Below are 57,042 nucleotides of genomic sequence, written 5' to 3'. Positions count from 1 at the left end.
CGAAGGCCGATCTTTCCACTGCCGAGCAGATCCCCTTGGTGCTGAGCGCCACCGCCGAGAATACCGCCACTGAGAGCATTTGCGGCACGCTCGGCTATAGTTTCTGGGCGATCAACAAGGTGCCGTGGCCGGGCGACACGCCGGATCCGACGGCGCCGCTGGCGGAATTGAAGCTCGGCCGGAGCTATGTCTTCAATCTGGAAAATGTCACGCCGCATGCGCATCCGATCCATCTGCACGGGATGAGCTTCACGGTGATCTTCTCTTCGACGCGGGAGGTGATGCCGCTCGTCTCCGATACCTATCTCATCCAGCCGGACGAGAAGGTGCAGCTCGCCTTCGTCGCCGACAATCCCGGCGACTGGCTGCTGCATTGCCATATCATCGAGCACCAGAAGACCGGAATGACCAGCTACCTCAGAGTGAGTTGAGGCAGTCTGTGCCGCAGTTTGGACGTTATTCTTAGCCAGCAATGCGCGAAGCTTATGCTGTTGTATTGACATATCGAAGCGAAAGGAGAAGGAAGGTTCAACCGACCTTTTCCTTGCGAATGAAATGATATGATCGAAACCACCGCCGATTTGGCGGCCGCCTGCAAAGAGCTGGCCAAGTCCGACTTCATCACCATTGACACCGAATTCCTGCGCGAGACGACCTTCTGGCCGGAGCTTTGCCTGATCCAGATGGCAAGCCCGACGACCGAAGTGCTCGTCGATCCGCTGGCCAAGGGCATCGATCTTGCCCCCTTCTTCGAGCTGATGGCCGATACGAAGGTGCTGAAGGTCTTTCACGCGGCCCGCCAGGACATCGAAATCATCTTCAATCGCGGCAATCTCATTCCGCATCCGATCTTCGACACGCAGGTCGCCGCGATGGTCTGCGGTTTCGGCGACAGCGTCTCCTATGATCAGCTGGTCAGCCGCATCAAGAACATCCATATCGACAAGTCGTCGCGCTTCACCGACTGGAGCCGCCGGCCGCTCTCCGACAAGCAGCTGGAATATGCGCTGGCCGACGTCACCCACCTGCGCGACGTCTATCTGTCGCTGAAGGCCGAACTCGATCGCGAAGGCCGCACCTCCTGGCTCTCCGAGGAAATGGACATTCTCGAGGCGCGCGAAACCTACGATCTGCATCCTGACGATGCCTGGCAGCGGCTGAAGATGCGCCTGCGCAAGCCGCAGGAGCTGGCGATCCTGAAATTTGTCGCCGCCTGGCGCGAACGCGAGGCGCGTTCGCGCAACGTGCCGCGTTCGCGGGTGCTGAAGGATGATGCGATCTACGAGATCGCCCAGCAGCAGCCCAAGGATACCGAAGCGCTCGGCCGGTTGCGCACCATTCCCAAAGGCTGGGAGCGCTCGACTTCCGGCGCCGCCGTCATCGAGGCCGTCAACGCAGCACTCGCTCTTCCGAAAGCCGATATGCCACATGTGCCGCGCCAGGCGCAGGCGCCCGAAGGGGCCGCTGCTGCCGTCGAATTGCTAAAGGTACTCTTGAAGCTGATTTCGGAAAAGCACGGCGTGGCGCCGAAGGTGATCGCCAACAGCGAAGATCTCGACAGGATCGCCGCCGAGGGCGAGAAGGCCGAAGTCGCGGCCCTCAACGGCTGGCGGCGCGATCTTTTCGGCGAGCCGGCGCTGCAGCTGATCCAGGGTCAGATCGCTCTGCGCTTCGTCGGCCGCAAGGTCGAAACGGTCAGCCTCTAGGTTCAAGTGCCTCGGCGCCTTTGCGCGTCCGCGCGGCGTTGTAAGACGATATTCGAATTCGCTTGACGCTTTTTTCCCAGCTGAAACAATGGCTGACGGCAAATCACGGCGAAGAGGCGGCATGCGGGAAATATCTCCGACGCAGAACTGGATCCTGATCACGATGGTTCTGGCTGCCAGCGGCGTGGTCTATGATCTGATGTTCTACTCCAACCAGACGCCCGTTGTCGGCGCGATCTTCGCGCTGTTCATCGGCATGCCGATCATCGCCTTCGAGCGCAAGGCGCTGTTCCGCACGCTGTACAGACGTATTCAGAAGCTGCCGACCTTCGCTTTCATCATCAGCGAGCTGGTGATCTACGAAATCCTGATGAGCATCGGCTTTGCCTGTGCCGCTCTGCTGCTCTCATCGCTCGGCATGGTGAAGCCAACGTCGTTCCTCGATCTCGTCATCATGCCCTACGAGGTCTTCCTCTATGCGCTTGCCGTCTGCTCGGCGCTGATCTTCATCCTGCGCGTGCGGGAACTGCTCGGCCGCGAGGTATTCGTCAGCATGCTCGTCAGCCGCTACCGCAATCCGGTCAGGGAAGAGCGTGTCTTCCTGTTCATCGATCTGGTCGACTCGACGGCTTTTGCCGAAAAGCACGGCGACCTCCGCGCCCAGCAATTGCTGAGCTCGCTGTTTGCCACCTTCGCCGAGCCAGTCAGGCGCCATAAGGGCATGATCAACGACTATGTCGGCGATGCGGCAATCATCACCTGGCCGCTTGCCCGCGGCATCAAGGGCGCGCGCTGCGTGCGCTGCATCTTCGACATTCTCGCCGATATCGAAGCCAACGCCGCCGGCTGGCGGAGAAGCTACGGACAGGTGCCGAAGCTGCGCGCCGCCCTTCACGGCGGCGAGATCATCACCGCCGAAATTGGCGTCGATCATCACAAGATCAGCTATTTCGGCGACACGGTGAACACCACCGCCCGCCTGGAAACGCTCTGCCGCAGCCTGAACCGGCCAGTGCTGATTTCGGCCGAACTTGCGCGGCGCATGAAATTTCCCGACGATATTTCCTGCGAGGATCTCGGCACCCATGCCGTCAAGGGGCGCGGCCAGGCGCTCGGCGTCATGGCGCTTTCCTCGCGCGCCGTCACCGTGCTGAACACACCTGCCGTCATTCTGCACGGCTGAGCAAACGCTTTTAACCCGCGTCACCAAAGCTTCACCCAACCGTCAATTCGCTGACACGGAAGCCCTGCAAAGCGGATGCCATTCGCATCCGTTCCATGGGGATATTATGAAGAACGTCCTTTTTGCTTCCGTATCGCTTTTCATCCTGATGACCGGCTCCGCTTCGGCCGACCAGCAGCAGTTTCCGGCCAAGCTCGCCGGCCAGGCGATCCTGCCTGCCAACACCATGGTTCCGGCTCCGGCCGATGCCCCTGAATTCCTGAAACATTCCGGCAAGTTCACGACGGCGGACCGCAAGCGCACCGAAGCGCTCGGAACGGTGCCCGGCAAGGACGGTGCCCGCGTCACCGACCTGAGGCTCCCCTTCGACGGTCAGGCGATCCAGGGCTTCTCCGGCATCAAGACGATGGCCGACGGCACCTTCTGGACGCTGACGGACAACGGCTTCGGCTCGAAGGCCAATTCCTCCGACTCCATGCTCTTCCTGCACCAGATGAAGTTCGACTGGGCAGCCAACAAGGCCGAAGTCGTCAAGAACCTCTTCCTCTCCGATCCGAACAAGATCGCCCCCTTCCCAGTCGTGCTGGAAGGCACCGATACGCGTTACCTCACCGGCGCCGATTTCGACATCGAATCGATCCAGCCGGTTGCCGACGGTTTCTGGCTCGGCGACGAATTCGGTCCCTACATCCTGAAGGTCGATAACGAAGGCCGCCTGACGGACGTCTTCCCGACGACGCTCGATGGCAAGCCGGTGCTTTCGCCCGACAATCCGCTGATTCAGCTTCCGGGCAATCCGACCGCGAAGATGCCGGTCTTCAATCTGAAGCGCTCCGGCGGCTTCGAAGGCCTCGCCATGTCGAAGGACGGCACCAAGCTCTACGGCCTGCTCGAAGGCGCCATCTACAAGGATGACGGCCAGATGGAATCGGCCGACGGCCACACCGCCGTCCGCATCATCGAGTTCGACGTCGCCGCCAAGAAGTGGACCGGCCGCAGCTGGCTCTATCTGTTCGAGGACAAGGGTGTCTCGATCGGCGACTTCAACATGCTTGACGACACCACCGCTCTCGTCATCGAGCGCGACAGCGGCGCCGGCACCAAGGACAAGGCCTGCGCCGATCCGAAGCAGCCGAAGCCGGATTGCTTCGAGGCCCCGGCCGAACTGAAGCGCGTCTACAAGATCGAGTTCAACGACGCCAATGCCGGCAAGGCCGTCCGCAAGATCGGTTATATCGACCTGTTGAATATCCAGGATCCCGACAACAAGAAGAAGGCCGGAGCCAAGGACGGCGTTTACGACATGCCGTTCGTGACGATCGAAAACGTCGACCGTGTCGACGCCACCCACATCATCATCGGCAACGACAATAACCTGCCCTTCTCGGCCGGCCGCACCGTCGACAAGGCTGACAATAACGAGTTCAGCCTGCTTGAGGTTGGCGAGTTTTTGAACGCGAAATAAGTTTGGGTTGATGTGAGATGGAAGGGGCGGTGCGTGAGCGCCGCCTTTTTCGTTTGGTTTGGTGGGTACATCGTACGGCATCCATGCCAGGCCCCTCTGCCCTGCCGGCCATCTCCCCCACAGGTGGGGAGATCACAAGTGGCTCACGCCACCTGCCCATCTACCGTTTCGTCGCGCTGCCACGCCAATTTTTTTGGGAAACCGGTGCGCCCGGCGATCTCCCCACCTGTGGGGGAGATGGCCGGCAGGCCAGAGGGGACTGGCACGGCACGACGACCATTGCACCACCCTACTCGAACCGGAACGCCAGCCTCTTGTTCGTCAACCTCGATAGCTGCTGCAATCGCCCGTCCAGGCGTTCGCCGGCGAAATCGCGGTATTCGGGGGGCACGACGAATTCGAGGTCAAGGTCCGGGTTCGACGATTTGCGGAAGCTCAGGCTTTTGACGATGCCGGGCATCGAGGCCGAGAACAGATAGACGACGCGCAGCATACCGCCGAGCAGCTTGGCGCGTTCGATGAACTGGGGGGTGGCGATCTGCGCCAGAGGGCCGGTGGCGCCGTCATCGTGCAGGCCTTCGAAACGGTAGTAATTTGTCAGCGCGATGAAGGCGCGGCCGGGATGGCTGATGCCGACGAAGGAGGAGTGGGCGATGACGTTCAGCGCCTGCAGGCCGCGATAGTCGGGATGGGCGCGCCAGCTGATATCGGCAAGCAGACAGGCGGCCTGACGATAGCGGCTTTCCTCTTCGGTTTCCTGGACGCCGAACAAGGGCATCATGCGGCCCGTCCATTCCGCCAGCTCACGGGCATGCTCGGGCGAACGGGCACGCAGGATCGCTAGCTCGCCGGCAGCGGCCAGCAGCGGATCCAGGCGGCGCTCGGCCTCCGACAGCAGCGAATAGAGATATCCCTCGCGCACGCCCTGCGCCGAGAAGGAAATGACCGATGGTTTCATCGCGCTCAGCACTTCCGTCATGGCGACGGCGCCGAAGGGCAGCAGCGAACGGCGGTGCTTGGAAACGGCCTGAAACGCAGGCTCCCTCGAATCACGCGCACTTACCACCTGTTCGAGGAACAGCATTATCGCTTCAAGCGATACCTCGTAGCCCTGCATCATGTGCAGCGGATAGTTTGTGATTTCCATGTGCAGCTTGGCGATGTTTCGCCAGGTGCCGCCGACGGCGTAGAAGGTGCGCCCCTCGCCTTTCGACAAGAGCTTTGCCGTCTTCACCTGCTTGCGGGCAAAGGTGCGTGCCTTGGAGAGCGAGCCGCCGGCATATTCCGACAGGCGCAGGCCGCCGAGCGGCAGCGTGATGCCCTTGCCAAACTCCTTGCCCTTGATATCGATCAGCTCAAGCGAGCCGCCGCCGAGGTCGCCGGCGATGCCATCAGGATTGAAGAAGCCGCTGATGATGCCGAGCGAGGCGAATTTCGCCTCCTCCTCACCGGAGAGCACACGGACCTTACGGCCGAGGATGGTTTCCGCCTGGTGGATGAAATCGGGCCCATTGCTCGCCTCGCGGGCGGCGGCCGTCGCCAGCACATACATGGTGGCGGCGCGCGCCTGATCGGACAGGGCCTTGAAACGGTGCAGCGCCGCCAGGGCCCTGATGACGCTGTCTTCATCCATCTTGCCGGTGACGGCTATGCCTTTGCCGAGGCCGCAGAGGACCTTTTCGTTGAAAAGAATGGTCGGCGAGCGGGACATGCCTTCGTAGACGACGAGACGAATGGAATTCGATCCAATGTCGACAACGGAGACCGGGGCGATCCCCGGAAGGCGCCCCTGGGCTTCAGATTCAACCATTTAGGTCCAGTTTTACTTGTTGTTGCGGCCTTCGAGCAGGCCGGCGATCAGTTTCGGCGCGCTGGACTTCAGAGCTTCACCACGGCCTGACAGGCTCGGATTGGTCATGAAGTACTGCTGCGCATTGAACGGTTCCTCGCCTCTGCGCACTTCCATGCGCCGCGACGTACCGTCGGGCAATATCTCGTAGCTTTGTTGATTGTCAATCACGTTGCCGAGCATAATCTGGGACAAAACCTGCTCGTGAACGGTCGGATTCGTCAGCGGAACCATGGTTTCGACGCGTCGGTCGAGATTTCTCGGCATCATGTCGGCCGAACCGATATAAACCAGCGCCTTGTCGGACGGCAGGCCGTGGCCGTTGCCGAAGCAAAATATGCGGCTGTGTTCGAGGAAGCGGCCGATGATCGACTTGACGCGGATATTCTCCGAAAGACCGGGCACCTGCGGACGCAGGCAGCAGATGCCGCGCACGACAAGATCGATCTCGACGCCGGCATGGCTGGCGCGATAGAGCGCGTCGATGATGTCGGGATCGACAAGCGAATTCATCTTCATCCAGATCGCGGCCGGGGCGCCATTCCTGGCATGCTGGATCTCTTCCTCGATGTGGCGCAGGATGCGCGGGCGCATCGTATAGGGCGAGATGGCAAGCTGCATGCCCTGTTCCGGCTCACCGTAGCCGGTGATGAAATTGAAGATGTTCGCCATGTCGTGGGCGATGACCGGATTGCAGGTGAAATAGGACAGGTCGGTATAGATCTTCGCGGTGATCGGGTGGTAGTTGCCGGTTCCCAAGTGGCAATAGGTCCGGAGCTTGCCTTCCTCGCGGCGGACGACCATCGACATCTTGGCGTGGGTCTTGAGCTCGATGAAGCCGAAGACGACCTGCACGCCGGCGCGCTCGAGATCGCGCGCCCAGCGGATGTTCGCCTCCTCGTCGAAGCGGGCCTTGAGCTCGACCAGCGCCGTCACCGACTTGCCGGCTTCGGCGGCATCGACCAGCGCACGCACGATCGGGCTGTCGTTGGAGGTGCGGTAAAGCGTCTGCTTTATCGCCAGGACGTCAGGATCGCGCGCAGCCTGGAGAAGGAACTGGACCACCACGTCGAAAGATTCATAGGGGTGATGGACGACCATGTCCTTTTCGCGGATGGCTGCGAAGCAGTCGCCGGCATGTTCGCGGACGCGCTCGGGAAATCGCGCATTGTAGGACGGAAACCTGAGATCCTCGCGGGGCGCTTTGGTGATCTCGGACAGAGTGTTCAGCGCCAGAAGGCCCGGCAGAACGGCGACGCGATTATCTGGGATGTTCAGCGCCTGGACGACGAACTGGCGCAGCGAAGCCGGCATTTCCGAGTCGGTCTCGATGCGGATGACCTTGCCGCGGCGGCGGCGCTTCAGCGCCGTTTCGAAAAAGCGGACAAGATCCTCCGCCTCTTCCTCGACTTCGATATCGCTGTCGCGGATGACGCGGAACGTACCGGAGCCCTGCACTTCGTAACCCGGGTAGAGCCGATGGATGAAGATGTTGGCGACATCCTCAAGCGTGATGTAGCGGATGGTGTTTCCATCATCCGGCAGACGGACGAAGCGGTCGAGCGCCGGCGGCAGGCGTAGCAAGGCCGTCATCGGCTCGCGGCCGTTCTTGCTGACGAGCTGCAGGCCGATCGAGAAGCCGAGATTCGGAATGAAAGGGAACGGATGGGCTGGATCGATCGACAGCGGCGTCAGAACCGGAAAGATCGCCTGTTCGAATTCGGTGGCAAGCCACTGGCGGTCGGCATCGCTCAAGGCGCCGGGGCGGACGATCAGTATGTCTTCCTTGGCGAGATATTGCTGCAGCACGGCGAGCGAGGCCTGCTGCTCCATCTGCAGATGGTCGATCTCCTGCAGGATCGAATCGAGCTGCTCGGCCGGCGTCTTGCCGTCCGGACTGCGGATGACGATGTTCTGGCGTACCTGGCCCTCGAGGCCGGCGACACGCACCATGAAGAATTCATCGAGGTTGGCAGCCGAGATCGACAGGAAGCGGACCCGCTCGAGCAGCGGATGCTCGGTATTCAAGGTTTCTTCCAGGACACGGCGGTTGAACTGCAGCCAGGAGAATTCTCGGTTGATGAAGCGCTCGGGGCTCTTGAGCAGCTCTTCCAGCGGGGGCGTGTTGTCGTTGGTTTCCGGAGTGAGTTCCTGATGCTCTGCGACTGCGCTATCCATGGTCTACCCCGTTCTCAATCGCCGAAGGCAATTATATCAGTTTCACGACGGAACTGTGACAGTCAATCGGCCGAGTCCGAATTTCCCAATTCATTCAATACTTCAGCAGCAAGAGACCGGGTGATCTTCGTGCCCCGTGACAGGGCGAGCCTGTCAAGCCGTTCGACGATCATCTGGGCCGCGTTCAGCGACCGCTCCATCCGGTTGACGATATAGAGCACGAGTTTGTCATCTATATAAAGCTGGCGGTCGGCGAACAGCTTGACGATCACCTGCGACAACAGCGCCTCGTCGGGTTCGCCTATCTCGACGACGGTCGCAGCCTTCAGGCGCGAGCGCAGATCGGGCAGCAAAACCGGCCAGGAGATCGGCCAGAGACGGCTGGTCATCAACAGGCTGGTGCCGTTTTCGCGCACGCTGTTGATGACATGGAAGAGCGCATTGTCGTCGAAGCCGAGCCGGTCGGCATCCTCGAACAATACCGGCCCGGCGGCGGCGGCAATCGCCGCCTCCGAGCCCAGCTCGGGATGGATGTCGACGGCGCCGCTCAATTCCCGCCAGATGCCGGCGAGATGCGATTTTCCCGAACCGACCGGGCCGGCGAGCACGACGACCGGCGACGGCCATGCCGGCCAGGCATCGACGATCGACACCGCGGCGGCGAGGCGCTCCGAGATCAGGAGATCGTCGCGGCCGCTGGCGGCATCGTGCGAAAAGACCAGCGGCAACTGCTCTCCGGCCTTGCGCTTCAGATCAGCGTTCTTCACGTCATTCATTGGGAACTGATTTCGTCTTCCGGGCGCGGCCACCGAGCGACCCGCCAAAATAAAGATCACTCTGAAGGTAGCGTGAAAGCGCAAAACGAACAAGGACGCCGACCGCCGCGGCGGCCGGCACGGCGACCAGAAGCCCTACGAAACCGAAGAGCGCGCCGAAGGCAAACAGCGCAAACATCAGCCAGACCGGATGCAGGCCGACGCTGGAGCCGACGAGCTTCGGCTGCAGGATATTGCCCTCCAGGAACTGGCCGCTGAAGAAGACGGCCAGCACCAGGCCGATCCAGGGATAATCCGGCCAGAATTGCACAAGCGCCACGCCGATGGCGAGCACGAGGCCAACCAGCGAGCCGACATAAGGAATGAAACTGATCATGCCGGCGAAGAGCCCGATCAGCAGGCCGAAATTCAGACCGACGAGAGATAGGCCGACGGCATAATAAATGCCGAGGATGAGGCAGAGCGAGCCCTGGCCGCGGATGAAGCCGGCGATCGCCTGGTCGATCTCCTTGGCGATCTGGCGGACATCATTGATATAATCGCGTGGGATCCACTGATCGACCTTGGCGACCATGCGGTCCCAATCGAGCAGGATGTAGAAGGCGACGACGGGAGTGACGACGAGCAGCGATATGACGTCGACGATCGCCTTGCCGGAATTCCAGATCTGCGCGAAGAGCCCGGTCAAGAAGCCCATGCCTTCGGAGAGGATGCCGGAGAGATTGTCCTTGATCGTGCCTGCCTGGCTCTTGACCCAGTCCGGCAGCAGCGAATTCTGCGTCTGGGTGACAAACTGCTGCAACTGGTTGATATAACCCGGCAGCCGCTCGGCGAAATCGTTGAACTGACTGACGAGCACCGGAATGAGGATCATCAGCGCCAGGGCGAAGGTGATGACGAAGGCGATCAGGATGACGACCGTCGCCATCATGCGGCTCAGACCCAGCCGCTCCAGCCGGTCGGCCACCGGATCGAGGAAATAGGCGATCGCCATGCCGGCGATGAAGGGCAGCAGGATCGAGCTGAAAACATAGAGAAAGACGATGAAGAAGGCGAGCACGCCCAGCCAGAAGAAAATCTGACGCTTGAGACTGTTGCCGCTGACTTGCTGTGGCATCGCTTCCCCGCTGATCGCTTTCCGCCGCCAAACGCCGCATTCGAACCGACGCGGCCATTCAGCACATAGGATGCAGGCGCAAAGATGGTCAACCCTGTCGCGGCAAATCCCGGAAAGGCCGGTTGAAGACGCGGGAAATTGGGGGCTTTTGCCATGCGGCGCTTGCATAAAAGCCCCTGTCATGCAATTGCGACCGGCAGATGACGCGGCATGTTAGCCGCCTGAAAATAGCCATCGGAGACCAGCATGAGCCAGTCTGGGAAAAACGGCCTGACCTACAGCGATGCGGGCGTCGACATCGATGCCGGCAACCTCCTCGTCGAGAAGATCAAACCGGCGGTGCGCTCGACCCGACGCCCCGGCGCCGATGGCGAGATCGGCGGCTTCGGCGGGCTCTTCGATCTCAAGGCCGCGGGCTTTACCGATCCGGTTCTCGTTGCCGCCAATGACGGCGTCGGCACCAAGCTGAAGATCGCGATCGATGCCGATTATCACGACAGCGTCGGCATCGACCTCGTCGCCATGTGCGTCAACGATCTCGTCGTTCAGGGCGCCGAGCCGCTGTTCTTCCTCGATTATTTCGCCACCGGCAAGCTCGACCCCGACCAGGGTGCCGCGATCGTCGGCGGCATTGCCGCCGGCTGCCGGCAGGCGGGTTGCGCGCTGATCGGCGGCGAGACGGCCGAAATGCCCGGCATGTATTCCTCCGGCGACTATGATCTCGCCGGTTTTGCTGTCGGCGCTGCCGAACGCGGCAAGCTGCTGCCCTCGGGCGATATCGCCGAGGGCGATGTGATCCTCGGCCTCGCCTCCTCCGGCGTGCACTCCAACGGTTTCTCGCTGGTGCGCAAGATCGTCGAACTCTCCGGCCTCGGCTGGGACGCACCGGCGCCATTTTCCGAAGGCAGGAAGCTCGGCGAAGCCCTGCTGGAGCCGACCCGCATCTATGTGAAGCCGTTGCTGAAGGCGATCCGCGAGACCGGCGCCATCAAGGCGCTCGCCCATATCACCGGCGGCGGCTTCCCGGAAAATATTCCGCGGGTGCTGCCGAAGCATCTGGCGGCCGAGATCGATCTTGCCGCCGTCAAGGTTCCGCCGGTCTTCTCGTGGCTCGCCAGGACGGGCGGCGTCGAAACCAAGGAGATGCTGCGCACCTTCAACTGCGGCGTCGGCATGATTGTCGTCGTCGCCGGCGAGAATGTCGCGACCGTTTCCGCCGCCCTCGAAGCCGAGGGCGAGACCGTCGTCACGCTCGGCCGCATGATCGCTCGCGACGAAGGTGCCACCGGCACAGTCTATAAGGGCACACTTGCTGTATGAGCACGCCGCGCAAACGCGTCGTCGTCCTCATATCCGGCGGCGGCTCCAACATGATGGCCCTGGTTGCGGCGGCGAAAGCCGCCGACTACCCGGCCGAAATCGTGGGCGTGATCTCCGACAAGGCGGAGGCCGGCGGGCTTGCCAAGGCGGCCGCCGAAGGCATCGCCACCTACGCCTTTCCCCGCAAGGAGTATGCCAGCAAGGATGCGCATGAGGCGGCGATCTTTTCGGCACTCGACGAACTTTCGCCCGATATCCTCTGCCTGGCCGGCTATATGCGACTGCTCACGCCGACCTTCATTCAGCGTTACGAAGGCCGGATGCTCAACATCCACCCTTCCCTGCTGCCGCTGTTTCCCGGCCTGCATACCCATCAGCGCGCGATCGACGCCGGCATGCGCATCGCCGGCTGCACCGTGCATTTCGTCACCGAAGGCATGGATGAAGGGCCGGTCATCGGCCAAGCCGCCGTCCCGATCCTTTCCGGCGACACGGCCGAAAGCCTTGCCGCCCGCGTGCTGACCGTCGAACACCAGATTTATCCGCAGGCACTGCGGCTCTTCGCCGAAGGCCGCGTGACGATGGAAGGCGGCAAGGCCATCGGCGAAGAGGCTTCGGCCGTTGCGCCCAAGGCCCAGCTCATCTCGCTGATCGGCGACCGCTGTTAGGTTGCTGATATACCTGCCAGGCAGGTAGCTTTCCCAAGTCAAATACCATGCGCACAACCGCTGCAGCGCATATACCCGTTGGCAGGAACGAGCCCCTGATCGAACAGGCGCGGCAAGCCTTCCAACTCCTTTTCGATCAGCGTAATCTCCCGGCGTCTGCCGGTTTTCCTGCAGTCATTTCTCAGTGCAGCTGTGGCTGTTGCGATACAAAAGGAATGAAACAAGAAACAAGTTGTACGTCATGAGGCAAACAATCTGTGATTCCAGCGCTCGCGACATGAAGGATAAGGCGATAATCACCCCACTCTCATCGTCTCAGCCATTTTTGGTTCTTCCTCTAAGCCAGCGCTTGGCTAAGAGAACAATGTTTCCAATGATCACGTAGGACGACAAAAACAACACCGGAAGATGGATCGCAACAGATCCGTAACCTCCTCTTTCGCACATGGTCTCCATCGAGGATTCACTTAAAACAATCTTGGATCCAGCCAATATGGTGGTGAACGGATAGCTGAAAAGAACAAAACATATTATTATAAATATAAACATACCTCTGTCATAAACATAACAAAAAATAACGGAACTCAATGAAATAACTATAAGAGCCAATCCTGGGTATTTATACACCAACGCTATGGCATTTAATAAGGAAGCAACCGACTTCTGGCACTGTATGTATCTACCGCCTATGTAGATCTTCGGGATTTCATATTGGTTATCATAGTAAATTGATATAATAATTACAGATACTGTTGCAATTCCACTTAAAACCAGAGGCAGCAGCCCCCACTCCTTGTGCAGCAACCTTGGCTCAGATGACATCTTGATTCCGCATCGTTGGCAGTCTTGTTCAGTCCGGGTACCGCCGACGAGAAAGCCCGTTTCGCCGTGATCTCGTCATTCTGTCTCGACGCTCAGACGTGCCGCTAAGCCGCCAACGCCCGCAACGGATGCAGCGTACCGTCGCTGTAGACGAAGCGACCGGCGCGGAAGGTGGCTCGGACGCGGTTGATGTCGCCCCGCTCGACCACGACCAAATCGGCGCGCTGGCCGATGGCGATTTCGCCGCGGTCCGATAGGCCGGCGGAGCGGGCGGCGTTGCCGGTCGCCATGGCGACGGCTGAAGGCAGGCCGCCTTCCACCATCTCGGCGAGCTTGAAGATGCCGGGCACAAAGGCGGCCGGATGATAATCGGCGGCGATGACGCTGAGCAGGCCGGCCCTTGCGGCATCGAGCGCGCTGAGATTGCCCGACATCGACTGGCCGCGCAGCGCATTCGGCGCGCCCATCAGCGTCCAGAGACCGCGGCGGCGCGCCTCTTCTGCGGCGGGCGCAGTGACCGGGAACTCGCTGATGGTGACGCCGAGATCGTGCATTTCGGCGACCTTCTCGACGCTGTCGTCGTCATGCGAGGCAAGCGAGAGCTTGTGCTTCAGCGACAGCGCGACGATCTCCTTCAGCTTGGCTTCGATTTCGGGGTTATTGCGCATGGCGATGCGCTTGGCGACGATCTCGGCGGCCATCTCCTCGGAGATGGCGCGGCGCTCGGAAATGCTGAGGATGTAGCTTTGCAGGTTGTTGTACTGGCCCTGGCCGGGCGTGTGGTCGGTGAGCGACACCATGTCGATCTGATCGGCATTCAGCAGGCGCTCGAGCGCGGCAGCGGCGCCGATATTGGTGATTTCATAGCGGGCGTGGACGCGGTGGTCGATCAGCAGATCATCGCGCAGGCGGTTGATGCCTTCGATCACCGCCGAGGTCGTCTCCAGCGAGCGGACGTGGCCATAGACGCTTTCGGTGGCGAAGGAGACGGCGGCAAAGGCCGTGGTAACACCGGCGGCGGCCAGCTTCTTGTCGAGTTCGTGGATGCCGAAATCGATCGGCATCGTCGCGTTCGGCCGCGGCGCGATCTCTCGCTCGATCATGTCGCCATGGAGATCGACGAATCCCGGCATCAGAAGCCGCCCGCCGCCATCGATGGCAGCCCCGGCGACCGGCTCGGGTCTGATTTCGGCGATGGCGCCGTCTTCGACCCGCACGGAACCTTCACTCACCACCTCGTTTGGCAGAACGAGGGTGAAATTGCTGAGCCACATGGGCTTTCTCCTGATCGCATCGATGATTGACAGACCGCAGCGGATAGAACCGCTTCGTGACAAACGTATGAAATTTCGAACGCCACAACCGCGATCGCGAAACCGTCTTGAGGCCAACCTGCGGGCTTGCCCGAGACCGCGCATCCGCTATCGAAGTTTATGCCTGTTCAACAGAGCCCATTGCAGCAGCATGATCGTCTTGGCGTCGAAGATCTCGCCGTTTTCGATCATTTGGGCGGCCTCATCGAGCGGGACTTCGAGAACCTCGATATCCTCGTGCTCCTCGTCCAGGCCGCCGCCTTCGGCCACGCGGTCGGCGCTGTCGATCAGCGAGACGAAGAAGTGGACGACTTCGGTGATGGCGCCGGGCGAAGTGTAGCATTTGAACAGGAAACGCGCGTCGCGCAGGTGGTAACCGGTTTCTTCCATCGCCTCGCGGCGGATCGCCTGTTCGGGATGATCGTCATCGAGAAGGCCGGCCGGCACCTCGATCATCCAGGCGGGATCACCGTTGATATGAACGGCAAGGCGGAACTGGCGGACGAGAACGACGAGGTCGCGCTTGGGATCATAAAGCAGGATGCAGGCTGCCGGCGTGCGATGGTAGACCTCCCGCTTCAAGCGTTGGGTCGCGCCCTTGCGGTCGATGTAATCGAGCAGATAGCTGCTGAGCTTCGTCCACCCATTCGACAGCGTTTCCGTGCTGACGATCTTCACGCGTGATTTCGGCTGCATCATGCTGTGTCCTTGCGAAGCCAGACCTTGTTATCGTGCACGGCCGCCCCGCCATAGGGCGCGACCGGGTCGGCGCCGGTGAGCACGTTGATGCCCTCGCCATCGATATGCGCCTTGTTCGGCCAGAGGCCTTCAGCGATCAGCACGCCAGGCTTCACCTCGGTGGTGACGCGGGCATGGATGCGCAGGTCGCCGCGACTATTGCCGATGCGGACCAGATCGCCGTGGGCGATGCCATTGGCTTCAGCGTCGGCCGGATTGATCATCACCTCGGGACGGCCCTCTTTCTGACGCGACGTCTTGGTCTCGGCGAAGCTCGAATTCAGGAAGTTGCGCGCCGGCGAGGTGGCCAGACGAAAGGGATGGTCGGTATCAGCGACTTCGATGACATCGACCTGATCGGGGAATACAGGCAGCTCCCCATGCGGCCCGAGCAGGCCGACCGCCGCCGGCGGCTTGTTCGGCGCCGGCTGATCGATCCAGTCCGGGCGGAAATGGAATTTGCCGTCGGGATGAGCAAAGCCGTTCAGGAAATGCGCCTCCTCGAAGGCCGGCTGGCGATCGAACCATTTGTGTTCGAGGAAATGCTCGTAATCCGGCAGGCCGCTCGATTCCAGCAAGCGATCGACCATTTCGCGGGCTGAAAAGCCGAAGCCGGGGCGATCGGCGACGCCGAGGCGTTTGGCCAGTTCCTCGATGACGAAGAGATTGGTGCGCACGCTCGGCGGCGGCTCGACCAGCTTCGGCCCGAGCAGGATATGGTTCTGGCCGCCGGCCCGGTAGATATCGTCATGCTCGACGAACATCGTCGCCGGAATGACGATATCGGCGATCTCCGCCGTCTCGGTCATGAACTGCTCGTGCACGGCGACGAACAGGTCGTCGCGGGCAAAACCGCGTCTGACGAGGCGCTGCTCGGGGGCGATGTTGGCCGGATTGGTGTTCTGGATCAGCATCGCCGTCACCGGGCCGCGATGGCGCAGCGCCACCGGATCGCCGGTCAGCACCCGGCCGATCTGCGACTGATCGAGCATGCGGATATCGCCGTCCTTCATCGAGCGGCCGGTCAGTTCCGCATTGTTCATGCGGAAGATATCGTTGTTGGAATGGAAGGCGCCGCCACCCTCATACTGCCAGGAGCCGAGCACGGTGGCGACCGAGGCGGCCGCATGCATGGCGACCGCGCCATTGCGCTGGCGGGTGAAGCCGTAGCCGAGGCGGAAGAAGGTCTTTTTCGTCGTGCCGACGAGGCGGGCAAAGGCTTCGATCTCCTCGACCGAAAGGCCGGTGATATTGGCGGCCCATTGCGGCGTCTTCGTTTTCAGATGCTCTTCGAGGCCGGCGGGATCATCGGCATAGCGCGCCATGTAGTCGCGGTCGGCATGGCCGTCGCGGAAGGCGATGTGCATGACGGCGCAGGCCAGTGCCGCATCGGTGCCGGGCCTGACGATCAAGGCCATGTCGGCCTGCTTCATCGTCGGATTGTCGTAAATGTCGATGACGACGATCTTGGCGCCGCGCTCCTTGCGCGACTTGATGGCGTGGGTCATCACATTGACCTGCGTCGACACCGCATTGGTGCCCCAGATGACGACGCAATCGGTGCGGCCCATCTCACGCGGGTCGGGGCCGCGCAGCGTGCCGGTCGCCACGGTGAAGCCGGTCCAGGCCGGGTTGGTGCAGATCGAGGAGAAAAAGCCGGAAAAGCGCTTGGCGTGACGCAGGCGATCGATCGAGTCGCGCTGTACCCAGCCCATGGTGCCGGCATAGAAATAAGGCCAGATCGCCTCGCTGCCGTCCCGCGCCTCGGCCTTCACGAAGGCTTCGGCGATCTCATCCAGCGCATCGTCCCAGGAAATCTGCTGCCACTGCCCGGCCCCCTTGGCGCCGGCGCGGCGCAAGGGATGCATCAGGCGGTCGGGATGGTAGAGCCGCTCGGCATAGCGGGCGACCTTGGCGCAGATGACGCCCGAGGTGTAGGAATGATCATTGGCGCCGCGCACGCGCCCGATGCGGCCGTCCTCGGATAGTTCGACCTCCAGCGCGCAGGTGGAGGGACAGTCGTGCGGACAGGCGGTGTGGCCGACCCTGGTGTCCGGCTTCGGGGATTTGGCGTGGATGGGGGTCGCAATGTTCATGGCATTTGTATATTCCAAGCCTTGCACGGCCAAAAGCCACAAACTTTCCCATGACGCGAATTCATACGGACATCAGCGAAAATGAACTACCGCCACATCTATCATGCGGGCAATTTTGCCGATGTGCTGAAACATGCCGTGCTGGCGCGGCTGATCCGCTACATGCAGAAAAAGGATGGTGCCTTCCGCGTCCTCGACACGCATGCCGGCATCGGGCTCTACGACCTCTCCTCCGAAGAAGCGCAGAAAACCGGCGAATGGCTCGACGGCATCGGCAAGCTGATGGAGGCCGATCTCGGACCGCAGGTTTCCGAACTGCTGGAGCCCTACCTTGCAGCCATCCGCGAACTCAACCCTGAGGGCGGCGTCCGCTTCTATCCCGGATCGCCGAAACTGGCGCGCCTGCTGTTCCGGCCGCAGGACCGGCTGTCGGCGATGGAGCTGCACCCCGAGGATTTCGCCCGCCTGCACCGGCTGTTTGAGGGCGACCACCATGCGCGAATCACCGAACTCGACGGCTGGCTGGCGCTCGGCGCGCATCTGCCGCCGAAGGAGAAACGCGGCATCGTGCTTGTCGATCCGCCTTTCGAGGAAGAGGACGAATATCAGCGTCTGGCCGAGGGGCTGGAAAAGGCCTATCGCCGTTTTCCAGGCGGCACCTATTGCCTGTGGTATCCGCTGAAAAAGGGCGCGCCGATCAAAGAATTCCACGAGAGGCTACAGGCGCTCGACATTCCGAAAATGCTCTGCGCCGAGCTTTCTGTTCGCAGCGACCGCGGCATCACGGGATTGACGGGTTCAGGCCTCGTTATCGTCAATCCGCCCTTCACCCTGAAGGACGAGCTGCACCAACTGCTGCCGGCGCTGAAGGACCATTTGGCGCAGGATCGTTTCGCCTCGCACCGCGCCTTCTGGCTGCGCGGCGAGACCAAGACGGTCAAGGACGACGATTGACCGGACAACCCGGTTCGGGAATAGTCCGCGCAGTTCCACAAATCAGGTGCTGCATGAAGCTTCTTTGGTCGCCCCCCTCACCCTATTCCAGCAAGGTGCGGATGGCCGCGCATTTCCTGGATCTCGAGTTGAACGCCATCCGGGTCGACACCAATACGGCGCCGGCGATCCTGGTGGAGAATAATCCGCTCGGCAAGATCCCGACGCTGCTGGCCGATGACGGCGCCTCGGTCTTCGACAGCGTGGCGATCATGCACTATTTCGACCGGCTGGCGAAGGGCAAGCTCTATCCCTCCAAGAAGGGCAAACGCACGGATGCCGACGTCCTCGAATCGCTCTGCGACGGCATCTGCGATTGCCTGCTGGCGATCATGTATGAGCGGCGTTTTCGCGACGAGGAAAAGATCCACCAGCCCTGGATCGACCGGCAATGGAAAAAGGTGACGAGCGGGCTTACGCATCTGAGCGCCAAGCCGCCGAAATTGGGCAAGAAACTCAACGGCGGGCATTTCGCCTTGGCCGCCACGCTCGGCTATCTCGATCTGCGCTTCAAGGGCCAGTGGGAAGCCGATCATGCGCCGCTGATCGACTGGTTGCGGCAGTTCGAAAAGAAATTCCCCGCCTATCAGGAACTCAAGACCCAGGCCTGAGCGCTTGGCAACAACAGGCGAGCAGCAAAAAGCCGGGCGTTTGCCCGGCTTTTCCATGTTTGAATAATTCCGTTCGGCTTAGAACTTGACGCCGATACCGAGCTTGACGCTGTTCTCGTCGTAACCGCGTGAGAAGCTGCCGGAGTCGAGGTCGTAATCCTTGCTCTGGTAGTCGGTGTAGCGATATTCCAAGCGCGTCGTGATGTTGTTGGTCACGAAGGCTTCGACGCCGGCGCCGACCGTATAGCCGTAGTTCGTCTTGCTTTCGTCCGAGGTGCCGTCGGAAACCTTGACGTCGCCGAGCGCAAGACCGGCCGTGCCATAGAGCAGGAAGGGGTTCATGTCGTAGCCGACGCGGCCACGAACGGAGCCGTTCCAGCCATACTTGTTCTTGACGCCGCCCGAGGAAACGTCGTCGCCGCTGTAGCCGAGGTCGGATTCAACGCCGTAAACGATCTGGCCCTGCTGCCAGTTATAGCCGGTGAAGACCTGGCCGCCGAAACCATAGGTGTGGCGGTCGGAACCGAAGTCACCCATGTTGTAGGTGCCGGCGCCGCCGAGGTAGAAGCCTTCCCAGCTGCCGGCCGGCTTGACCGGGGCTTCCTGGGCGACCGGTGCTTCCGGAACCTGGTCGACGGCATCGGCCGCCTGAGCTGCCGAGACGCCCGCAATTGCAAAAACGGAGGCCATGAGGCCAGCAATGAGTACACGCATACTTAGTCTCCTTTCAGTCCCGCGCCGCTGATCATCTGTCTATCAGTGAAGCATTGGCGGGATATTGCCAGATGTCCCTTCCGGATCGAGACTGAAATTGGAACTCAAATGCGGATTTGAAAGAGCCAAATTGTGATATCATTGTGGCTGCCGCATGGCCGAAATTCGATGTTGCTTGCCTGCAACATACACTTCATTAACCCTACTGAAGAGTTAAACTGAAAATACTTATTTTAGGAAATCGCATTCTTAAATAATACATAGAATATCCCGCCCACGGACGCAACCACAACGACCTATTTATATAATCTCCGCCCGCGCCTATATAGTCGGCAGACAGACTCGCGGGATTAGAAGGCAGGATTTTGAACCACAAAAGACTTCGCTCGGCCCTTGTAACAGGGGCTGCTAAAAGAATAGGCCGGGCAATCGCCGAAGACCTTGCTGCAAATGGCTTTTCCGTTGCCATCCACGCGAAGGGCTCCCTCAGTGAAGCCGAAGAGCTGGTGGCGGAATTGCGGCAGAAGGGATATCGGGCGATCGCGCTCAAGGCCGATCTTACCAATATCGGCGAAACCGGCGAACTCGTAAAAAGAGCGTCGGAAGACCTCGGTCCGCTCGACCTGCTCGTCAACAACGCCTCCATCTTCCGCCAGGATTCGGCCCGCAGTTTCGATGAGCAGGCATGGGCGCAGCATTTCGACGTCCATGTGCGGGCGCCCTCGATCCTTGCCGCAGCCTTTGCCGAACAGCTACCCGACGATGCGACCGGATTGATCGTCAACATCATCGACCAGCGGGTCTGGGCACTGAGGCCCAGCTTCTATTCCTATACGCTATCCAAATCGGCGCTATGGACGGCAACGCAGACACTTGCCCAGGCATTGGCGCCGGCCATCCGCGTCAATGCCATCGGCCCCGGCCCGTCGATGCCGAGCGAACGGCAGGCGCAGGAGGACTTCCAAGCGCAGGTCTCAGCCCTTATCCTGCAGCGAGGGCCGGCGCTGGAGGAATTCGGACAAACGATTCGCTTCCTTTACGACACGCCCTCGATCACCGGCCAGATGATTGCCCTCGACGGCGGCCAGCACCTTGCCTGGCAGACGCCCGATGTGGCGGAGATTACGGAATGAACGGACGAAAGCTGCCGGATGGCGGGGTTCTCTACGACGATACGGATGAGAGCGAAGACGAGATCGAGGTGGAAGGCGACCTTTCCGCCGCCGCCCCGCTTGCGACTGCGGTCGACTGGAACGCCGGCAGCCTCAACGAGACCGGACTCATCGGCGCCGAGCTGATCGGCGAATTCGTCAAGCGGCTGCCGAACAGCCCCGGCGTCTACCGCATGTTCAACGCCGAGGGTGACGTGCTCTATGTCGGCAAGGCGCGCAGCCTGAAGAAGCGCGTCGGCAATTACGCCGTCGGCCGCGTGCATTCCAACCGCATAGCGCAGATGGTGCGCCAAACGGCGAACATGGAATTCGTGACGACGCGCACGGAAACCGAAGCGCTGCTCCTGGAAGCGAATCTGATCAAGCGCTTGCGGCCGCGCTTTAACGTGCTGCTGCGCGACGACAAGTCCTTTCCCTATATCCTCATCACCGGCGATCACCGGGCGCCGGCCATTTTCAAGCATCGCGGTGCGAGAGCGCGGAAGGGCGACTACTTCGGGCCGTTCGCCTCGGCCGGCGCGGTCGGGCGGACGATCAATTCGTTGCAGCGCGCCTTCCTGATCCGCACCTGCACCGACAGCGTCTTCGAAACGCGCACCCGCCCCTGCCTGCTCTACCAGATCAAGCGCTGTTCCGGGCCGTGCACCCACGAGGTCAGCGACGGGGGCTACGCCGAACTGGTGCAGGAGGCGAAGGACTTCCTCTCCGGCAAGAGCCAGAAGGTCAAGTCGCATATGGCCGAGGCCATGAACCAGGCGGCCGAGGATCTCGACTTCGAGCGGGCGGCAATTTATCGCGACCGCCTGGCCGCACTTTCGCATGTGCAGAGCCATCAGGGCATCAATCCGGCCGGCGTCGAGGAGGCTGACGTTTTCGCCATCCACCACGAGGGCGGCGTCTCCTGCATCCAGGTATTCTTCTTCCGCACCGGACAGAACTGGGGCAATCGCGCCTATTTCCCAAAGGCCGATCCGCAGCTTTCCGGCGCCGAAGTGTTGAATGCCTTTCTCGCGCAATTCTACGACGACAAGCCGGTGCCGAAACAGATCATGCTGTCGGAAACGATCGAGGAGATGGAATTGCTCGCAGCCGCCCTTAGCGAAAAGGTCGGCCATAAGGTTTCGATCCTGGTGCCGCAGCGCGGAGAGAAGCGCGATCTGGTCGACCATGTCGTCGGCAATGCCCGCGAGGCGCATGGGCGAAAGCTTGCCGAAACGGCGTCGCAGTCGCGGCTGCTCGACGGTTTCAAGGACACGTTCGGGCTTGCCTATGTGCCGCAGCGCATCGAAATCTACGACAACTCGCATATTATGGGCACCAATGCCGTCGGCGGCATGGTGGTCGCGGGGCCGGAAGGCTTCGTCAAAAACCAGTACCGCAAGTTCAACATCAAATCGACCGACATCACCCCCGGTGACGATTTCGGCATGATGAAGGAAGTGATGACGCGGCGGTTCTCGCGGCTGATCAAGGAGGAAGGCATTCCCGATCGTACGGCGCAGGCAGGCCCCGCCGACGCCGCCGACATGCCCTTCCCGGCGTGGCCCGACGTGATCCTGATCGACGGCGGCCAGGGGCAGATGACGGCGGTGCGCGCCATCCTCACCGAGCTCGGCATCACCGACAGCGTCATGGCGATCGGCATCGCCAAGGGTGTCGACCGCGATGCCGGGCGCGAGCGCTTCTTCCCTCCCGGACGCGAGAGTTTTACCCTGCCGCCGCGCGATCCTGTGCTCTATTTCGTCCAGCGCATGCGCGACGAGGCGCATCGTTTCGCGATCGGCTCGCACCGGGCCCGGCGCAAGAAGGAAATGGTCAAGAACCCGCTCGACGAGATCGGCGGCATCGGTCCATCGCGCAAGCGCGCGCTGCTTCAGCATTTCGGCACGGCGAAAGCGGTTTCGCGCGCCGCACTCTCCGACCTGATGGCGGTGGAAGGCATTTCGGAGGCCGTCGCCAAGCAGGTCTACAACCATTTCCACGACGACGCCGCGAAATAACCGGCGCCCGTCGCAAATTCCACGCAAAGGCAGTGAAAAGACAGAAAGAATGTTGACGGTCCGCGGTCAAAGCCGTCATCTACCGCATCGGCCCGTACATCGGACTCGATATCAGAAAAGCCCGATGCGTCGATTCAAAGTGTTACAGCGTCCTGAAAAGACGCGCGGCGCTGCAGCGGCGCATCAAGTCAGAGAAACGATCCCATGGCATCGCGTGCGTACAGCATCCCCAACCTCCTGACCTACGGCCGTATCCTCGCGGTACCGCTGATCGTTCTCTGCTTCTTCATCGAAGGCAGGCTGTCAATCAGCAACACGGCGCGCTGGGTGGCACTGTGGATCTTCGTCATCGCCTCGATCACCGATTTCCTCGACGGCTATCTCGCGCGCATCTGGAATCAGACCTCGAATATCGGCCGCATGCTCGACCCGATCGCCGACAAGCTGCTGGTCGCCTCGATCCTGCTCCTGGTCGCAGCCGACCAGACGATCGCCGGCTGGTCGATCTGGGCGGCGATCACCATTCTCTGCCGCGAGATCCTCGTTTCCGGCCTGCGTGAATATCTGGCGGCGCTGAAGGTCAGCGTGCCGGTGACGCGGATCGCCAAGTGGAAGACGACGCTGCAGCTCGTCGCCATCGCCTTCCTGCTCGCGGGTCCTGCCGGCGACGAGATATTCCCCTATACGACGCAGACCGGCATCGCGCTTCTGTGGATCGCCGCATTGCTGACCATCTATACCGGCTATGATTATTTCCGCGCCGGGCTGAAACATATCGTGGATGACGAGGAATGACGCGGCTTGTCTATTTCGCATGGGTGCGCGAGCGCATCGGCAAAGGCGAGGAGGAGATCGACCTTCCCTCCTCGGTCGTCACCGTTACCGATCTGTTGAATCATTTGAAGACGCTAGGCGAAGAATATGAGGCCGCGCTTCAATATCCGGACGTGATCAGGGTGGCGCTCGACATGGAGCATGTCGAGCATGACGAGCCGATATCGGGCGCACGGGAGATCGGGATATTTCCGCCGATGACGGGGGGGTGAAGTCCGGTCCGTCCGGGCTTGGGAAAACTTACAATGGGTAGGACTGCGTCTTCCTCTATCTCCCTCATTCCTGTGCTTGTCACAGGAATCCAGTGCGCCCAAGTCCTTGGGCGCGGGAGAAGCACTTGCCAAAAGGAAAGAGTCATTCACCGCGCGGACGCGCGGTGGCTGGATTCCTGTGACAAGCACATGAATGAGGGAGCTTGGGGATACGGCAGCGCATCAAAGCAGCGGAGGTCCCCGTGGTGACCATCACTCCCACCATCCGTGTCCAACATGAGGATTTCGACCTGCAGGCGGAGGTCGACCATCTCTCCAAGGGCAAGCCGGGCATCGGCGCCGTCGTCACCTTCTCCGGCCTCTGCCGCGATGACGGCGGAACCCTCGCCGCCCTCGAACTCGAACATTACCCCGGCATGGCCGAAGCCGAGATGACCCGCATCGGTAAACTCGCCATCGAGCGCTTCGGGCTGCTCGGCCTCACCGCCATCCACCGATACGGCAAGATCGCCGTCGGCGAGAATATCGTGCTCGTCGTTGCGGCCGCACCGCACCGGCAAGCGGCGTTCGACGGCGCCAACTTCGTCATGGACTTCCTGAAGACAGCAGCCCCCTTTTGGAAGAAGGAACATGGCAAGGATGGCGCGGCCGGCGACTGGGTCGCGGCGAAAGATGCCGACGATACGGCGCGCGGCAAGTGGAAATAAGCTAAAGCACCACTCGCTCCCTGCGGCTCATGACCAGCAATAGAACGAGCAGCGAGAAAATGACCAGATCGCGCCAGACGAAGGGGCCATAGGCGCCCCATAGGGTCTCGACGACGGCGAGCCCGGCGGCCCCGCCTGCCGAGCGCAGCGGATCGGAGTAACCACCGACGGCTGATATCAGCAGCACCTTCAGCCCGAACATCAGGCCCGCGCCGAAATCCATCGAGCCGTAATAGAAGGTCGCGAGGATACCGCAGATCGTGGCGACGAGGGCGGCCGCGGCATAGGCGACGAGGAAGACCCGGTCGGCGCTGGTGCCGCAGAGCTCGGCGGCCAGCGGATCGTCGGTAACGGCGCGCCAGATGCGGCCCCAGGCCGTGCGCCTGAGGATCAGCGCACCCACCGCGACCATGGCTGCCATCAGTACCGTGTCGATCAGCTGGATATAGGTCAGCGTCACCTTGAACGGGCCGTCGCTCCAGAAGACGACCGTGCCGTTCAGGAAGGGTGGCAGCCAGATGGCACGGGTATCAGCGGCAAGCCGGGCAGTTTCCATCAGCACGATCATGATACCAAGGGCGGCGACGATCACCGTATTCGGCGATTTGCTGACCAGCGGCAGCATGATCGAGCGGCCGATCCATATGCCCGCCGCCAACGAATAGACGATGGCAGCGCCGGCGCCGACGGCAAGGGCCGCCGGCAGCACCAACCAGAACTTGACATAGGCGAGTTCGGTGAAGAGCAGCAGGATCTGGCCTGCGAAGGCGAAGATCGCCCCATAGGTGATGTCGGCTCGCTTGGTCACGCCGAAGGCGACGGCATAGCCGAAGGCGAGCGCGGCATAAAGAGCAGCGAGCGGAACCGCATTCGCCAGTTGCTGCAGAAGATAGGCCATTCCATGCACCCCGCGTCGGCAAATTATAACTGGTAAAACCTATTTCACCAGTTATAATTTCATCATGAGCTTTTCCTGGACCCCTCACCGCTTTGCCGGAGGCGCGCTGGCGCTCGATGTCGCCAATAGCGTCGTGCTGCGCCACGATGCAGCGCGGCGGATCGACCGCTTCGCGGTTCAGGGCCAGATGCAGGACTTTCCGCGCGCCGCTGCCGAATTCTGTGCCGAACGGGCCCTCTTCGGCGACATCGCTCCGGTGGCTAGTGAAGACGAGACGGATTTCCTCGCGCTGCGGGAAGCGATCGACCGCTATTTCCGCAAGCGTATACTGGATGGCGGCGACGACCAATTGCTGGCCGTGCTGCTGGAGCTGCTGGCAAAAGTGTTGCGCGAGGCAAACCCCGGCAGCGTGGCCAGGGCCACAGCCCATTCGGTGCTGCGGTTGGTCGCCATGCCGGATCCGGAGCGCATGAAAATCTGCGGCAATTGCGGCTGGCTGTTCATCGATCGCAGCAAGAACAGGAGCCGCGCCTGGTGCGACATGGCGGTCTGCGGCAACCGCGCCAAGGCGAACCGCCACTACCGCCGCAAGAAGGAGGAGACGCCATGAGAATATATTTGATCATAACAGCGGCAGCGGCCAGCCTTCTACTTTCGGCCTGCCAGCGCCAGGCCGAAAATCTCGTCGAGGTCACCGGCCATCTCTTCGTCTTCAACTATCGGGTGGCGAGCGCCACCTATCTGCTGACGCTGAAGAAGACAGGTCCCATTCCCGATGGTTCGGTCATCATCGCCGAATTCGAAAATCCTCAAGGCGGCGAACCACTGGTGCTGAACCAGAAAATCTATCCGATCGACGACAAGATCGCACTGCAGAGCCAAAACCTGCACTGCGTACGCAAGGACCGTCCCTATTCCGTCAGCCTCCGTCTGGTCGACAAGGACGGCAAGGTGCTGCAGGAATTGAAGACGCAATTCCGATCCGACCTGGACCAGACCGTGCTGCCGAGCAAGCCGCTCGTTGTTGGTGCGCTTTATGACAAGAACCCTGAGGTCTTCAAGCCGGACGGCAGCGTCGATTTCTCAAACACCGACAAATGCCCGGCATAAAGGAACGCCCGGCATAGAAAAAGCCGGAGCGAAGCCCCGGCTTTCGAGAGTCAATTCAAGGCATTGCGCGCCAATGCCGAAGCGTGGCCTCAGCCGACGACTTCGGTATCGGAGAACCAGTACTTGATTTCCTGGGCAGCCGTTTCCGGAGCATCCGAACCGTGAACGGAATTTTCGCCGATCGACAGGGCATGAACCTTGCGGATCGTGCCTTCGTCAGCGTTTGCCGGGTTGGTCGCGCCCATGATCTCGCGGTTCTTGAGGATGGCGCCTTCGCCTTCCAGAACCTGAACGACGGTCGGACCGGAGGTCATGCCTTCGACGAGTTCGCCGAAGAAGGGGCGATCCTTGTGAACGGCGTAGAAGCCTTCGGCTTCGCGGCGGCTCATCCAGACGCGCTTGGAGGCGACGACGCGCAGGCCGGCATCTTCGAGCATCTTGGTGATGGCGCCCGTCAGGTTGCGCTTGGTTGCATCCGGCTTGATCATCGAGAAGGTGCGTTCAATCGCCATAGTCAAATCCTCTGGTTTCTCGGGAAAAGTGGGCGGTCTTTACCCGCCCCACCGCCCGAAAACAAGAGGTCGGCGGCAATTTCACGCCGCTGTCACAGTCCGGCCGCGGCTTTGATGGAGATCGAGGCAGCGTTCGAACCAGCCCAAGACGGGATCGTCGGCGGCCAGCATGGCGAGACCAGTGCAGATACGCAGCCATTGCAGCGCCCCGAAGACGATATAATCGGCAAAGAGCGGCGTTTGCCCACCGATGAAAGGCTGGAATTTCAGCATGTGCCGGAGCGGCTCCAGCTTGGCGCCGAAGGCGGCCTTCTCCGCCTCGCTACCCGCAGCAACGACTTCGAATGATTTCCCGAGACGAGCTTCGCGGCTCTCGCGGAAATAGGCCTTGTCTCCCTCGTCGAGATTGGCGTGGATGTCGAGAAGGGCGATCCGCGTGATGGCCGGATGGATGATCATCTGCGAATAGCCCTCGACCATGCGCGACAGCGCCTTGCCGCCCTCGCCGTTAAACAGCGACTGCCGCTCGGGATAGGCCTCCTCCAGATAGAGAGCGATGTCGAAACTGTCGGGGATCAGCCTGCCATTGTCGTCGAGAACGGGCACGGTCTGCGAGACGCCGCCGCCGATTGCGCGGATGCGGGCATAGGTCGTCGGGATCTCCTCGAAATCCAGCCCCTTATGCGCCAGCGCCATCACTGCCTTCCAGCAATGAGGCGAGAAGAAGTGCTGCTTGTCTGCACCGCATAGGGAATAGAGGGCTCTGGTCATGACAGTCCTTTCGAGATCGAAACGCAGCGCATTCCACGACAGAAAAAGCCTGCGATCAAATCAGGAATTTTCATGGCGCCATCACTCGGATTTCTCGGGAAACTGATTAGACTGCCGTAATCAGGACAGGGGGGATCGAATGCTCCGACATTACAGCATGTTTGCTGCGTATAACCGCTGGGCCAACGCCCAGGTCTACGCGGCAGCGGCCGAACTCAGTGATGCGGAATTCCGCAGCGACCGCGGCGCCTTCTTCGGCTCACTGCACCGCACGCTCAATCATCTGCTCGTCGCCGACCGGATCTGGATGAAGCGCTTCACCGGTACCGGCGAAGCGCCGACGACACTCGATGCCGTTCTTTATGAAGAACTGGATGCGCTTACCGCCGCACGGAGGGCGGAGGACGAGCGGATCATTGCCTGGACGGGCACGCTTGATGAGGCAAGCCTTGCCGCCGACTTCACCTATGTGCCGGTGACGCAGCCGATCGAAATCACCCAGCCATTGCAGCCGGCCCTTGCGCATCTCTTCAATCACCAGACCCATCATCGCGGCCAATGCCACATGACGCTGACGGCGCTCGGCAAGCCGAGCCTCAGTCTCGATCTCATCTACTTCCTGCGCAGCGACGGCCGCGAGTGGATGTGAGGCAGCCTTTATCATCAAGACGGTATTAACCGCCTTTGCCGGTTGCGCAGGCAATTCAGCCAAAGATTCAGCCTCTCTTAAAGCCTTGCAGGCATAGCGGAATGAAGGAATAAGCCAGGCTGCGAGGGATTGTCATGCAGAATGCAAGCGCAAACGCTTTGGTGCCGCGCGAGGCCGCGCATCCGACGCCTATGGCCGACATTCAGAGGATCGCCCAGCACCTGACGCGCCTGAACATTGCGGCGCTGCCGCGCAATTACGAACTTTTCCACGAAGCGATCATCGGGCTCAATGCCGGCCTTGCACAGGATATCGCGGCGCTCGGTGCGCAGCCGCAACAGGCGATGCTCGACGAACTCGGATTGAAATACCGCCTTGTCGGCCATTGCGGTCTGGCCGGCGAGACGTCGCGCAACGAGGCGAGCCGGATGCTGCGCGAGGTGGCGGAGAGGCTTGCCGAGGGGCTGCGGCACAAAGACGCCTTTGCACGCGCCTGCGGCACGATCCTGAAATCGTTTTCCGGCAACGACAACCAGAGCCTCACCGCCTTCCTCGGCGAGATAGACTACCTCTCCGCCTCGCTGGCGACGGTGTTGTCGGCGGAAACGGAGATCGCGGATAGGCTGCAGGACGACATCAAGAGGCTGGAGACGCTGGAGCGCGGCATTTCGGCGATGCAATCGGCCGCCGTCGCCGACCGGATCACCGGACTTCCGAACCGCATCGCACTGAACCGCCAAATCGCCGATCTCTATCAGCGCGACGAAGGTTTCGCCGGCAGCGCGCTTGTTATGGTCGATATCGACAACTTCACCGATCTCAACGACAGATACGGCACCCAGGCCGGCAACAAGCTGCTGAAGAAGCTCGCCGCCCTCTTCCGCAAATCGGTCAAGAAGAACGACTTCGTCGCCCGCACCGAGGCGGACGAATTCGCTTTCCTGTTTGCCAATGTCGGCATGCAGGATGCGATGACGATCGCCGAGCGCCTGCGCGCTTCCGTCGAGGACAATCTGGTCTTCGCGACCTCCGACAGGGCCGATCGCGGCAGGCTGACCATCTCGATCGGCGTCGCGCTCAGCACGGATGCGGCAACGCCTGGACAGTTGCAGGCCAATGCCCGCGTGGCGCTCCTCGCCGCGCAGACGAACCCCCGCCAGCCGGTGCAGGCTTTCGGCCACTGAAGGCGCTGACAGCGCGCCGCCGGCCACAAGCAAGCTTCTCAGCGCCCAAGCAAGCTTGGCGTGGGAACAAGCGCTCTTGCCTTGGCGGGCGCTTTCGGCCAAAACGCCGGCCATGATCACGCTCACCGATATTTCCGCCCGCATTGCCGGGCGCCTGCTTCTCGACAATGCCAGCATTTCGCTGCCTTCGGGCACGAAGGCGGGGCTGGTCGGGCGCAACGGCGCCGGCAAGTCCACGCTGTTTCGCGTCATTACCGGCGATCTCGGCTCGGAGACCGGATCGGTGTCGATCCCGAAGGCGGCACGCATCGGTCAGGTGGCGCAGGAAGCACCGGCAACCGAGCAATCCCTGATCGAGATCGTGCTTTCAGCCGACAAGGAACGCGCGGCCCTCGTGGCCGAGGCGGAAACGGCGACCGATCCCCACCGCATCGCCGAAATCCAGATGCGCCTTGTCGATATCGACGCGCATTCGGCCGAGGCGCGCGCCGCGAGCATTCTTGCCGGCCTCGGCTTCGACCAGGCGGCGCAAGCCCGCCCCGCCTCTTCCTTCTCCGGCGGCTGGCGCATGCGCGTGGCGCTTGCCGCCGTGCTGTTTTCCGAGCCGGATCTGCTGCTGCTCGACGAACCCACAAACTATCTCGACCTCGAAGGCACGTTGTGGCTGGAAGACTATGTCCGCCGCTATCCGCACACCGTCATCATCATCAGCCACGACCGCGACCTCCTGAACAACGCGGTCAACGCAATCGTCCATCTCGACCAGAAGAAGCTGACCTTCTATCGCGGCGGCTACGATCAGTTCGAGCGGCAGAAGGCGGAAGCCGACGAGCTGCAGACCAAGGCCAAGGCCAAGAACGACGCGGCGCGCAAACATCTGCAGAGCTTCATCGATCGCTTCAAGGCCAAGGCCTCCAAGGCCCGGCAGGCGCAATCGCGAGTCAAGGCGCTCGAGCGCATGGGAACCGTCGCCGCTGTCATCGAGGATCACGTACAGCCGATCACTTTTCCCGAGCCGGAAAAGCAGCCGGCCTCGCCGATCGTTGCGATCCAGAGCGGCGCCGTCGGCTACGAGCCCGGCAATCCGATCCTGAAGAACCTCAACCTGCGCATCGACAATGACGACCGCATCGCCCTGCTCGGCTCGAACGGCAACGGCAAATCGACCTTCGCCAAATTCATCTCCGGCCGGCTTGCGCCGGAAAGCGGCGAAGTGAAGCTGGCGCCGAGCCTGAAGATCGGTTTCTTCGCTCAGCATCAACTCGACGACCTCATTCCCGAGCAGTCGCCGGTCGAGCACGTGCGCCGGCTGATGCCTGGCGCGCCGGAGCCGAAGGTGCGCGCCCGCGTCGCCCAGATGGGGCTTGCGACCGAGAAGATGGCAACCGCCGCCAAGGATCTTTCGGGCGGCGAAAAGGCCCGGCTGCTGATGGGGCTCGCCGCCTTCAACGCACCCAATCTGCTGATCCTCGACGAACCGACAAACCATCTCGACATCGACAGCCGCCGGGCGCTGATCGAGGCGCTGAACGATTACGAAGGCGCCGTCATCCTGATCTCGCATGACCGCCACCTGATCGAGGCGACGGTCGACCGGCTGTGGCTGGTCAACGACGGGACGGTGACGACCTTCGAAGGCGACATGGACGAATACCGCGACCTGATCGTCACATCCGGTAAAAAAAAAGAAGAAAAGCCGCAGCTGACTGAGGATGCGACGTCGAAGGCCGACCAGCGCAAGCTCAATGCCGAACGTCGCGCCTCGCTGACGCCGCTCAAGAAAAAGATCAACGAAATCGAATCCTTGACGGCGAAGCTGGAGAAACAGATTCAGGCGCTTGACGCGGAACTTGCAAATCCCGCCCTCTACGAAAAGACGCCCGCCAAGGCGGCCGAAAAGGCAAAGCAGCGCGGCGAAGCCGCGGCCAAGCTGGCTGCCGCCGAGGAAGACTGGCTGATGCTTTCGGCCGAATACGAAGAGGCCATGGCAGGATAGCCATATTCCTCAGAGTGTGATGTCGCCCGAAAACCGCTGACGCTTTTCGGCATCATGCTCCGTCCAAAGCGTGGCGAAGTGCCGCGGATCGGCACAATTCCGGCCGCCTTCAACCAATCGTTAACCATAATTCGAAAGGTTGTCTCAACATTCGTTACCGATTTGTTGAGCCCTTTCGATGTATCGCTTTTTCATTCTGTCCTGCATGGCCCTCACGGCCGCGCTGTCTGCCTGCAGCACCACAAAACAGGCCCCGGATACATCGATCAAGACCTCCTCCGTGATTGCGCCCGAGTGGCGGAAACTTGGCTATGCCGCCGACGATGCGGCGCCGCGTATGAGCGGCTGGCACCGTCTGGCCGGGCGGACGCTGGAAGTCTCCTCGCTTGCCGATCTCAAGCTGCAGGACAAGGAAGTGATCCTGAGCTTCGACGACGGTCCGATCCCGGGCCGGACCGACAAAGTGCTGGCGATCCTCGACCGGTTCGGCGTCAAGGGCGCCTTCATGATGGTCGGCGAAATGGCCGAAATGCATCCGGCGCTGGCCCGCAGGGTCGCCGAGGACGGCAATACGATCGGCAGCCACACCTACGACCACGCCGACCTGACATCGCTTGATTTCGACGCAGCGATGGCCGAGGTGGTCAAGGGCGAATTGGCGGTGACCAAGGCGACGGGAACCGACGTCGCCTTCTTCCGCTTCCCCTATCTGGCCGAGAGCCACAGGCTGCGCGCCGCGATCGCCATGCGCGATCTGGTGGTCATGGATGTCGATGTCGATAGCAAGGATTATTTCGCCATCACGCCGGCCTCCGTGACTCAGCGGACGATGGACCTGCTGCACAAACGCGGCCGCGGCATCATCCTGATGCATGACATCCACAAACGCACGGCAACGATGCTGCCGACCCTGCTCTCCGAACTCGAAGCCGAAGGCTACAAGGTGGTGACGCTGAAGTTCAAGAAGACGCAGGCGCCGAGCAACCTCGTCGCCTCGGCCGATTTGGTGACGACCCGGTAAGCCGGGTTGCCAAGTCCGGACGCGCTGCCTAGATCTGTTCGACGTCAACGAACCGGCAGGTCAGCTATGAACCTTCATCTCGAAACGGACGACGATCCGCGCACCCGCCAGTTTATCGACGAGCATAACCGGGTTTCGGACGCGGCGTTCAGAACGGCCGAATTTGCCAGGGATCGTGATGCGATCAAGGCGCTGATCGAGCGGCAGGACAGGCTGATCGTGCCGATGCGCCGCGGTGCATGGCTGTTCGATTTCCGGCAGAGCAAGGATAATCCTCTCGGCGTCTGGCTCCGTCTGCCTGCCGACCAGGAGCCGCTGCCGGACGCCGGTTGGGAACAGGTCTTCGATCTCGATGCCTTCTGCATCCGTGAAGGCAAGCGCTGGAACTGGCGCGGCGTCGTCACCTGCCCGTGGGAGCCGACGCGAGTGCTGCTCACGCTTTCGGACGGCGGCTCGGATCTTCTTCGGCTGCTCGAATTCGACGCCGAGAGGAAAGAGATCGTCGAGGGCGGTTTCGACACACCGGCTGCACGATCGCATGCCAATTGGCTGAGCCGCGACGAGATCTGCTATTTCGGCTCCATCGATCGATTTTCGGCGACCCGCTCCGGATGGCCACGGGTCGGGCGGCGATTGAAGCGCGGGCAGCGGCCGGAGGATGCCGCCGTCATGTTCGAAGCCGCGGATGAAGACGTCTATGGCTTCAATCTCATTATCGACCCTTCCCTGTCGGGCGGTTCGGCGGATGCCGGATTGATCGACATTTTCGTCACCGCCCATGAGATCGGCTTCGCCAGCGCTTTCCTGACCGCCGTCGACGGCACGCAGCGGCGCATCGATCTGCCCAAGGAGGCGGACTTCCAGTTCAATCACGATCATTGCCTCTGGCGGGCAAAGACCGATGAGCGCGTTGCCACCGGCAGTCTCGTGCTGCAGCGCTTCGATCCCGGCTCGCAGACAGTTCCGCTCGGGCCGGAGCGGATCCTGTTTCGGCCTGACGAGGGCCAGTCGATCTCGCAGATGATGCTGATGCGCGAGTGGTGTGTCTTCATCATTTCAGACCGGCTGCGTCCGCGCCTCATGGTGCTGGATCTCACGAAGCCCGATGCCGAACAGCGCGAGATCGCGCTGCCGGCCGACATGCAGACGGCTCATTTCAGGCCGCTTTATGCGGATCTGCATCTTGGCGACGATACGCTCTGCATCATCGGCCAGGGCTTTCTGCAGCCGCCGGCCTGTTACCGGCTCGAGCTGTCGGATCGCAGCAAGGAGGCCGAGCCGATTTTCATCGCTGGGGCGCCCAGTTATTTCGATGCGGCCGATATGTCATCCGAACTGCTGGAGGCGGTTTCCGAAGACGGAACCAGGGTTGCCTACCGGCTGATCCTACCGAAACACTGGACCAAGGGCGCGCTGCCGGTGCTGCTTTACGGCTATGGCGGGTTCGATGTTTCGCTGTCGCCGACCTATTCCGGCGTGACGGGACGCTGGCTGGAACAGGGCGGCGCCTATGTGCAGGCCTATATCCGCGGCGGCGGCGAATTCGGCCCCGATTGGTATCGCAGCGCCAAACGGCAGGGGCGAGACCGGGCGTTTGCCGATTTCGTCGCCATCGCCCGCGATCTCGTCGCCCGCGGCTACACCGTGCCGTCGCGCATCGCCTGCCAAGGCGGCAGCAATGGCGGCCTGCTAACCGGCGTGATGCTGACGCGCTATCCGGAGGATTTCGGCGCCGTCTGGTGCCAGGTGCCGGTGCTCGACATGACACGCTTCCACCTGTTCAGCGCAGGCCAGGCCTGGATGGACGAGTACGGCGATCCGGAGATAACAGCCGACCGGGATTTCATGCTCGGCTACTCGCCGCTCCATAATGTCCGGCCGGCAACCGAGGTCTCCTATCCGCCGATTTATATCGAAAGCTCCGCCAATGACGACCGGGTGCATCCCTCGCATGCGCGCCGCTTCGCCGCGCGGCTGGAGGAAGCCGGACACCGGCCGCTCTTCCATGAGTTCGGCTCGGGCGGGCATGGCGGCGACGGCAATTCCGAAGAGCGCGCCGCCCGGGCGGCCATGGGTTACAGCTTCCTTCGCCAAACTATCATGAGGTAAGACGAGCCATCATGCGGTAGGATAGAAGAGAATGAAGGGGAGAGCTTGTCGGCGCTCTCCTTTCTGCTAAAAGAAGCGCAATAAATCATACTTTTCACAGGCTCGAGCGAAACCATGTCTCCTATCAACCTCGCCATCGTCGGCGTCGGCAAGATCGTCCGCGACCAGCACCTCCCTTCCATCGCCAAGAACGCCGATTTCAAGCTCGTCGCCACGGCAAGCCGCCACGGCACGGTCGAAGGCATCAACAGCTATACGACGATCGAGGCGATGCTCGACGCCGAGCCGTCGATCGATGCGGTGTCGCTCTGCATGCCGCCGCAATATCGCTACGAAGCGGCTTATAAGGCGCTCGTCGCCGGTAAGCACGTCTTCCTGGAAAAGCCGCCGGGTGCCACGCTGAGCGAAGTGGCCGATCTCGAGACGCTTGCGAGCAAACAGGGTTCGTCGCTGTTTGCCAGCTGGCATTCGCGCTATGCGCCGGCCGTCGAGGCCGCCAAGGCGTTTCTGGCTGCGACGACAATCAAAAGCGTGCATGTGATCTGGAAGGAAGATGTCCGCCACTGGCATCCGAACCAGGACTGGATCTGGCAGGCTGGTGGCCTCGGGGTTTTCGATCCCGGCATCAACGCGCTGTCGATCGTCACCCATATCCTGCCGCGGCCGATCTTCATCACCGAGGCCGTGCTCGAATTTCCTGAAAACCGCGATGCGCCGATCGCGTCCGACATTCGCTTCCGCAATGCCGACGGCCTGCCGGTTCATGCCGAATTCGACTGGCGCCAGACCGGCAAGCAGAGCTGGGACATCGTCGCGGAGACCGCGGCCGGCCAGATGGTTCTCGCCGAAGGCGGCGCCAAGCTTTCCATCGACGGCACGCTGACCTTCGCCGAGCCGGAGCAGGAATATCCCTCGCTCTATCGCCGCTTCGCCGAAATCATTAAAGCCGGCACGTCGGATGTGGATCTCGCGCCGCTGCGCCACGTCGCCGACGCCTTCATGCTCGGCAAGCGGAAATTCGTGGACGCGTTCCACGACTGAGCCGTCGGCGGCGTTGCGACGCCTTCTTAGGCTTGCAGGCTGAGCAACAAGACCCGCAGTAAGGTCAGGTTTTTCGGAGGCCGACAATCGGCGCCATACCGGCGCCGATTGTCGGTATGTCCGGTGAAACGCTCAGGCCTTCTTCTCCCATCGCCCTTCCGGCGTCTGCTGCCAATAGGTGAGGCTATGCCCCTCGCCTTTCAGCTTCTTCCATTGCGCCCGGGCGGCCTCCAGTTGCACCTGGTCGTGACCATCGAACATGAAGACGACGCGTTCATAGGCATCGACCGGCGGCGGCTCGGCGCCGTCTATGATGAAACGCACGGTCGCCGCATTGGCATTGCCTGAGGTCACCGTCAAAAGCACCGGCTGGCTTTCGGCGAAATCCCCCTCATCGGTGCCGTGCGGCAGAAAACTCTCCTCGCGGAACGTCCAGAGATGCGAGTCGAGAGCATCGCGCCGCGCTGGCTCGCGCGTCTGGACGGCGACGCGCCAGCCGCGCTCGACGCTTTTGTCGATCAGCGGCGGAAGCGCGTCTTCCAGCCTGGTTTCGGTCAGATGATAAAAGAGAACGTCCGTCATCAGGATTCATAATGGGCGCGAACGAGCTCGTCGAGCAGGCGCACGCCAAAACCTGAACCCCAGGACTGGTTGATCTCGTCCTGCGGCGAGCCCATCGCCGTGCCGGCGATATCGAGATGCGCCCAGGGCGTGTCCTGTACGAAACGCTTGATGAAATGCGCAGCGGTGATCGAGCCTGCCTGCCGGCCGCCGGTGTTCTTCATGTCGGCGAACTTGCTGTCGATCAGCTTGTCGTAGTCCTTGCCGAGCGGCATGCGCCAGAGTTTCTCGTTTGTGGAAAGGCCGGCTTCCGTCAGCTGAGCGGAAAGCTGGTCGTCATTGGAAAACAGGCCGGCATGCACATTGCCGAGCGCGACGACGATCGCGCCGGTCAGCGTGGCGAGATTGATCATGAATTGCGGCTTGAAACGGTCGTTGCAATACCAGAGCGCATCGCAGAGCACGAGACGGCCTTCGGCATCGGTATTGATCACCTCGATCGTCTGGCCTGACATCGAGGTGACGATATCGCCGGGACGCTGGGCGTTGCCGTCAGGCATGTTCTCGACCAGACCGATGACGCCCACGGCGTTGACGGCGGCCTTGCGCGAGGCGAGCACATGCATGAGGCCGGTGACGGCTGCCGCACCGCCCATATCGCCCTTCATGTCCTCCATGCCGGCGGCAGGCTTGATCGAAATGCCGCCGGTATCGAAGACGACGCCCTTGCCGATGAAGGCGACGGGACGATCCTTGGCTTTGCCGCCCTTCCACTGCATCACCGCCAGGCGCGGCGGGCGCACGGAGCCCTGGGCAACGCCGAGAAGGGCGCCCATGCCGAAACGGCGCATCTCCTTCTCGGTCAGGATCTCCACTTCGACGCCGAGCTTTTCCAGCTCCTTCGCCTTGGCGGCGAACTCGACGGGGCCCAGCACGTTCGGCGGCTCGTTGACGAGGTCACGGGCAAGATTGACGCCGCCGGCAATCGCCTCGGAATCGGAAAACGCCTTCTTGGCGCCGGCCGGATCGGCGGTGACGATCGTCACCTTGACCGATTTGCCCGTCTTTTCCTCGTCGTCGCTCTTCTTCGTCTTGTAGCTATCGAAACTATAGGCGCGCAGCAGCATGCCGAGGGCGAAATCGGCGGCTGCCCGCGCGCTCGTCTGAAGGCCAGGCACGTCGATGAAGACGGCGGCCTTGTCGGTATTCTTGATTCTCGCTGCCGCGGTACCGCCGGCCTTCAGCCAATCATGGGCGGTGAGGTCGGCGGCCTTGCCGAGCCCGATGACGACAATGCGCTCGACGGATGCGCCTTCCGGAGCGACGATATCGAGCGCGCTCATGGATTTCGCGGAGAATCGGGCGATCCGGGCGGCCTTGGCGATCACGCCTGCCGGATCGACTGTTTCGGCGCCCGCAGCGCTGTCGGCCTCTGTGGTTTTCAACAGGATCGCCAGGCCGCCAGTGAGCTTCGCCGACTTTGAAAATGAGATTTCGAACTTTGCTGACATGTCTTCTCCGCTGGGATTCTTTGAAATCCGTCCGCCGCGGATAATTTCGCGTTTGGCGGGTCTGTCAATGGCTTGCGACAATTGTTATGGTCGCCCGCGGCCATCAAGGCCCTCATGTTTTCGTCAGTTTCGTAGTTATTCGCGTTGACAGTTTCCTCGAAAAATCGCCCGCGGGGTCCGATAATCCGCCTGCCGCAAACGACCTTCGGCGCCTTCATGCTGCTGTTCTGGACGTGGTGGGCACTGCTGATCGTCTTCCGCGCCTTCCCCGGGATAGACATCTATTTTTCCCAGCTTTTTTTCTTGCGTACGGATTGCGACGCGGCTGCCGCGGCCGGCAGCGTCTGCGGCGGATTTCCCTATCGCGACTCGGGAAACTTCGACCTCTTGCGCACCGTCTTCTTCCGCCTGCCCTATGTCGTGGCGATCGTGATGGTGTGGAAGCTCATCGAATGCCACCAGCAGCATGGCGCATCCTTCAACGTCGGACGGGCGCGCAAGCTGAAAGTCGCGCTCGGAACGCTGCTGATTGGACCGGTGCTGCTCGTCAATGTCATCCTGAAGGAACATTGGGGCCGGCCGCGACCGATACAGACGGACATTTTCGGCGGCGCGCTGCATTTCGTCGAGGCGGGTTCGCTTGCCGGAAAATGCGTTTCGAACTGCTCTTTCATCTCTGGCGAGGCAGCAAGCGCCGGCTGGCTTTTCTGCCTTCTGCTCTTCGTTCCGAAATCCTTGCGTTATGCAGTGGCAGCACCGCTGGCGGCGGTCTCGATCCTGACGCCTGCGATGCGGCTATCCTTCGGGGCGCACTACCTGTCCGACGTCGTTCTCGGATGGCTTTCGTCGCTTGTCGTCTTCGCCGCGTTGCTGGCATTAACCGAGTCGCAACAGCATCAAAAAAATTCTGAAAATTGAATGAATTTTTGACACCAGCTTGTCGCAAAACCGCGACAAAGAGCGTAGAGGGTTTCTCCTGCAAAGCCGTTTGGGCGTGCAGGTGCTTTCAAGGGCAGGCATGAAACTACTCGAGACATACATATTACGGCGCGTCGGCCAGATGTTTCTCGTGGCGCTCCTGCCCGTTCTGGCGATCATTTGGACGACTCAGGTGTTGCAGCGCATCAACCTGGTCACCGACAGCGGCCAGTCGATCGGCTCGTTCGCCAAGCTCGCGACGATGATTCTGCCGTCGATCATTCCCGTTGTCCTGCCCTTCGCCCTCGTTATCGCGATCACCCAGACGCTGACGACGATGAACAACGATTCCGAGCTCACCGTTATCGACGCGGCCGGGGCGCGGCGCAGCGTGCTGATCCGCCCGATCCTGCTGCTTGCCGCCGTCGTCAGCGTTTTTTCCTTCTTCGTCGACAACGTCGTCGAGCCGCGCGCCAAAACCGTCGTGCGCCAGATGATCGCCGAGACCTATGCCGACCTCTTGTCTTCGGTGATCGAGGAAAAGACCTTCCGCAAGCTTGATGAAGGCCTTTATGTGCAGATCTCGAAGCGGATGGCCGGCCGCATGCTGAAGGGCCTTTTCGTCGCCGACGAGCGCGATCCGGCCTACGAGCTGATCTATTATGCGAAGGAAGGCGCCGTCGACGATACGGGCACGACGCTGATCATGCATGAAGGTGAGGTTCACCGTAAAACGCCCGACGGCAATGTCTCGGTGATCAATTTCGATTCCTATTCCTTCGACCTCTCGGACATGACGGAGAATCGCGGCCAGGCGACGCTGCGCGCCAGCGACCGCGACCTGTGGTTCCTGCTCAATCCGGATCCGGCCGACAAGGACTATACGATCCGGCCGCAGAGCTACCGCGCCGAACTGCATCGCCGGCTGACGGACTGGATCCTGCCTGTCGTCTTCGCGCTGTTTTCGCTGGCAATCGCCGGCGATGCGCGCTCGCACCGCGAAGCGCGACTGCATCCGATGGTGAGCGCGCTCGCCTATGCCTTCGCGCTGCGCTGGGCGGCATTCTACGCGGCCAATCAGATCGACACCGATCCTGAATATATCGTCGTTCTCTACGCCATACCGATCGTCAGCAGCATCATCTCGATCGTCTTCCTCGGCCTGCACAAACGACTGGCCGTACCCTCGTTCATTCGCGACCGGATGTCGTCTTTCTGGAGACGGACGCAGGAAAGGCTGCTGGCCGCAACCGGCAGGGCCGGCGGAGACGCCGCCCAATGATATTCGGGACATTGTCGCGTTATTTCTTTCGCCGCTACCTGGTGACGATGGGCTGGTTCCTGATCGGCGTCTCGGCGATTTCCTTCCTGCTCGATTTCAGCGAGACGGCGGGCCGCATGTCCGGCCTACCCGGCTACACGATCGGCGGCGGCATCCTGATGACCGCCGTGCGCCTGCCGCTGATCCTGCAGCAGACGGTGCCTTTCATCGCGCTGTTCGTCGGCATGACGGTGCTGATCGGGCTCAACCGCAAATATGAGCTCGTCGTCACGCGCGCTGCCGGCATTTCGGTCTGGCAGTTCATGTTCCCCTTCATCGCCGGCTCGCTGATACTTGGCCTACTGACGATGACAGCGCTCAATCCGCTTGCCGCCTGGGGGCAGCGCCAGGCGCTGCTTGTCGAATCCGACTGGCGCGGCGAAAACGCCGTTCTGCGCAAGGCGCCGCAGATTCCGTGGCTGCGCCAGATCAGCGGCCGGGACGATGTCATCATCGGCGCCCACACGGTTCAGGAGAACGGAACCAAGCTGATCGACGCCGTGTTGATCCATTTCGATTCAAGCGGTCAGGTCATTCTGAGACAGGACGCCGCGACGGCAAAATTGGAAGATGGTTACTGGCAACTTAACAACGTTGTCGAGCGCAAGCCTGGCGAAATCCCCGTGCGTAAAGCTTCGGTTCAACTTCGCACCAATCTGAAACAGGACTTCGTCCAGGAGCGGCTGACAGCGCCGGAAACAATTGGTTTCTTTGACCTTTCCAACCGCATTGCCGCGGCCAAATCCTTCGGCATCTCGACCAAGGCGCTGGAGACGCAATTCAACTCCCTGTTGTCCCAGCCCCTGCTGCTGGTGGCAATGACTTTCATTGCTGCAACAGTGTCCCTAAAATTTAGCCGGTTCAACCAATCCCGCTCCGTGATTCTGGGTGGCATCCTCTCGGGCTTCATGCTTTATGTCATCACCGTGCTTGTAAAGGCATTCGGAAGCAGTGGAGTTGTGCCCCCCTTCGTGGCGACGTGGATACCGGTGATCGTCGCGCTGGCCTTGGGTGCGACTATTCTGCTTCATCAGGAGGACGGCTAGTGGCGGCAGGCGACCGCAAGTATTTTAGTAAACAGTTGGTTGCCCTGCTCGTCGGCGCGACTCTATGTTCCTATTTCGGCAGTGTCCCGGTCTCCTACGGCCAGGCCAATACGTCCGCTCAAGATATCGGGAAGAATATTCCGGAAGGGGCCAAGCTTCTGCTTTCGGCCAATGAACTCGTCTACAACCGTGACGCCGATCTGGTGTCGGCGATCGGTGGCGTGCAGATCAACTATGCCGGCTACAAAATGGTCGCGCAGAAGGTCGAGTACAATCAGAAGACCGGCCGGATGATGGCGCTCGGCAACGTCGAGCTGGTCAGCCCGGACGGCAACCGCATCTATGCGGACAACCTTGACGTGACCGACAATTTCGCCGACGGGTTCCTGAACTCGCTGCGCATTGAAACCTCCGACAATACGCGTATCGTCGCCGAAAGCGGCCAGCGTGTCGGCGGCACGATGATGATTCTCAACAAGGGCGTCTACACCGCCTGCCTTCCCTGCGCCGAAGATCCGAAGCGCGCGCCTTTCTGGCAGGTCAAGGCGAAGCGGGTGATTCAGAACGGCGTGACCCACACGATCCGTCTGGAGCGGGCGCGCTTCGAGCTGCTCGGTTACCCCATTGCCTTCGTGCCTTTCATCGAGGTCCCCGACAATACGGTGAAGCGCAAGTCAGGCTTTCTCTTCCCAACGATGAGCCTGTCGCAGAATCTCGGCTTCGGTCTTTCTATTCCTTATTACTACGTGATCTCGCCGAGCATGGACGCGACGGTCACCACGACCGGCTACACCGCCCAGGGCTTCCTCGTCGAAGGCGAATTCCGCCAGCGCTTCGAAAACGGCACGCATATCCTGCGCGTCGCCGGCATAGATCAGGCAAAGCCGGACAATTTCAGCTCCGGCACCAGCGATGCCGAAGCCAGTCGGCGTGGCATGGTCGCCTCGAAGGCCGAATTCCGTATCAATCCGCGCTGGACGTTCGGCTGGGACGTCATGGTGCAGAGCGACAACAATTTCTCGAAGACCTATAAGCTGAAGGACTTCACCGGCACGGATCGCACCAACCAGATCTACCTGACCGGACTTGGGAAACGCAATTATTTCGACATGCGGGCGTTCTATTTCGACGTCCAGGATGCCGATCGGAAGAACACGGCCGAAAAGCAGCAGGCGATCGTCTATCCGGCGCTCGACTACCACTATGTGGCGCCGCAGCCGCTGGCCGGCGGCGAATTGTCGGCGGATGTCAACCTGACGAATATTTCGCGCACTCATGACGACTTCTATACCGTCGACGGCTTCGACCGCTTCCGCGGCCTGAAGGGACAGACCTCGCGACTGACGGCCGAACTGCAGTGGAAGCGCACCTACGTCACGCCGACCGGCCTGGTGATCACGCCACTTCTGGCCGCCCGCGGCGACGCTTTCGCGCTCAATATGGACAACCCCACGGGTTACACCGGCAACTATCTCGACGACAATTCCGCCACCCGCTCGATGTTCACCGCCGGGCTGGAGCTGCGTTATCCGATCCTGATGACGACCGAGAACAGCACCCATATTCTCGAACCTATCGCACAGATCTATGCCCGCCCCGACGAGCAGCTCGCCGGCCGGCTGCCGAACGAGGATGCACAGAGCTTCGTCTTCGACGCCACCTCGCTGTTCGATCGCGATAAGTTCTCCGGCTACGACCGCGTCGAAGGCGGCACCCGCGCCAATGTCGGCATCCAGTATACCGGGACGTTCGACAGCGGCTACAAACTGCACGGCATCTTCGGCCAATCCTATCAGATTGCCGGCCAGAACTCCTTTGCCACCGATGATCTCGTCAATGTCGGCGCGGATTCGGGCCTGGAAACCGACCGTTCCGATTATGTCGGCCTTGGCGGCGTCGAAACACCATACGGCGTTTCCGTCGCGGCCTCCTACCGCCTCGACGAGAAGGATTTCGAGTTCCGCCGCGGCGACCTGACGACGGCCTACCAGAACGACACCTTCCAGACGCAGGTGACCTACACCCATCTCAGCGCCCAGCCGGCCTATGGCTTTGCCGAGGACAACGACGAAATCCAGACCAGCAGCAAAGTCAAATTCAAGGATTATTGGGCGATCTTCGGCGGCATCGCCTGGGATCTGAACAATGATGTGCTCAGCCGCCGGACGCTCGGTCTCTCCTATGAGGACGAATGCACGATCTTCACGATCGCCTATACCGATACCCGGGACTCCGACGACGAGTCGGCCAGCGACTGGACGATCGGCGCACGGCTGACCTTCCGAACGCTCGGCGATATCAAGATCGGTTCAGACACCCTTGAGTGACGGGCGGCCGGCGCAAACATGGCCTGAAGCCATTCTTTCGCCGTATGCCTGTGCAGGACATTGCCGCCAGTCGGTATCTGAGGCATAGGGGTTTCGCCGCGTGTCTCGCACTGTGATAAAAAACGCCGCGAACGACGTCTCGCGGCGCTATCGGGAGGTCAACAGATGATTGACGCGAAAAAAGCCATAACCAAGTTCCTTGCCGGGGCAGCGCTTGCCTTGCTGACGGGGGTTGCCGCTCCGGCATTTGCCGCAAGCGAGGTCAAGGCCGTGGTGAACGGCACCGCCATCACCAGCGGCGACGTCGCCAAGCGCCAGGCCTTCCTGCGCCTTCAGCACACCAAGGCCGATGCCAAGGCTGCCGAGGAGCAACTGATCGACGAAACGCTCAAGCGGCAGGAGGTCTCCCGCGTCCATATGTCGGTCTCGCAGCAGGACGTCGATGCGTCTTTCGCGCGCTTTTCGGCCGGCAACAAACTTTCCGTCGAGCAGATGTCGCAGATCCTCGATCGCGCCGGCGTCGGCGTCGACCATTTCAAGGGTTTCATTGCCGTGCAGATGAGCTGGCCGCGGGTCGTCAACGCGCGCTACGGTTCGACCTCGCGGCTGTCGAACTATGATCTCGTCTCGCGCATGATGCAGAACAACAAGCAGAAGCCGGTGACGACCGAATATATGCTGCAGCAGATCATCTTCGTCATCCCGCAAGCCAAGCGCAACGCCATCACCGGCAAGCGCAAGGGCGAGGCCGAGGCGTCGCGCTCGAAATTTCCGGGCTGCGACCAGGCAAAGGTCTTTGCCGCGACGATGCGTGACGTTTCCGTGCGCGATCTCGGACGGATGCTCGCGCCCGAAATCCCGCCGGATTGGAAGCCGCTGGTCGAGCAGGCCAAGGGCAATACGACAGGGACCCGCGTCACCGATAAGGGCGTCGAATATCTGGCGATCTGCAGCCAGCGCCAGGTTTCCGACGACCAGGCTGCCGAAATGGTCTTCCGCCAGGAAGATCTCGGCAAGGCCAAGGGCGGCAAGGACGCCAGCCCGGAAAACGAAAACAGCAAGAAGTACCTGGATGAACTGCGCAAAAAGGCGCAGATCGCCTATCGCTGACCTGCGATGACGATACCATTTTCGCGACCGCTTGCGCTGAGCCAGGGCGACCCCGCCGGCATCGGGCCGGATATTACGCTGATGGCCTGGCTCCGGCGGCGTGAACTCGGGCTGCCGCCTTTCTTCCTGATCGGCGATCCCGAGGTGTTGGCGTTGCGAGCCCGCCAGCTCAACCTTTCGGTTTCGATCCGCGAGATTGAAAAAACCAGCGAGGCTGCCGGTATGTTTGCCGATGCGCTGCCCGTCATGACGGTGCCTGCCGGTATCGAGGTGGTTGCCGGCGAGCCGCATGCAGCAACGGCGAAGGGCACGATCGCGGCGATCGAAAAAGCCGTTTCGCTTGTCATCATCGGCGAGGCGCTCGCGGTCGTCACCAACCCGATCGCCAAATCAGTGCTCTACGAGGCCGGTTTCCGGTTTCCCGGCCATACCGAATTTCTCGCCGATCTCGCCGCCAGGGCGACGGGCAGGCCGGTGACGCCCGTCATGATGCTATCGGGACCGAAGCTTCGAGCCATTCCCGTCACCATCCACATTCCGGTCCGGGACGTGCCGCAGGCGCTGACCGGCGACCTGATCGTGGAAACCTGCCGGATCGCCCATGAAGACCTGAGGCAGCGTTTCGGCATCGCGGCGCCGCGGCTCGCGGTTGCCGGCCTCAACCCGCATGCGGGCGAAGGCGGGACGATAGGCAGGGAGGACGAGGATGTCATTCGCCCGGCGATCCAGCGCCTGCGCGACGAGGGCATCGATGCGATCGGCCCCCTGCCCGCCGACACGATGTTCCATGACGAGGCGCGGGCCCGATATGACGTCGCCGTCTGCATGTATCACGATCAGGCGCTGATCCCGGCCAAGGCACTCGGTTTCGACGACAGCGTCAACGTCACGCTCGGGCTTCCCTTCGTGCGCACCTCGCCGGATCACGGCACCGCTTTCGGCATCGCCGGCAAGGGACTGGCGCGCGAGCAGAGCCTCGTTGCAGCGCTGAAGCTCGCCGCCCAGCTTGGCCGCACTGCGGAAAGCCACCGCTGATGGCAACACTCGATGGCCTGCCGCCGCTTCGCGACGTCATCCAGCGTCACGGCCTCGATGCGCGCAAGGCGCTTGGGCAGAACTTCCTGCTCGACCTCAACCTCACGCAGAAGATCGCCCGCACGGCGGGTGCCCTCGAAGAGACGACCATCTTCGAAGTCGGCCCCGGCCCCGGCGGGCTGACGCGGGCGATCCTGGCGCTCGGCGCCCGGAAAGTCATCGCCGTCGAGCGGGATACGCGCTGCCTGCCGGCGCTCGCCGAGATCGCTGATCACTATCCCGGCCGGCTCGAGGTGATCGAAGGCGACGCGCTGAAGACCGACTTCGAGGCCTTGGCGCCGGAAGGCCCGGTCAAGATCATCGCCAACCTCCCCTACAATGTCGGCACGCAGCTTTTGGTCAACTGGCTGCTGCCGAAGGCCTGGCCGCCATTCTGGCAGTCGCTGACGCTGATGTTTCAGAAGGAAGTCGGCGAGCGTATCGTCGCCTCTGAAGACGACGACCATTATGGCCGGCTCGGTGTGCTCTGCGGCTGGCGGACACAGGCGCGCATGGCCTTCGATGTGCCGCCGCAAGCCTTCACGCCGCCACCAAAGGTAACGTCGACGGTCGTGCATCTGACGCCGCGTGAGAACCCCATCCCCTGCGCTGTCGGCAATCTGGAAAAGGTAACGCAGGCGGCCTTCGGACAGCGCCGCAAGATGCTGCGCCAAAGCCTGAAGCCGCTCGGCGGCGAGAGGCTGCTCGTCAAGGCCGGAATCGATCCGGCCCGGCGGGCGGAAACCCTGTCAGTCGAGGAATTCTGCCTGTTAGCAAATAGCCTTTAGACTAAAGCGACGGTGTCTCTTCCAGCAGCTCGCGGACGAAATCGAACATCCCATGGCGGCGGTCGCGGCGCAGGCGTTCGGCCTTGACGATCGACTGGACGGCGTCGAAGGCGGCGTTGAGGTCGTCGTTGACGATGACATAGTCATATTCGCGCCAATGGGCGATCTCGGCGCGGCTGTTGGCGAGGCGCGTCTGGATGACCTCCTCGGAATCCTCGGCGCGGCGGTGCAGCCGCGACTGCAGCTCGGTCATCGTCGGCGGCAGCACGAAGATCGAGACGACGTCGGCCGACATCTTCTCCTGCAATTGCTGGGCGCCCTGCCAGTCGATATCGAAGAGCATGTCGCGGCCCTCGGCCATGGCCTGCTCGACAGGCTCGCGCGGCGTGCCGTAGAAATTGCCATGCACCTCGGCCCATTCGAGCAGCGCGTCGCTATCGCGCATCCGCTCGAACTCGCGCACACTCTTGAAGTGGTAGTGCACATCCTCGATTTCGCTCGGGCGGCGCTGGCGCGTGGTGACGCTGACGGAGAGGCCGATTTGCCTGTCCTTCTCCAGCAACGTGCGCGCGATGGTGGACTTGCCGGCGCCCGACGGCGACGAGATGACAAGCATCAGACCGCGGCGGGCGATCTGGACGGGCGAGGATTTCGCCGGATTCATGTCCTACTCCAAATTCTGGACCTGCTCGCGGAACTGGTCGATCACAACTTTCAGCTCGATGCCTGCGGCGGTGACCGCCGAGGCATTCGATTTCGAGCAGATGGTATTCGATTCGCGGTTAAATTCCTGTGCAAGGAAGTCCAACCGGCGTCCAGCGGGGCCATCTTTCACCAGGAGATCGCGCGCCGCGGCGACGTGCGCCTTCAGACGATCGATTTCCTCGCGCAGATCCGCCTTGGTCGCGAGCAACGCGGATTCGGCATGCAGCCTGTCGCGGTCGAGCGCGGCCATGCCGTCCATCAGCAAGGCGACCTGACCGGCAAGCCGTGCGGCGATCTCCTGCGGCGAGCGCGAGGGATCGGCCTCGATCGTCCGCGTCAGACCTTCGACCGTCGTCATATGGTCGAGGAGAATGCGGGTCAGCGCCGAGCCTTCCTGTTCGCGCATGGCTCTCAGATCGGCAAGTGCTGCCAAAAGGCCGGCAGTGATATCGGCGTCACGGGCGGCAAGCGCCTCCTCGCCATCCTCGCTTTCGCGGAATTCCACGATGCCACGCACCAGAAGCAGCGTATCGAGCTTCAGCGGCGCCGGATCGATTATCCCGTCCAATTGCTCGCGCATGGCAAGTACGGCGGCAAGCGCTTCCTTGTTCAGCACGGCCTCGAAGCGGTTTTCGTCAGCGGTGACGGAGAGCGATGCCTGCAGATTGCCGCGACTGAAGCTTTCGCCGGCAAGGCGGCGGACGTCCGCCTCCATGCGCTCGAGGCCGGGCGGCAGGCGCAGCCGCAGGTCGAGGCCCTTGCCGTTGACCGAGCGCAGTTCCCATGCCCAGCGCCAGCGGCCGCTCGTTCCCTCGCGCCGCGCAAAACCGGTCATGGACTGCAAAGCCATACGAGCCTCCAGAAGCTATCAGTTGATCTTCTTTTTCTTCGGCGGCGTGACAGCAGCGCCGTCATCCGCCGGCTGCTCCTCAGGCTGGCCGTCGACCGCGATGTTCGGGTCCGAGCCCTTGTCGGCTTCGAGCTTGCGCCAGCGCTTGACGTTGGCATTGTGCTCCTCGAGCGTCGCTGCGAAAACATGGCCACCGGTGCCGTCGGCGACGAAATAGAGGTCCTGGGTCTTCCAGGGATTGGCTACGGCCTCAAGCGCATCCTTACCGGGATTGGCGATCGGCGTCGGCGGCAGGCCCTTGATGACATAGGTATTATAGGGCGTTTCCCGCTTCAGGTCCGACTGGTAGATCGGCCGGTCGGCCGGTTTGCCGTCGCCGCCGAAGAGGCCGTAGATGATCGTCGGGTCGGACTGCAGGCGCATACCTTTGCCCAGCCGATTCAGGAAAACGGAGGCGACATGGGCGCGTTCGTCGGCAACGCCGGTTTCCTTTTCGACGATCGAGGCGAGCGTGACGAACTCTTCCTTGGATCGCAGCGGCAGCGAGGAGTCGCGCTTGTCCCAGATCTGATCGACGATTTTCTGCTGTGCCGCCGCCATCTGCTGGATGATTTCCGAGCGCTTGGTGCCGCGCGAGAACTTGTAGGTATCGGGGCGCAGGCTGCCCTCGGCCGGCAGCGCGGCCGGCAGGTCGCCTTCCAGTACCTGGTCCTCCAGCATGCGGTTGAACATCTGGCGGACCGTCAGGCCCTCGGGGAAGGAAACGGAATAGAGAATGGATTTGCCCGACTTCAGAAGCTCCATGATATCGCTCATCGAAGCTCTGGCCTTGATCTCATATTCACCGGCCTTCAGGCTCTCACCGGCAGACAGATGCGTTGCCGTGATATAGCGGAAGATGCGGGCATCGCTGATGATCGCATTGCGCTCGAGATTGGAGGCAATTTCGGCGAGACCGGCGCCGTTGCGGATAATGAAGTTGGTGTTGGTCTGCAGCGGACCGGGGTTCCGGTAGGTCGACGTGGCGTAATAGAAGCCGATGACGGCCACGACGCAGACCAGCACCGCCATCGTCATGATGAAGTTCAGGAAAAGAACGACCTGGCCGCGGGCTTTCTTGGACCGTTTAGGCGGCTCCGGAACGCGCTCGGGACGCAAGGCTTCGCTCGGCGACTTCGGGATGATCGGTCCCTTCTGCGCTTGCCGGCCGTTCTCGCCCTGCGGGGTATCGTTGCTCTGGTTCGTCGTATCGCTCACCGGCAATCCTCTAAAACTTGACCCTCACTTCGCTATTTCGCGAAGCAATGCGGCAAAAGCAGGTTCTGCCGCCGTTCAATGGCGCCGCTGCCGGCCGTTATGCTCCCGCACACGCTGTTACGCAATGTGAAGGACCGGCCCGGTTTGCGGTGTAAGGGACACCCATTACACCGCGCGTACGAGACTCTATTGCGCGTAACGGCGCAGGACGAGCGACGCGTTGGTGCCGCCGAATCCGAACGAATTGGACAGCGCCACATTGATTTCCCGTTCGCGCGCCTTGTGCGGAACAAGATCAATCGCCGTCTCGCGTTCGGGATTGTCGAGGTTGAGCGTCGGCGGCGCGACATTATCGCGAATGGCGAGCGTGGCGAAGATCGCCTCGATCGCGCCGGCAGCACCAAGAAGGTGTCCGGTCGCCGACTTGGTCGAGGACATGGAGATCTTCGATGCCGCATTGCCGACCAGCCGCTCGACGGCGCCAAGCTCGATCGTGTCGGCCATGGTCGAGGTGCCGTGAGCGTTGATATAATCGATATCGGCCGGGGTCAGCCCGGCGCGCTTCAGAGCCATCGCCATGCAGCGGCCGGCGCCCTCGCCGTCTTCGGACGGCGCGGTGATGTGATAGGCGTCGCCCGACAGGCCGTAGCCGACGATTTCGGCGTAGATCCTGGCGCCACGCGCTTTGGCATGTTCCAGTTCCTCGAGCACGACGATGCCGGCGCCCTCGCCCATGACGAAGCCGTCGCGGTCGCGATCATAGGGGCGCGAGGCCTTCTGCGGGTCGTCGTTGTGCTGGGTCGACAGCGCCTTGCAGGCGGCAAAGCCGGCGAGCGAAATGCGGCTGACGGGGGATTCCGTGCCGCCGGCGACCATGACGTCGGCGTCGCCAAGCGCAATCAGCCGCGCGGCATCGCCAATCGCATGCGCGCCCGTCGAGCAGGCGGTGACGACCGAATGATTGGGTCCGCGCAACTTGTGGCGGATCGAGACCTGGCCGGAGACGAGGTTGATCAGGCGGCCCGGAATGAAGAAAGGCGAGATGCGGCGCGGGCCCTTGTCGCGCAGGGTGTAACCTGCCTCGACGATGCCTTCGATGCCGCCGATGCCGGAGCCGATCAGCACGCCGGTAGCGATCTGGTCCTCATCGGTCTCGGGATGCCAGCCGGCATCGGCAAGCGCCATGTCGGCGGCAGCCATGCCGTAGATGATGAAGGGATCGACCTTGCGCTGCTCCTTCGGCTCCATCCACTGATCGACATTGAAGGTGCCGTCGGTGCCGTCGCCAATCGGAATACGGCAGGCGATCTTGGCGGGAAGGTCGTCGACCTCGAATTCGGTGACGAGGCGGGCGCCGTTCTGACCGGCAAGCAGCCGGGACCACGTCACCTCGGTTCCGCATCCCAAGGGTGATACCATGCCGGTACCTGTTATGACGACACGTCTCATCGCGTGCTTTCCCCCGTCTGTTATGTTCTATGGAGAAATAGGCCGAAAAGAAAAGGGCGGACTCCAGGCCCGCCCTTTATCAAAATTACAGAATCAGGCCTGGGCCTTCTCGATAAACTTAACGGCGTCGCCGACCGTCAGGATCGAGTCGGCAGCGTCGTCAGGAATTTCAACGCCGAATTCTTCTTCGAAAGCCATGACAAGTTCGACCGTGTCGAGCGAGTCAGCGCCTAGATCGTCGATAAAGCTGGCGCTCTCGACGACCTTGTCGGCATCGACGCCAAGATGATCAATAACAATTTTCTTTACGCGTTCTGCGATATCGCTCATGTCGGTTTCCTCGACCTTATGTCCTGATCGGAATGCCGTTGCGGCACCCCTACCCTGTTTCAGCCTGCGATGTTTTCAGACATCCTCGGCAAACTCGTTTACCCGGCTTCAGAGATGTCCCAGGCTTGCGAAAAGCCCGCCGGTCCGTCTGCTTTCTCGGGACGACTGTTGACAGTCATGGCCCGCTTAACATGCTTTAGGTCCGCCGCAAAGCGAGAAAATCAACGGTTCGTGATTGCTCAACATGCTATTGGCGGAAATACTCCCATGCCAGCGGTTTGTCGTTTCAGATCATCGCCATGCCGCCGTTTACGTGCAGCGTCTGGCCCGTCATATAGGCAGCCTCGGCGGAGGCAAGATAAGCGACAGCCGAAGCAACTTCCCCCCCTGTGCCCATGCGCTTCATCGGGATTGCCCCCATGATCGCTTCCTTCTGCTTGTCGTTCAGCTTGCCGGTCATGGCGCTTTCGATGAAGCCGGGCGCCACGCAGTTGACCGTCACGTTGCGGGTGGCGATTTCCTGCGCGAGCGACTTGGTGAAGCCGATCATGCCGGCCTTGGAGGCACAGTAATTGGCCTGGCCCGGATTGCCGGTAACGCCGACGACGGAGGTGATGTTGATGATGCGGCCATAGCGGCGGCGCATCATCGGATGCGTCAATTCGCGCGTCAGGCGGAAAGTCGACGTCAGGTTCACTTCGAGAACGGCGTCCCAATCCTCGTCGCTCATGCGCACGAAGAGGCCGTCCTTGGTGATGCCGGCATTGTTGACCAGAATGTCGACGCCTTCGAGTTCGGCTTCGGCCTTCTGGCCGAGGGCCTTGACCTCGTCGCGGTCGGAGAGGTTTGCCGGGAAGATCTTGACGCGCTCGCCAAGATCGGCCGCCAAGGCTTCCAGCTTCTCGACGCGGGTGCCGTGCAACCCGACGATGGCGCCCTGCTTATGGAGAAGGCGGGCGATTTCCTCGCCGATACCACCCGATGCGCCGGTGACGAGAGCCTTGCGGCCAGAAAGATCGAACATGGAAACGTTCCTTATATCTGGATATCTGGAAATACCAATCAGGCCATGAGGGCGGTAACAGTCGCGTCGATATCCGCCGGACCGTTGACGGAGATTCCGTTGATTGTCTTATCGATGCGGCGGGCAAGGCCGGTCAGCACCTTGCCGGAGCCAAGTTCATAGAGCGTCGTGACGCCATTGCCGGCGAACCATTCCACCGTCTCGCGCCAGCGGACCTGACCGGTCACCTGCTCGACCAGCAAGTTGGCGATCTCGTCGGCTGTGGTCACGGGCGCGGCGCGGACATTGGCAATGACCGGCACGACGGGATCTGATTTGGCGACCTTTGCCAGTGCTTCGCGCATGGCGTCGGCGGCGGGCGCCATGAGTGCCGAATGGAAGGGTGCCGAGACCGGCAGCAGGATGGCGCGCTTGGCGCCCTTGTCGGTGGCGAGCCCGGCGGCCTTTTCGACGGCTGCCTTCTCGCCCGAAATGACGATCTGGCCGCCGCCATTGTCGTTGGCGATCTGGCAGGCGCCGGTGGCCGCAGCCTCTTCACAGACAGCGACGACGTCGGCATGTTCGAGGCCGATGATCGCCGCCATGGCGCCGACGCCGACGGGGACGGCCGCCTGCATGGCGTTGCCGCGGATGCGCAGCAGCCGCGCGGTGTCAGTGAGCGAAAAGGTGCCGGCGGCGCACAGGGCAGAATATTCGCCGAGCGAATGGCCGGCCACATAGGCGACCTTGGACTTCAGATCCAACCCCTTGGCCTCAAGAATGCGGACGACGGCAATCGAGACGGCCATCAGCGCCGGCTGGGCGTTCGCCGTCAGGGTCAAGGTCTCCTCGGGACCGTTGAACATGACGTCGGAAAGACTTTCACCGAGCGCCTCATCAACCTCGTCGAAAACGGCGCGGGCTTCCGCGAAATTCTCGGCCAGATCCTTGCCCATGCCGACGGCCTGACTGCCCTGACCGGGAAAAGTGAAAGCAATGGTCATTCTCGTATCCCTGGCTCATGCCCCTGATTGCGCGCCCCGCGAGGCGTTTTGCCTCCAATTGACATTCTTTCCGGCAGAGTCAAGTGGCGGCCCATTCTCTGCAAAGCCTTCCGGACCGGCGGAAAAGCCAGGTTTTTACTCTTGCGCTCCGCCAAATCCGGCCTAGATTTGCCCGGTCCTCCCCAAGGCTTCAGCTCTCTCCCAAGGTTTTCACATGAAGTACAATTCACTCGGCCGCACCGACATTTCCGTTTCAGAAATCTGCCTTGGCACCATGACCTGGGGTTCGCAGAACAGCGAAACCGACGCGCATGCACAGATGGATTACGCCGTCGAAAAGGGCGTCAATTTCTTCGATACCGCCGAACTCTATCCTACCACCCCGGTTTCGGCCGAAACTCAGGGCCGGACCGAAGACTATATCGGCAGCTGGTTCGGCAAATCAGGCAAACGCGGAGATATCGTGCTTGCGACCAAGGTCGCCGGCCGCGGCCGCGAGTATTTGCGCGGCGGCGAAGGTGCTGATGCCAGGAATATCCGGCTGGCGCTCGAGGCCAGCCTGAAGCGGCTGCGGACGGATTATGTCGACCTCTACCAGATCCACTGGCCGAACCGCGGCCATTTCCATTTCCGCCAGAACTGGAGCTACAATCCTTTCAACCAGGATCGCGACAAGGCCGTCGCCAATATGCTCGACATTCTTGAAACACTCGGCGCACTGGTCAAGGAAGGCAAGATCCGGGCGATCGGCCTTTCCAACGAAACCACCTGGGGCATCCAGAAATACCTGACGCTGTCAGAACAAAAGAGCCTGCCGCGCGTTGCCAGCGTCCAGAACGAATATAATCTGCTCTACCGCCATTTCGACCTCGATCTGGCCGAGCTCTCGCATCACGAGGATGTCGGGCTGCTCGCCTATTCGCCGCTCGCCGGCGGCATCCTATCCGGCAAATATGTCGGTGGCGCCAGGCCGAAGGGTTCGCGCGGCTCGATCAACCACGATATCGGCGGCCGCCTGCAGCCGCTGCAGGAGCCGGCGACCAAGGCCTATCTGCAGATCGCCGCCCGATATGGTCTCGACCCGGCGGGAATGGCGCTCGCCTTCTGCCTGTCCAGGCCCTTCATGGCTTCGGCCATCATCGGCGCAACCTCGATGGAGCAATTGAAAGTCGACATCGGCGCGGCCGACCTGACGCTTTCGGCCGAGGTACTGGCGGAGATCGCCAAGGTGCACCGGCAGTATCCGCTGCCGCTCTGATCCTGTTCCTCTCGTCCAGCCCGACGCGACCGATCGGCCTGCGTTGGGCTTGCATGTCCGATTGGGCTTGCCTTCCCGCGAAAAATCGGTATAAGCCGCCCTGTTCGTTAACCCGGTCTTCTGGCTGGTGGCTGAACGGAGGGCCGGTTTCCGCTTGGAAATCGTTCGGAACGGAAGCGTTCCAGCCTCCCGTGTCTCCGCTCTCGACCGTCTCGGAAACGCTTTCTTGCCTGGGTCCGCCCAATCAGGAGCAGTCGTTGAGGCTTAGCCGCCGAATATCGGGTTGAACCAAACGCAAGAAAGGCAAAGCTGTCATGGCTCTTTATGAACATGTATTCCTTGCCCGGCAGGATATTTCCGCCCAGCAGGTCGATGCCCTCGTAGAACAGTACAAGGGTGTGATCGAAGCTAACGGCGGTAAAGTCGGGCGTATCGAGAACTGGGGCCTCAAGTCCCTCACCTACCGCATCAAGAAGAACCGCAAGGCACACTACGCCCTGATGGACATCGATGCACCGGCTGCTGCCGTCCAGGAAATGGAACGTCAGATGCGCATCAGCGAAGACGTTCTTCGCTACATGACGATCGCCGTCGAGAAGCATGAAGAAGGTCCGTCTGCCATGATGCAGAAGCGCGACCGCGACGACCGTCCGCGTGAAGGCGGCCGTGGCCCGCGTGAAGGCGGCTTCGGCGATCGTGACCGCGGCCCGCGTCCGCCGCGTGAAGGTGGCTTCGGCGACCGTGAAGACCGTCCGCGCCGTCCGCGCGAAGACCGCGCATAAGGGAGACCTAAGATATGTCTGAAACTTCCTCCGCTCCGGTCCGCCGCCCGTTCCATCGCCGCCGCAAGACCTGCCCCTTCTCCGGCGCCAACGCGCCGCGGATCGACTACAAGGACGTACGTCTGCTCCAGCGTTACATTTCCGAGCGCGGCAAGATCGTTCCGTCGCGCATCACGGCCGTTTCTCAGAAGAAGCAGCGCGAACTCGCCCAGGCGATCAAGCGTGCCCGCTTCCTCGGCCTGCTGCCCTACGTCGTCGCCTAATAGAATATGTGACCCCCGGATTGCTGATCCGGGGGTCGCCTCCCTTCCGCGATGGGCGCGGATCGGAACTCTAAAAACCCATGTTGAGACGTTTCTGAATTCGATTCAGCAACATCCTCTAACTGCTTGATGAAGCAGGACAGCGACCTTGAACCGACCGAACGTTAAAACGCTGCTGATCGGCGCACTCGCCGGATTGACCGCCTTCCTGCTGATGCTGGGGGCGAGCATGCAGCCGTCGTTTTTCAGCGCGCTGCTCTATACGGCCTCGGCGCTGCCGATTCTGATCGTCGGGCTCGGCTGGGGCAATGCCGCGGCCATCGCCGCTGTCGTCACAGCAGCCGCACTCGGCGCGGCCCTCATCTCCCCCTCTTTCGCGCTGATCATGACGCTGGTGACGCTGTTGCCGGCCGGCTGGCTCAGCCATCTCGCCAATCTCGCGCGGCCGGCTTCCGAACTCGGCGGCCCGGACAATCTGCTTGCCTGGTATCCGCTCTCCGATATCCTGCTGCATCTCTGCGGCCTGGTGACGCTCGCCGTCATCGTCATCGGCGTGATGATCGGCTACGGGCCCGCCATCACCGATCAGATCGTCGATCTGCTGATCGCCTCGGTCAAGGAGCAGCAACCGGAATTCATGCCCGATCCGACGGCGACCGCGCAGACCAAATCGCTAATCGTGCTGATGCTGCCGGCGGTGCAGGGCGGTATGTGGGTGTCTATGCTGTTTGCCGCCTATTATTTTGCCGTGCGCATCGTCGCAGCCTCCGGCCGCGGCCTTCGCCCGCGCGAGGACATCCCCTCCTCGCTGCGCATGAACCGCAACTCGATCTTCATCTTCCTCGCCGGGCTTGCCGCCTGCTTCTTCGGCGGCGTGCCGGCGCTGGTCGGCGCGACGGTGATCGGCACCTTCGGCGCCGGCTTCATGCTTTCCGGTTTCGCCTCGCTGCATTTCCGCACGCGCGGCAAGGACTGGCGCCTACCGGCCCTCATCCTCAGCTACCTGGCCTCGATGCTCATGCTGCTGCCAGCTTTCCTCATCCTCGTCCTCGGTCTCAGCGATACGCGCAAGGCGATCGCGCTGACCCCGACGAAAGATGCTGATGCCCCCAAACAATCCGACACGAAAATCTGAGACACAGAAAGGTAAAAGAAAATGGAAGTCATCCTTCTCGAACGCATCTCCAAGCTCGGCCAGATGGGCGAAACCGTAAAGGTTCGCGACGGTTTTGCCCGTAACTACCTGCTGCCGCTTGGCAAGGCGCTGCGCGCCAACGCCGCCAACAAGACCCGCTTCGAAGCCGAGCGCGCGACGCTCGAAGCCCGTAACCTCGAGCGCAAGTCGGAAGCCCAGAAGGTCGCCGACGTTCTCGACGGCAAGTCCTTCATCGTCGTACGCTCCGCCGGCGAAACCGGCCAGCTCTACGGCTCGGTCGCCGCCCGTGACGTCGTCGAGATTCTCGCCGCCGAAGGCTTCAACATCGGCCGCAACCAGGTTCACCTGAACACGCCGATCAAGGCGATCGGCCTGCACAAGGTCGAGCTGCAGCTGCATGCCGAAGTCGAAATCCACGTCGAGCTGAACGTTGCCCGTTCCGCCGAAGAGGCAGAGCGCCAGGCCAAGGGTGAAGAACTCACCTCGGTCGACGCCATTTACGGTGTCGACGAAGACGCTCTGCGTCCGGAAGATTTCTTCGATCCGGAAGCTGACGGCGTCGAC

54 protein-coding genes (2 of these 54 only partly in view) are annotated in these 57,042 nt (G+C 61.6%); 33 read left to right on the top strand and 21 right to left on the bottom strand.

The window, feature by feature from the left end:
• The 4 genes from K6N12_RS11230 to K6N12_RS11215 all read left to right on the top strand — a co-directional run.
• Nucleotides 1–431: the 3' portion of a multicopper oxidase family protein gene (locus K6N12_RS11230; RefSeq protein ID WP_097627057.1), read on the top strand. The gene continues 961 nt to the left of window position 1, outside the view; 431 of the gene's 1,392 nt are visible here — the last part of the coding sequence; its start codon lies off the left edge, out of view; the stop codon is at nt 429–431.
• Between the two features lie 129 nt (nt 432–560).
• Nucleotides 561–1,706: a ribonuclease D gene (gene rnd / locus K6N12_RS11225; protein ID WP_097627055.1), complete on the top strand. Its 1,146-nt coding sequence runs from the start codon at nt 561–563 to the stop codon at nt 1,704–1,706.
• 121 nt (nt 1,707–1,827) lie between these two features.
• Nucleotides 1,828–2,889, top strand: coding sequence for an adenylate/guanylate cyclase domain-containing protein (locus K6N12_RS11220; RefSeq protein WP_097627053.1), 1,062 nt, complete (start codon nt 1,828–1,830; stop codon nt 2,887–2,889).
• A 106-nt stretch (nt 2,890–2,995) separates the two neighbouring features.
• Entirely contained in the window at nt 2,996–4,354 is a 1,359-nt protein-coding gene (locus tag K6N12_RS11215; protein WP_097627051.1) for an esterase-like activity of phytase family protein, read from the top strand.
• Nucleotides 4,355–4,643: 289 nt separating this feature from the next.
• On the opposite strand, the gene ppx is transcribed toward K6N12_RS11215, so the two are convergent.
• The 4 genes from ppx to K6N12_RS11195 all read right to left on the bottom strand — a co-directional run bounded on the left by ppx (nt 4,644) and on the right by K6N12_RS11195 (nt 10,274).
• Nucleotides 4,644–6,164 (bottom strand): exopolyphosphatase, encoded by a 1,521-nt coding sequence (gene ppx, locus K6N12_RS11210; RefSeq protein ID WP_097627049.1) that lies wholly within the window; start codon nt 6,162–6,164, stop codon nt 4,644–4,646.
• Nucleotides 6,165–6,176: 12 nt separating this feature from the next.
• Nucleotides 6,177–8,381: an RNA degradosome polyphosphate kinase gene (locus K6N12_RS11205; RefSeq protein ID WP_097627047.1), complete on the bottom strand. Its 2,205-nt coding sequence runs from the start codon at nt 8,379–8,381 to the stop codon at nt 6,177–6,179.
• A gap of 62 nt (nt 8,382–8,443) precedes the next feature.
• Nucleotides 8,444–9,157 (bottom strand): DnaA regulatory inactivator HdaA, encoded by a 714-nt coding sequence (gene hdaA / locus K6N12_RS11200; RefSeq protein WP_097627046.1) that lies wholly within the window; start codon nt 9,155–9,157, stop codon nt 8,444–8,446.
• Nucleotides 9,150–10,274 (bottom strand): AI-2E family transporter, encoded by a 1,125-nt coding sequence (locus K6N12_RS11195; protein WP_097627044.1) that lies wholly within the window; start codon nt 10,272–10,274, stop codon nt 9,150–9,152. The genes hdaA and K6N12_RS11195 overlap by 8 nt, the downstream gene beginning before the upstream one ends.
• A 246-nt stretch (nt 10,275–10,520) precedes the next feature.
• On the opposite strand from K6N12_RS11195, the gene purM reads away from it, so the two are divergent.
• Both purM and purN read left to right on the top strand, forming a co-directional pair.
• Nucleotides 10,521–11,594: a phosphoribosylformylglycinamidine cyclo-ligase gene (purM, locus tag K6N12_RS11190; RefSeq protein ID WP_097627042.1), complete on the top strand. Its 1,074-nt coding sequence runs from the start codon at nt 10,521–10,523 to the stop codon at nt 11,592–11,594.
• Nucleotides 11,591–12,262: a phosphoribosylglycinamide formyltransferase gene (purN, locus tag K6N12_RS11185; RefSeq protein WP_097627040.1), complete on the top strand. Its 672-nt coding sequence runs from the start codon at nt 11,591–11,593 to the stop codon at nt 12,260–12,262. The genes purM and purN overlap by 4 nt, the downstream gene beginning before the upstream one ends.
• A gap of 315 nt (nt 12,263–12,577) precedes the next feature.
• Here purN and K6N12_RS11180 read toward each other — a convergent pair whose 3' ends face one another.
• From K6N12_RS11180 to K6N12_RS11165, 4 genes are all read right to left on the bottom strand, one after another.
• A complete protein-coding gene (locus tag K6N12_RS11180) occupies nt 12,578–13,084 on the bottom strand; it encodes a hypothetical protein (protein ID WP_131711067.1) in 507 nt (168 codons plus the stop codon).
• A 104-nt stretch (nt 13,085–13,188) separates the two neighbouring features.
• On the bottom strand, nt 13,189–14,358 hold the full coding sequence (locus K6N12_RS11175) for an alpha-D-ribose 1-methylphosphonate 5-triphosphate diphosphatase (RefSeq protein ID WP_097627038.1): 1,170 nt from the start codon (nt 14,356–14,358) through the stop codon (nt 13,189–13,191).
• A gap of 147 nt (nt 14,359–14,505) precedes the next feature.
• Nucleotides 14,506–15,096 carry an NUDIX domain-containing protein gene (locus K6N12_RS11170; RefSeq protein WP_097627036.1) on the bottom strand — a complete coding sequence of 197 codons (591 nt, stop codon included), beginning with the start codon at nt 15,094–15,096 and terminating at the stop codon, nt 14,506–14,508.
• Nucleotides 15,093–17,231 carry a molybdopterin-containing oxidoreductase family protein gene (locus K6N12_RS11165; RefSeq protein WP_097627278.1) on the bottom strand — a complete coding sequence of 713 codons (2,139 nt, stop codon included), beginning with the start codon at nt 17,229–17,231 and terminating at the stop codon, nt 15,093–15,095. Before K6N12_RS11165 ends, K6N12_RS11170 begins: the two co-directional genes overlap by 4 nt.
• Before the next feature lie 81 nt (nt 17,232–17,312).
• Between K6N12_RS11165 and K6N12_RS11160 the strand changes: the two genes are divergently transcribed.
• Both K6N12_RS11160 and K6N12_RS11155 read left to right on the top strand, forming a co-directional pair.
• Entirely contained in the window at nt 17,313–18,185 is an 873-nt protein-coding gene (locus K6N12_RS11160) for a 23S rRNA (adenine(2030)-N(6))-methyltransferase RlmJ (protein ID WP_097627034.1), read from the top strand.
• 53 nt (nt 18,186–18,238) lie between these two features.
• Nucleotides 18,239–18,835, top strand: coding sequence for a glutathione S-transferase family protein (locus tag K6N12_RS11155; protein ID WP_097627032.1), 597 nt, complete (start codon nt 18,239–18,241; stop codon nt 18,833–18,835).
• A 78-nt stretch (nt 18,836–18,913) separates the two neighbouring features.
• On the opposite strand, the gene K6N12_RS11150 is transcribed toward K6N12_RS11155, so the two are convergent.
• Complete coding sequence (locus K6N12_RS11150) at nt 18,914–19,549, bottom strand: outer membrane protein (RefSeq protein ID WP_097627030.1); 636 nt, start codon at nt 19,547–19,549, stop codon at nt 18,914–18,916.
• 365 nt (nt 19,550–19,914) lie between these two features.
• Here K6N12_RS11150 and K6N12_RS11145 point away from each other — a divergent pair, with 365 nt between their 5' ends.
• From K6N12_RS11145 to K6N12_RS11125, 5 genes are all read left to right on the top strand, one after another.
• Nucleotides 19,915–20,682: an SDR family oxidoreductase gene (locus tag K6N12_RS11145; RefSeq protein ID WP_097627028.1), complete on the top strand. Its 768-nt coding sequence runs from the start codon at nt 19,915–19,917 to the stop codon at nt 20,680–20,682.
• Nucleotides 20,679–22,721: an excinuclease ABC subunit UvrC gene (gene uvrC / locus K6N12_RS11140; protein ID WP_097627026.1), complete on the top strand. Its 2,043-nt coding sequence runs from the start codon at nt 20,679–20,681 to the stop codon at nt 22,719–22,721. The genes K6N12_RS11145 and uvrC overlap by 4 nt, the downstream gene beginning before the upstream one ends.
• Nucleotides 22,722–22,925: 204 nt before the next feature.
• Nucleotides 22,926–23,516, top strand: coding sequence for a CDP-diacylglycerol--glycerol-3-phosphate 3-phosphatidyltransferase (pgsA, locus tag K6N12_RS11135; protein WP_003587473.1), 591 nt, complete (start codon nt 22,926–22,928; stop codon nt 23,514–23,516).
• Nucleotides 23,513–23,767 carry a molybdopterin converting factor subunit 1 gene (gene moaD / locus K6N12_RS11130; RefSeq protein ID WP_097627024.1) on the top strand — a complete coding sequence of 85 codons (255 nt, stop codon included), beginning with the start codon at nt 23,513–23,515 and terminating at the stop codon, nt 23,765–23,767. The genes pgsA and moaD overlap by 4 nt, the downstream gene beginning before the upstream one ends.
• 245 nt (nt 23,768–24,012) lie before the next feature.
• Nucleotides 24,013–24,474 (top strand): molybdenum cofactor biosynthesis protein MoaE, encoded by a 462-nt coding sequence (locus K6N12_RS11125; RefSeq protein ID WP_097627277.1) that lies wholly within the window; start codon nt 24,013–24,015, stop codon nt 24,472–24,474.
• Between the two features lies 1 nt (nt 24,475).
• On the opposite strand, the gene K6N12_RS11120 is transcribed toward K6N12_RS11125, so the two are convergent.
• Nucleotides 24,476–25,372, bottom strand: coding sequence for a branched-chain amino acid ABC transporter permease (locus K6N12_RS11120; protein WP_097627022.1), 897 nt, complete (start codon nt 25,370–25,372; stop codon nt 24,476–24,478).
• 64 nt (nt 25,373–25,436) lie between these two features.
• Here K6N12_RS11120 and K6N12_RS11115 point away from each other — a divergent pair, with 64 nt between their 5' ends.
• Both K6N12_RS11115 and K6N12_RS11110 read left to right on the top strand, forming a co-directional pair.
• Entirely contained in the window at nt 25,437–25,982 is a 546-nt protein-coding gene (locus tag K6N12_RS11115; protein WP_097627020.1) for a CGNR zinc finger domain-containing protein, read from the top strand.
• Complete coding sequence (locus K6N12_RS11110; RefSeq protein WP_097627018.1) at nt 25,979–26,482, top strand: hypothetical protein; 504 nt, start codon at nt 25,979–25,981, stop codon at nt 26,480–26,482. The genes K6N12_RS11115 and K6N12_RS11110 overlap by 4 nt, the downstream gene beginning before the upstream one ends.
• Before the next feature lie 89 nt (nt 26,483–26,571).
• Here the strand turns inward: K6N12_RS11110 and ndk are convergent, their stop codons facing one another.
• Together ndk and K6N12_RS11100 are read right to left on the bottom strand one after the other, a co-directional pair.
• Nucleotides 26,572–26,994, bottom strand: coding sequence for a nucleoside-diphosphate kinase (ndk, locus tag K6N12_RS11105; RefSeq protein ID WP_003574140.1), 423 nt, complete (start codon nt 26,992–26,994; stop codon nt 26,572–26,574).
• Nucleotides 26,995–27,075: 81 nt separating this feature from the next.
• Nucleotides 27,076–27,765 carry a glutathione S-transferase family protein gene (locus K6N12_RS11100; RefSeq protein ID WP_097627016.1) on the bottom strand — a complete coding sequence of 230 codons (690 nt, stop codon included), beginning with the start codon at nt 27,763–27,765 and terminating at the stop codon, nt 27,076–27,078.
• 139 nt (nt 27,766–27,904) lie between these two features.
• Between K6N12_RS11100 and K6N12_RS11095 the strand changes: the two genes are divergently transcribed.
• The 6 genes from K6N12_RS11095 (at nt 27,905) to K6N12_RS11070 (ending at nt 35,765) form a co-directional block, all read left to right on the top strand.
• Nucleotides 27,905–28,414: a DinB family protein gene (locus K6N12_RS11095; protein WP_097627014.1), complete on the top strand. Its 510-nt coding sequence runs from the start codon at nt 27,905–27,907 to the stop codon at nt 28,412–28,414.
• A gap of 134 nt (nt 28,415–28,548) precedes the next feature.
• Nucleotides 28,549–29,598, top strand: a complete 1,050-nt coding sequence (locus K6N12_RS11090; protein ID WP_097627012.1) for a GGDEF domain-containing protein — start codon at nt 28,549–28,551, stop codon at nt 29,596–29,598.
• A gap of 112 nt (nt 29,599–29,710) precedes the next feature.
• Entirely contained in the window at nt 29,711–31,594 is a 1,884-nt protein-coding gene (locus K6N12_RS11085; protein ID WP_097627276.1) for an ABC-F family ATP-binding cassette domain-containing protein, read from the top strand.
• A 178-nt stretch (nt 31,595–31,772) separates the two neighbouring features.
• Nucleotides 31,773–32,615, top strand: coding sequence for a polysaccharide deacetylase family protein (locus K6N12_RS11080; protein WP_097627010.1), 843 nt, complete (start codon nt 31,773–31,775; stop codon nt 32,613–32,615).
• 66 nt (nt 32,616–32,681) lie between these two features.
• A complete protein-coding gene (locus tag K6N12_RS11075) occupies nt 32,682–34,724 on the top strand; it encodes a prolyl oligopeptidase family serine peptidase (RefSeq protein WP_222148808.1) in 2,043 nt (680 codons plus the stop codon).
• A 114-nt stretch (nt 34,725–34,838) separates the two neighbouring features.
• Nucleotides 34,839–35,765, top strand: a complete 927-nt coding sequence (locus K6N12_RS11070) for a Gfo/Idh/MocA family protein (protein WP_097627006.1) — start codon at nt 34,839–34,841, stop codon at nt 35,763–35,765.
• 132 nt (nt 35,766–35,897) lie between these two features.
• On the opposite strand, the gene K6N12_RS11065 is transcribed toward K6N12_RS11070, so the two are convergent.
• Both K6N12_RS11065 and K6N12_RS11060 read right to left on the bottom strand, forming a co-directional pair.
• Nucleotides 35,898–36,347 (bottom strand): DNA polymerase III subunit chi, encoded by a 450-nt coding sequence (locus K6N12_RS11065; RefSeq protein WP_097627004.1) that lies wholly within the window; start codon nt 36,345–36,347, stop codon nt 35,898–35,900.
• A complete protein-coding gene (locus K6N12_RS11060) occupies nt 36,347–37,837 on the bottom strand; it encodes a leucyl aminopeptidase (protein WP_097627002.1) in 1,491 nt (496 codons plus the stop codon). The genes K6N12_RS11065 and K6N12_RS11060 overlap by 1 nt, the downstream gene beginning before the upstream one ends.
• A gap of 144 nt (nt 37,838–37,981) precedes the next feature.
• Here K6N12_RS11060 and K6N12_RS11055 point away from each other — a divergent pair, with 144 nt between their 5' ends.
• The 7 genes from K6N12_RS11055 to rsmA all read left to right on the top strand — a co-directional run bounded on the left by K6N12_RS11055 (nt 37,982) and on the right by rsmA (nt 46,421).
• Complete coding sequence (locus K6N12_RS11055) at nt 37,982–38,755, top strand: phosphatase PAP2 family protein (RefSeq protein WP_097626999.1); 774 nt, start codon at nt 37,982–37,984, stop codon at nt 38,753–38,755.
• 100 nt (nt 38,756–38,855) lie between these two features.
• Complete coding sequence (gene lptF / locus K6N12_RS11050) at nt 38,856–40,037, top strand: LPS export ABC transporter permease LptF (RefSeq protein ID WP_097627275.1); 1,182 nt, start codon at nt 38,856–38,858, stop codon at nt 40,035–40,037.
• Entirely contained in the window at nt 40,034–41,122 is a 1,089-nt protein-coding gene (lptG, locus tag K6N12_RS11045) for an LPS export ABC transporter permease LptG (protein ID WP_097626997.1), read from the top strand. Before lptF ends, lptG begins: the two co-directional genes overlap by 4 nt.
• A complete protein-coding gene (locus tag K6N12_RS11040) occupies nt 41,122–43,449 on the top strand; it encodes an LPS-assembly protein LptD (RefSeq protein ID WP_097626995.1) in 2,328 nt (775 codons plus the stop codon). Before lptG ends, K6N12_RS11040 begins: the two co-directional genes overlap by 1 nt.
• A 165-nt stretch (nt 43,450–43,614) precedes the next feature.
• Nucleotides 43,615–44,559, top strand: a complete 945-nt coding sequence (locus K6N12_RS11035) for a SurA N-terminal domain-containing protein (RefSeq protein ID WP_097626993.1) — start codon at nt 43,615–43,617, stop codon at nt 44,557–44,559.
• Between the two features lie 6 nt (nt 44,560–44,565).
• Nucleotides 44,566–45,594 carry a 4-hydroxythreonine-4-phosphate dehydrogenase PdxA gene (gene pdxA, locus K6N12_RS11030; protein WP_097626947.1) on the top strand — a complete coding sequence of 343 codons (1,029 nt, stop codon included), beginning with the start codon at nt 44,566–44,568 and terminating at the stop codon, nt 45,592–45,594.
• Nucleotides 45,594–46,421, top strand: coding sequence for a 16S rRNA (adenine(1518)-N(6)/adenine(1519)-N(6))-dimethyltransferase RsmA (rsmA, locus tag K6N12_RS11025; RefSeq protein ID WP_097626945.1), 828 nt, complete (start codon nt 45,594–45,596; stop codon nt 46,419–46,421). The genes pdxA and rsmA overlap by 1 nt, the downstream gene beginning before the upstream one ends.
• A 1-nt stretch (nt 46,422) precedes the next feature.
• Here rsmA and gmk read toward each other — a convergent pair whose 3' ends face one another.
• From gmk to fabD, 7 genes are all read right to left on the bottom strand, one after another.
• A complete protein-coding gene (gene gmk / locus K6N12_RS11020) occupies nt 46,423–47,085 on the bottom strand; it encodes a guanylate kinase (RefSeq protein ID WP_003587504.1) in 663 nt (220 codons plus the stop codon).
• 3 nt (nt 47,086–47,088) lie between these two features.
• Nucleotides 47,089–47,976 (bottom strand): YicC/YloC family endoribonuclease, encoded by an 888-nt coding sequence (locus tag K6N12_RS11015; RefSeq protein WP_097626943.1) that lies wholly within the window; start codon nt 47,974–47,976, stop codon nt 47,089–47,091.
• An 18-nt stretch (nt 47,977–47,994) separates the two neighbouring features.
• On the bottom strand, nt 47,995–49,233 hold the full coding sequence (gene mltG, locus K6N12_RS11010; RefSeq protein WP_097627274.1) for an endolytic transglycosylase MltG: 1,239 nt from the start codon (nt 49,231–49,233) through the stop codon (nt 47,995–47,997).
• 186 nt (nt 49,234–49,419) lie between these two features.
• Entirely contained in the window at nt 49,420–50,682 is a 1,263-nt protein-coding gene (gene fabF / locus K6N12_RS11005; protein WP_097626941.1) for a beta-ketoacyl-ACP synthase II, read from the bottom strand.
• A 93-nt stretch (nt 50,683–50,775) separates the two neighbouring features.
• On the bottom strand, nt 50,776–51,012 hold the full coding sequence (locus K6N12_RS11000) for an acyl carrier protein (protein WP_003547058.1): 237 nt from the start codon (nt 51,010–51,012) through the stop codon (nt 50,776–50,778).
• Nucleotides 51,013–51,298: 286 nt separating this feature from the next.
• The gene (gene fabG, locus K6N12_RS10995) at nt 51,299–52,036 is read right to left on the bottom strand and encodes a 3-oxoacyl-[acyl-carrier-protein] reductase (protein ID WP_097626939.1); all 738 of its coding nucleotides are present in this window, start codon (nt 52,034–52,036) and stop codon (nt 51,299–51,301) included.
• A gap of 38 nt (nt 52,037–52,074) precedes the next feature.
• Nucleotides 52,075–53,019: an ACP S-malonyltransferase gene (gene fabD / locus K6N12_RS10990; RefSeq protein WP_097626937.1), complete on the bottom strand. Its 945-nt coding sequence runs from the start codon at nt 53,017–53,019 to the stop codon at nt 52,075–52,077.
• A gap of 214 nt (nt 53,020–53,233) precedes the next feature.
• On the opposite strand from fabD, the gene K6N12_RS10985 reads away from it, so the two are divergent.
• The 5 genes from K6N12_RS10985 to rplI form a co-directional block, all read left to right on the top strand.
• Nucleotides 53,234–54,277, top strand: coding sequence for an aldo/keto reductase (locus K6N12_RS10985; protein ID WP_097626935.1), 1,044 nt, complete (start codon nt 53,234–53,236; stop codon nt 54,275–54,277).
• Between the two features lie 314 nt (nt 54,278–54,591).
• Nucleotides 54,592–55,059, top strand: a complete 468-nt coding sequence (rpsF, locus tag K6N12_RS10980; RefSeq protein WP_085736761.1) for a 30S ribosomal protein S6 — start codon at nt 54,592–54,594, stop codon at nt 55,057–55,059.
• Nucleotides 55,060–55,073: 14 nt separating this feature from the next.
• Nucleotides 55,074–55,322, top strand: coding sequence for a 30S ribosomal protein S18 (gene rpsR / locus K6N12_RS10975; RefSeq protein ID WP_003547038.1), 249 nt, complete (start codon nt 55,074–55,076; stop codon nt 55,320–55,322).
• 214 nt (nt 55,323–55,536) lie between these two features.
• Entirely contained in the window at nt 55,537–56,457 is a 921-nt protein-coding gene (locus tag K6N12_RS10970) for a DUF2232 domain-containing protein (protein ID WP_375166078.1), read from the top strand.
• 21 nt (nt 56,458–56,478) lie between these two features.
• Nucleotides 56,479–57,042 carry the 5' portion of a 50S ribosomal protein L9 gene (gene rplI, locus K6N12_RS10965; protein ID WP_049733920.1) on the top strand. It continues 15 nt past the right edge of the window, so the window shows 564 of its 579 coding nt (coding positions 1–564); it begins with the start codon at nt 56,479–56,481; its stop codon lies off the right edge, out of view.

This window comes from Rhizobium redzepovicii (assembly GCF_019793435.1).
Taxonomy (GTDB): domain Bacteria; phylum Pseudomonadota; class Alphaproteobacteria; order Rhizobiales; family Rhizobiaceae; genus Rhizobium; species Rhizobium redzepovicii.
Note: the sequence above shows the minus strand (reverse complement) of the source record. Positions and strands in the feature narration are given on the sequence as shown.

Bases quoted from the DNA above. Each gene is read 5' to 3' on its own strand.
- rnd (WP_097627055.1), top strand. From the start codon at position 561: ATGATCGAAACCACCGCCGATTTGGCGGCCGCCTGCAAAGAGCTGGCC.
- K6N12_RS11220 (WP_097627053.1), top strand. From the start codon at position 1,828: ATGCGGGAAATATCTCCGACGCAGAACTGGATCCTGATCACGATGGTT.
- K6N12_RS11215 (WP_097627051.1), top strand. From the start codon at position 2,996: ATGAAGAACGTCCTTTTTGCTTCCGTATCGCTTTTCATCCTGATGACC.
- ppx (WP_097627049.1), bottom strand. From the start codon at position 6,164: ATGGTTGAATCTGAAGCCCAGGGGCGCCTTCCGGGGATCGCCCCGGTC.
- K6N12_RS11205 (WP_097627047.1), bottom strand. From the start codon at position 8,381: ATGGATAGCGCAGTCGCAGAGCATCAGGAACTCACTCCGGAAACCAAC.
- hdaA (WP_097627046.1), bottom strand. From the start codon at position 9,157: ATGAATGACGTGAAGAACGCTGATCTGAAGCGCAAGGCCGGAGAGCAG.
- K6N12_RS11195 (WP_097627044.1), bottom strand. From the start codon at position 10,274: ATGCCACAGCAAGTCAGCGGCAACAGTCTCAAGCGTCAGATTTTCTTC.
- purM (WP_097627042.1), top strand. From the start codon at position 10,521: ATGAGCCAGTCTGGGAAAAACGGCCTGACCTACAGCGATGCGGGCGTC.
- purN (WP_097627040.1), top strand. From the start codon at position 11,591: ATGAGCACGCCGCGCAAACGCGTCGTCGTCCTCATATCCGGCGGCGGC.
- K6N12_RS11180 (WP_131711067.1), bottom strand. From the start codon at position 13,084: ATGTCATCTGAGCCAAGGTTGCTGCACAAGGAGTGGGGGCTGCTGCCT.
- K6N12_RS11175 (WP_097627038.1), bottom strand. From the start codon at position 14,358: ATGTGGCTCAGCAATTTCACCCTCGTTCTGCCAAACGAGGTGGTGAGT.
- K6N12_RS11170 (WP_097627036.1), bottom strand. From the start codon at position 15,096: ATGATGCAGCCGAAATCACGCGTGAAGATCGTCAGCACGGAAACGCTG.
- K6N12_RS11165 (WP_097627278.1), bottom strand. From the start codon at position 17,231: ATGAACATTGCGACCCCCATCCACGCCAAATCCCCGAAGCCGGACACC.
- K6N12_RS11160 (WP_097627034.1), top strand. From the start codon at position 17,313: ATGAACTACCGCCACATCTATCATGCGGGCAATTTTGCCGATGTGCTG.
- K6N12_RS11155 (WP_097627032.1), top strand. From the start codon at position 18,239: ATGAAGCTTCTTTGGTCGCCCCCCTCACCCTATTCCAGCAAGGTGCGG.
- K6N12_RS11150 (WP_097627030.1), bottom strand. From the start codon at position 19,549: ATGCGTGTACTCATTGCTGGCCTCATGGCCTCCGTTTTTGCAATTGCG.
- uvrC (WP_097627026.1), top strand. From the start codon at position 20,679: ATGAACGGACGAAAGCTGCCGGATGGCGGGGTTCTCTACGACGATACG.
- pgsA (WP_003587473.1), top strand. From the start codon at position 22,926: ATGGCATCGCGTGCGTACAGCATCCCCAACCTCCTGACCTACGGCCGT.
- moaD (WP_097627024.1), top strand. From the start codon at position 23,513: ATGACGCGGCTTGTCTATTTCGCATGGGTGCGCGAGCGCATCGGCAAA.
- K6N12_RS11120 (WP_097627022.1), bottom strand. From the start codon at position 25,372: ATGGCCTATCTTCTGCAGCAACTGGCGAATGCGGTTCCGCTCGCTGCT.
- K6N12_RS11115 (WP_097627020.1), top strand. From the start codon at position 25,437: ATGAGCTTTTCCTGGACCCCTCACCGCTTTGCCGGAGGCGCGCTGGCG.
- K6N12_RS11110 (WP_097627018.1), top strand. From the start codon at position 25,979: ATGAGAATATATTTGATCATAACAGCGGCAGCGGCCAGCCTTCTACTT.
- ndk (WP_003574140.1), bottom strand. From the start codon at position 26,994: ATGGCGATTGAACGCACCTTCTCGATGATCAAGCCGGATGCAACCAAG.
- K6N12_RS11100 (WP_097627016.1), bottom strand. From the start codon at position 27,765: ATGACCAGAGCCCTCTATTCCCTATGCGGTGCAGACAAGCAGCACTTC.
- K6N12_RS11095 (WP_097627014.1), top strand. From the start codon at position 27,905: ATGCTCCGACATTACAGCATGTTTGCTGCGTATAACCGCTGGGCCAAC.
- K6N12_RS11090 (WP_097627012.1), top strand. From the start codon at position 28,549: ATGCAGAATGCAAGCGCAAACGCTTTGGTGCCGCGCGAGGCCGCGCAT.
- K6N12_RS11085 (WP_097627276.1), top strand. From the start codon at position 29,711: ATGATCACGCTCACCGATATTTCCGCCCGCATTGCCGGGCGCCTGCTT.
- K6N12_RS11080 (WP_097627010.1), top strand. From the start codon at position 31,773: ATGTATCGCTTTTTCATTCTGTCCTGCATGGCCCTCACGGCCGCGCTG.
- K6N12_RS11075 (WP_222148808.1), top strand. From the start codon at position 32,682: ATGAACCTTCATCTCGAAACGGACGACGATCCGCGCACCCGCCAGTTT.
- K6N12_RS11070 (WP_097627006.1), top strand. From the start codon at position 34,839: ATGTCTCCTATCAACCTCGCCATCGTCGGCGTCGGCAAGATCGTCCGC.
- K6N12_RS11065 (WP_097627004.1), bottom strand. From the start codon at position 36,347: ATGACGGACGTTCTCTTTTATCATCTGACCGAAACCAGGCTGGAAGAC.
- K6N12_RS11060 (WP_097627002.1), bottom strand. From the start codon at position 37,837: ATGTCAGCAAAGTTCGAAATCTCATTTTCAAAGTCGGCGAAGCTCACT.
- lptF (WP_097627275.1), top strand. From the start codon at position 38,856: ATGAAACTACTCGAGACATACATATTACGGCGCGTCGGCCAGATGTTT.
- lptG (WP_097626997.1), top strand. From the start codon at position 40,034: ATGATATTCGGGACATTGTCGCGTTATTTCTTTCGCCGCTACCTGGTG.
- K6N12_RS11035 (WP_097626993.1), top strand. From the start codon at position 43,615: ATGATTGACGCGAAAAAAGCCATAACCAAGTTCCTTGCCGGGGCAGCG.
- pdxA (WP_097626947.1), top strand. From the start codon at position 44,566: ATGACGATACCATTTTCGCGACCGCTTGCGCTGAGCCAGGGCGACCCC.
- rsmA (WP_097626945.1), top strand. From the start codon at position 45,594: ATGGCAACACTCGATGGCCTGCCGCCGCTTCGCGACGTCATCCAGCGT.
- gmk (WP_003587504.1), bottom strand. From the start codon at position 47,085: ATGAATCCGGCGAAATCCTCGCCCGTCCAGATCGCCCGCCGCGGTCTG.
- K6N12_RS11015 (WP_097626943.1), bottom strand. From the start codon at position 47,976: ATGGCTTTGCAGTCCATGACCGGTTTTGCGCGGCGCGAGGGAACGAGC.
- fabF (WP_097626941.1), bottom strand. From the start codon at position 50,682: ATGAGACGTGTCGTCATAACAGGTACCGGCATGGTATCACCCTTGGGA.
- K6N12_RS11000 (WP_003547058.1), bottom strand. From the start codon at position 51,012: ATGAGCGATATCGCAGAACGCGTAAAGAAAATTGTTATTGATCATCTT.
- fabG (WP_097626939.1), bottom strand. From the start codon at position 52,036: ATGTTCGATCTTTCTGGCCGCAAGGCTCTCGTCACCGGCGCATCGGGT.
- fabD (WP_097626937.1), bottom strand. From the start codon at position 53,019: ATGACCATTGCTTTCACTTTTCCCGGTCAGGGCAGTCAGGCCGTCGGC.
- K6N12_RS10985 (WP_097626935.1), top strand. From the start codon at position 53,234: ATGAAGTACAATTCACTCGGCCGCACCGACATTTCCGTTTCAGAAATC.
- rpsF (WP_085736761.1), top strand. From the start codon at position 54,592: ATGGCTCTTTATGAACATGTATTCCTTGCCCGGCAGGATATTTCCGCC.
- rpsR (WP_003547038.1), top strand. From the start codon at position 55,074: ATGTCTGAAACTTCCTCCGCTCCGGTCCGCCGCCCGTTCCATCGCCGC.
- K6N12_RS10970 (WP_375166078.1), top strand. From the start codon at position 55,537: ATGCTGGGGGCGAGCATGCAGCCGTCGTTTTTCAGCGCGCTGCTCTAT.